53 protein-coding genes, 3 tRNA genes and 2 pseudogenes (1 of these 58 cut by a window edge) are annotated in these 55,522 nt (G+C 63.6%); 35 read left to right on the top strand and 23 right to left on the bottom strand.

Going from position 1 to position 55,522, the window contains the following annotated elements:
- Positions 1-370, top strand: the final stretch of a protein-coding gene (locus HNO82_RS17195; RefSeq protein WP_502709278.1) for a T6SS immunity protein Tli4 family protein. The gene continues 704 nt to the left of window position 1, outside the view; the window shows 370 of its 1,074 coding nt (coding positions 705-1,074); its start codon lies beyond the left edge, outside the window; it ends in the stop codon at positions 368-370.
- Between the two features lie 63 nt (positions 371-433).
- Positions 434-700 carry a PAAR domain-containing protein gene (locus HNO82_RS17190; protein ID WP_008333964.1) on the top strand — a complete coding sequence of 89 codons (267 nt, stop codon included), beginning with the start codon at positions 434-436 and terminating at the stop codon, positions 698-700.
- Between the two features lie 69 nt (positions 701-769).
- Here HNO82_RS17190 and HNO82_RS17185 read toward each other — a convergent pair whose 3' ends face one another.
- From HNO82_RS17185 to HNO82_RS17175, 3 genes are all read right to left on the bottom strand, one after another.
- Positions 770-1,408, bottom strand: a complete 639-nt coding sequence (locus HNO82_RS17185; RefSeq protein ID WP_175344533.1) for an ABC transporter ATP-binding protein — start codon at positions 1,406-1,408, stop codon at positions 770-772.
- 42 nt (positions 1,409-1,450) lie between these two features.
- On the bottom strand, positions 1,451-1,702 hold the full coding sequence (locus HNO82_RS17180) for a hypothetical protein (RefSeq protein WP_008333969.1): 252 nt from the start codon (positions 1,700-1,702) through the stop codon (positions 1,451-1,453).
- A 252-nt stretch (positions 1,703-1,954) separates the two neighbouring features.
- Positions 1,955-3,196 carry an MFS transporter gene (locus tag HNO82_RS17175; protein ID WP_008333972.1) on the bottom strand — a complete coding sequence of 414 codons (1,242 nt, stop codon included), beginning with the start codon at positions 3,194-3,196 and terminating at the stop codon, positions 1,955-1,957.
- Positions 3,197-3,330: 134 nt separating this feature from the next.
- On the opposite strand from HNO82_RS17175, the gene HNO82_RS17170 reads away from it, so the two are divergent.
- On the top strand, positions 3,331-4,320 hold the full coding sequence (locus tag HNO82_RS17170) for a LysR family transcriptional regulator (RefSeq protein ID WP_175344532.1): 990 nt from the start codon (positions 3,331-3,333) through the stop codon (positions 4,318-4,320).
- 4 nt (positions 4,321-4,324) lie between these two features.
- Here HNO82_RS17170 and scpC read toward each other — a convergent pair whose 3' ends face one another.
- Complete coding sequence (scpC, locus tag HNO82_RS17165) at positions 4,325-5,815, bottom strand: succinyl-CoA:acetate CoA-transferase ScpC (protein ID WP_008333984.1); 1,491 nt, start codon at positions 5,813-5,815, stop codon at positions 4,325-4,327.
- A gap of 184 nt (positions 5,816-5,999) precedes the next feature.
- Here scpC and HNO82_RS17160 point away from each other — a divergent pair, with 184 nt between their 5' ends.
- The 3 genes from HNO82_RS17160 (at position 6,000) to HNO82_RS17150 (ending at position 10,519) form a co-directional block, all read left to right on the top strand.
- Complete coding sequence (locus HNO82_RS17160; protein ID WP_008333985.1) at positions 6,000-6,896, top strand: LysR family transcriptional regulator; 897 nt, start codon at positions 6,000-6,002, stop codon at positions 6,894-6,896.
- A 284-nt stretch (positions 6,897-7,180) separates the two neighbouring features.
- On the top strand, positions 7,181-9,304 hold the full coding sequence (locus HNO82_RS17155; RefSeq protein ID WP_249777032.1) for an FUSC family protein: 2,124 nt from the start codon (positions 7,181-7,183) through the stop codon (positions 9,302-9,304).
- Positions 9,305-9,391: 87 nt separating this feature from the next.
- Positions 9,392-10,519: a mechanosensitive ion channel family protein gene (locus tag HNO82_RS17150; protein WP_175344530.1), complete on the top strand. Its 1,128-nt coding sequence runs from the start codon at positions 9,392-9,394 to the stop codon at positions 10,517-10,519.
- A 101-nt stretch (positions 10,520-10,620) separates the two neighbouring features.
- On the opposite strand, the gene HNO82_RS17145 is transcribed toward HNO82_RS17150, so the two are convergent.
- The 3 genes from HNO82_RS17145 to HNO82_RS17135 all read right to left on the bottom strand — a co-directional run bounded on the left by HNO82_RS17145 (position 10,621) and on the right by HNO82_RS17135 (position 12,579).
- Positions 10,621-10,911, bottom strand: coding sequence for a DUF4148 domain-containing protein (locus HNO82_RS17145; RefSeq protein WP_008333988.1), 291 nt, complete (start codon positions 10,909-10,911; stop codon positions 10,621-10,623).
- Between the two features lie 870 nt (positions 10,912-11,781).
- Complete coding sequence (locus HNO82_RS17140) at positions 11,782-12,186, bottom strand: DUF4148 domain-containing protein (RefSeq protein WP_175344529.1); 405 nt, start codon at positions 12,184-12,186, stop codon at positions 11,782-11,784.
- A gap of 186 nt (positions 12,187-12,372) precedes the next feature.
- Positions 12,373-12,579 carry a hypothetical protein gene (locus HNO82_RS17135; RefSeq protein ID WP_175344528.1) on the bottom strand — a complete coding sequence of 69 codons (207 nt, stop codon included), beginning with the start codon at positions 12,577-12,579 and terminating at the stop codon, positions 12,373-12,375.
- 297 nt (positions 12,580-12,876) lie between these two features.
- On the opposite strand from HNO82_RS17135, the gene HNO82_RS17130 reads away from it, so the two are divergent.
- Entirely contained in the window at positions 12,877-13,233 is a 357-nt protein-coding gene (locus tag HNO82_RS17130; RefSeq protein WP_175344527.1) for a flagellar biosynthesis protein FlhF, read from the top strand.
- A 95-nt stretch (positions 13,234-13,328) separates the two neighbouring features.
- On the opposite strand, the gene HNO82_RS17125 is transcribed toward HNO82_RS17130, so the two are convergent.
- Positions 13,329-14,279, bottom strand: a complete 951-nt coding sequence (locus HNO82_RS17125) for a LysR family transcriptional regulator (RefSeq protein WP_175344526.1) — start codon at positions 14,277-14,279, stop codon at positions 13,329-13,331.
- Between the two features lie 209 nt (positions 14,280-14,488).
- Here HNO82_RS17125 and HNO82_RS17120 point away from each other — a divergent pair.
- Positions 14,489-15,238 (top strand): annotated as a pseudogene (locus HNO82_RS17120) (SDR family NAD(P)-dependent oxidoreductase).
- Positions 15,239-15,297: 59 nt separating this feature from the next.
- Here the strand turns inward: HNO82_RS17120 and HNO82_RS17115 are convergent.
- Positions 15,298-16,572, bottom strand: coding sequence for an MFS transporter (locus HNO82_RS17115; protein ID WP_175344525.1), 1,275 nt, complete (start codon positions 16,570-16,572; stop codon positions 15,298-15,300).
- A 138-nt stretch (positions 16,573-16,710) separates the two neighbouring features.
- Here HNO82_RS17115 and HNO82_RS17110 point away from each other — a divergent pair, with 138 nt between their 5' ends.
- Complete coding sequence (locus tag HNO82_RS17110) at positions 16,711-17,610, top strand: LysR family transcriptional regulator (protein WP_008334000.1); 900 nt, start codon at positions 16,711-16,713, stop codon at positions 17,608-17,610.
- Between the two features lie 33 nt (positions 17,611-17,643).
- On the opposite strand, the gene HNO82_RS17105 is transcribed toward HNO82_RS17110, so the two are convergent.
- Positions 17,644-18,108, bottom strand: coding sequence for a hypothetical protein (locus HNO82_RS17105; protein ID WP_175344524.1), 465 nt, complete (start codon positions 18,106-18,108; stop codon positions 17,644-17,646).
- 491 nt (positions 18,109-18,599) lie between these two features.
- Here HNO82_RS17105 and HNO82_RS17100 point away from each other — a divergent pair, with 491 nt between their 5' ends.
- From HNO82_RS17100 to HNO82_RS17090, 3 genes are read left to right on the top strand one after another with little or no spacing between them, the layout of a single operon-like run.
- The gene (locus tag HNO82_RS17100) at positions 18,600-18,845 is read left to right on the top strand and encodes a FeoA family protein (RefSeq protein WP_008334004.1); all 246 of its coding nucleotides are present in this window, start codon (positions 18,600-18,602) and stop codon (positions 18,843-18,845) included.
- A complete protein-coding gene (gene feoB / locus HNO82_RS17095) occupies positions 18,842-20,668 on the top strand; it encodes a ferrous iron transporter B (protein ID WP_034351729.1) in 1,827 nt (608 codons plus the stop codon). The genes HNO82_RS17100 and feoB overlap by 4 nt, the downstream gene beginning before the upstream one ends.
- Entirely contained in the window at positions 20,665-20,952 is a 288-nt protein-coding gene (locus HNO82_RS17090) for a DUF6587 family protein (protein ID WP_175344523.1), read from the top strand. Before feoB ends, HNO82_RS17090 begins: the two co-directional genes overlap by 4 nt.
- 25 nt (positions 20,953-20,977) lie before the next feature.
- On the opposite strand, the gene HNO82_RS17085 is transcribed toward HNO82_RS17090, so the two are convergent.
- The gene (locus HNO82_RS17085) at positions 20,978-22,183 is read right to left on the bottom strand and encodes a threonine ammonia-lyase (protein WP_175344522.1); all 1,206 of its coding nucleotides are present in this window, start codon (positions 22,181-22,183) and stop codon (positions 20,978-20,980) included.
- A 362-nt stretch (positions 22,184-22,545) separates the two neighbouring features.
- Here HNO82_RS17085 and HNO82_RS17080 point away from each other — a divergent pair, with 362 nt between their 5' ends.
- A complete protein-coding gene (locus tag HNO82_RS17080) occupies positions 22,546-22,902 on the top strand; it encodes a hypothetical protein (RefSeq protein ID WP_175344521.1) in 357 nt (118 codons plus the stop codon).
- A 61-nt stretch (positions 22,903-22,963) separates the two neighbouring features.
- Here HNO82_RS17080 and HNO82_RS22290 read toward each other — a convergent pair.
- Positions 22,964-23,107: pseudogene (locus HNO82_RS22290) on the bottom strand (PIN domain-containing protein); the annotation flags it as partial.
- A 79-nt stretch (positions 23,108-23,186) separates the two neighbouring features.
- On the opposite strand from HNO82_RS22290, the gene HNO82_RS17075 reads away from it, so the two are divergent.
- From HNO82_RS17075 to HNO82_RS17050, 6 genes are all read left to right on the top strand, one after another.
- Positions 23,187-23,759: a methylated-DNA--[protein]-cysteine S-methyltransferase gene (locus HNO82_RS17075; protein ID WP_008334014.1), complete on the top strand. Its 573-nt coding sequence runs from the start codon at positions 23,187-23,189 to the stop codon at positions 23,757-23,759.
- Between the two features lie 557 nt (positions 23,760-24,316).
- Positions 24,317-26,164, top strand: coding sequence for a potassium transporter Kup (locus HNO82_RS17070; protein ID WP_008334015.1), 1,848 nt, complete (start codon positions 24,317-24,319; stop codon positions 26,162-26,164).
- A gap of 180 nt (positions 26,165-26,344) precedes the next feature.
- Positions 26,345-27,283, top strand: coding sequence for an arginase (gene rocF / locus HNO82_RS17065; RefSeq protein ID WP_175344520.1), 939 nt, complete (start codon positions 26,345-26,347; stop codon positions 27,281-27,283).
- Positions 27,284-27,455: 172 nt separating this feature from the next.
- A complete protein-coding gene (locus HNO82_RS17060; RefSeq protein ID WP_008334022.1) occupies positions 27,456-28,235 on the top strand; it encodes a basic amino acid ABC transporter substrate-binding protein in 780 nt (259 codons plus the stop codon).
- A gap of 141 nt (positions 28,236-28,376) precedes the next feature.
- Entirely contained in the window at positions 28,377-29,129 is a 753-nt protein-coding gene (locus tag HNO82_RS17055) for an amino acid ABC transporter permease (RefSeq protein ID WP_008334024.1), read from the top strand.
- A 5-nt stretch (positions 29,130-29,134) separates the two neighbouring features.
- Positions 29,135-29,857 carry an amino acid ABC transporter ATP-binding protein gene (locus HNO82_RS17050; RefSeq protein WP_008334027.1) on the top strand — a complete coding sequence of 241 codons (723 nt, stop codon included), beginning with the start codon at positions 29,135-29,137 and terminating at the stop codon, positions 29,855-29,857.
- Between the two features lie 50 nt (positions 29,858-29,907).
- Here HNO82_RS17050 and HNO82_RS17045 read toward each other — a convergent pair whose 3' ends face one another.
- The 3 genes from HNO82_RS17045 to HNO82_RS17035 form a co-directional block, all read right to left on the bottom strand.
- On the bottom strand, positions 29,908-30,753 hold the full coding sequence (locus HNO82_RS17045) for a DMT family transporter (protein ID WP_175344519.1): 846 nt from the start codon (positions 30,751-30,753) through the stop codon (positions 29,908-29,910).
- Positions 30,750-31,433, bottom strand: a complete 684-nt coding sequence (gene trmB / locus HNO82_RS17040; protein ID WP_175344518.1) for a tRNA (guanine(46)-N(7))-methyltransferase TrmB — start codon at positions 31,431-31,433, stop codon at positions 30,750-30,752. Before trmB ends, HNO82_RS17045 begins: the two co-directional genes overlap by 4 nt.
- A gap of 135 nt (positions 31,434-31,568) precedes the next feature.
- Positions 31,569-31,826, bottom strand: a complete 258-nt coding sequence (locus HNO82_RS17035) for a BTH_I0359 family protein (RefSeq protein ID WP_008334032.1) — start codon at positions 31,824-31,826, stop codon at positions 31,569-31,571.
- A gap of 218 nt (positions 31,827-32,044) precedes the next feature.
- Between HNO82_RS17035 and HNO82_RS17030 the strand changes: the two genes are divergently transcribed.
- On the top strand, positions 32,045-32,209 hold the full coding sequence (locus tag HNO82_RS17030; RefSeq protein WP_008334034.1) for a hypothetical protein: 165 nt from the start codon (positions 32,045-32,047) through the stop codon (positions 32,207-32,209).
- Between the two features lie 98 nt (positions 32,210-32,307).
- Here HNO82_RS17030 and HNO82_RS17025 read toward each other — a convergent pair whose 3' ends face one another.
- The 6 genes from HNO82_RS17025 to HNO82_RS17000 form a co-directional block, all read right to left on the bottom strand.
- On the bottom strand, positions 32,308-33,057 hold the full coding sequence (locus HNO82_RS17025) for a response regulator (RefSeq protein ID WP_175344517.1): 750 nt from the start codon (positions 33,055-33,057) through the stop codon (positions 32,308-32,310).
- Positions 33,058-33,224: 167 nt separating this feature from the next.
- Positions 33,225-35,504, bottom strand: coding sequence for a sensor histidine kinase (locus tag HNO82_RS17020; RefSeq protein WP_008334036.1), 2,280 nt, complete (start codon positions 35,502-35,504; stop codon positions 33,225-33,227).
- A complete protein-coding gene (locus HNO82_RS17015; protein WP_008334037.1) occupies positions 35,501-36,118 on the bottom strand; it encodes a DUF4390 domain-containing protein in 618 nt (205 codons plus the stop codon). Before HNO82_RS17015 ends, HNO82_RS17020 begins: the two co-directional genes overlap by 4 nt.
- A complete protein-coding gene (gene rsmB / locus HNO82_RS17010; RefSeq protein ID WP_175344516.1) occupies positions 36,115-37,434 on the bottom strand; it encodes a 16S rRNA (cytosine(967)-C(5))-methyltransferase RsmB in 1,320 nt (439 codons plus the stop codon). Before rsmB ends, HNO82_RS17015 begins: the two co-directional genes overlap by 4 nt.
- A gap of 274 nt (positions 37,435-37,708) precedes the next feature.
- Entirely contained in the window at positions 37,709-38,053 is a 345-nt protein-coding gene (locus tag HNO82_RS17005) for a DUF1840 domain-containing protein (protein ID WP_008334039.1), read from the bottom strand.
- Positions 38,054-38,226: 173 nt separating this feature from the next.
- On the bottom strand, positions 38,227-38,754 hold the full coding sequence (locus HNO82_RS17000) for a hypothetical protein (protein ID WP_008334048.1): 528 nt from the start codon (positions 38,752-38,754) through the stop codon (positions 38,227-38,229).
- 142 nt (positions 38,755-38,896) lie between these two features.
- On the opposite strand from HNO82_RS17000, the gene HNO82_RS16995 reads away from it, so the two are divergent.
- A complete protein-coding gene (locus HNO82_RS16995) occupies positions 38,897-40,903 on the top strand; it encodes an OPT family oligopeptide transporter (RefSeq protein WP_008334050.1) in 2,007 nt (668 codons plus the stop codon).
- A gap of 7 nt (positions 40,904-40,910) precedes the next feature.
- Here the strand turns inward: HNO82_RS16995 and HNO82_RS16990 are convergent, their stop codons facing one another.
- Both HNO82_RS16990 and HNO82_RS16985 read right to left on the bottom strand, forming a co-directional pair.
- Positions 40,911-42,434 (bottom strand): YifB family Mg chelatase-like AAA ATPase, encoded by a 1,524-nt coding sequence (locus HNO82_RS16990; RefSeq protein WP_175344515.1) that lies wholly within the window; start codon positions 42,432-42,434, stop codon positions 40,911-40,913.
- Positions 42,435-42,507: 73 nt separating this feature from the next.
- On the bottom strand, positions 42,508-42,753 hold the full coding sequence (locus HNO82_RS16985) for an accessory factor UbiK family protein (protein ID WP_008334075.1): 246 nt from the start codon (positions 42,751-42,753) through the stop codon (positions 42,508-42,510).
- A 422-nt stretch (positions 42,754-43,175) separates the two neighbouring features.
- Here HNO82_RS16985 and HNO82_RS16980 point away from each other — a divergent pair, with 422 nt between their 5' ends.
- The 14 genes from HNO82_RS16980 (at position 43,176) to HNO82_RS16915 (ending at position 55,387) form a co-directional block, all read left to right on the top strand.
- Positions 43,176-43,958 carry a TorF family putative porin gene (locus tag HNO82_RS16980; RefSeq protein WP_008334077.1) on the top strand — a complete coding sequence of 261 codons (783 nt, stop codon included), beginning with the start codon at positions 43,176-43,178 and terminating at the stop codon, positions 43,956-43,958.
- 12 nt (positions 43,959-43,970) lie between these two features.
- Entirely contained in the window at positions 43,971-44,309 is a 339-nt protein-coding gene (locus tag HNO82_RS16975) for a P-II family nitrogen regulator (protein ID WP_006713297.1), read from the top strand.
- 15 nt (positions 44,310-44,324) lie between these two features.
- Positions 44,325-45,857 (top strand): ammonium transporter, encoded by a 1,533-nt coding sequence (locus HNO82_RS16970; protein WP_175344514.1) that lies wholly within the window; start codon positions 44,325-44,327, stop codon positions 45,855-45,857.
- 447 nt (positions 45,858-46,304) lie between these two features.
- Complete coding sequence (gene gshA, locus HNO82_RS16965; RefSeq protein ID WP_008334081.1) at positions 46,305-47,603, top strand: glutamate--cysteine ligase; 1,299 nt, start codon at positions 46,305-46,307, stop codon at positions 47,601-47,603.
- Between the two features lie 38 nt (positions 47,604-47,641).
- On the top strand, positions 47,642-48,610 hold the full coding sequence (gene gshB / locus HNO82_RS16960; protein ID WP_175344513.1) for a glutathione synthase: 969 nt from the start codon (positions 47,642-47,644) through the stop codon (positions 48,608-48,610).
- Between the two features lie 65 nt (positions 48,611-48,675).
- Positions 48,676-49,086 (top strand): PTS sugar transporter subunit IIA, encoded by a 411-nt coding sequence (locus tag HNO82_RS16955; RefSeq protein WP_008334083.1) that lies wholly within the window; start codon positions 48,676-48,678, stop codon positions 49,084-49,086.
- 55 nt (positions 49,087-49,141) lie between these two features.
- Positions 49,142-49,411, top strand: a complete 270-nt coding sequence (locus HNO82_RS16950) for an HPr family phosphocarrier protein (protein ID WP_175344512.1) — start codon at positions 49,142-49,144, stop codon at positions 49,409-49,411.
- Positions 49,412-49,660: 249 nt separating this feature from the next.
- Positions 49,661-51,451, top strand: coding sequence for a phosphoenolpyruvate--protein phosphotransferase (gene ptsP / locus HNO82_RS16945; RefSeq protein ID WP_008334085.1), 1,791 nt, complete (start codon positions 49,661-49,663; stop codon positions 51,449-51,451).
- Between the two features lie 325 nt (positions 51,452-51,776).
- The gene (gene metX, locus HNO82_RS16940; protein ID WP_008334086.1) at positions 51,777-52,916 is read left to right on the top strand and encodes a homoserine O-succinyltransferase MetX; all 1,140 of its coding nucleotides are present in this window, start codon (positions 51,777-51,779) and stop codon (positions 52,914-52,916) included.
- Entirely contained in the window at positions 52,913-53,515 is a 603-nt protein-coding gene (gene metW / locus HNO82_RS16935; protein WP_008334087.1) for a methionine biosynthesis protein MetW, read from the top strand. The genes metX and metW overlap by 4 nt, the downstream gene beginning before the upstream one ends.
- A 121-nt stretch (positions 53,516-53,636) precedes the next feature.
- A complete protein-coding gene (locus tag HNO82_RS16930; protein WP_175344511.1) occupies positions 53,637-54,899 on the top strand; it encodes an AmpG family muropeptide MFS transporter in 1,263 nt (420 codons plus the stop codon).
- 128 nt (positions 54,900-55,027) lie between these two features.
- Positions 55,028-55,113 (top strand) — tRNA-Tyr (locus HNO82_RS16925).
- 79 nt (positions 55,114-55,192) lie between these two features.
- A tRNA-Gly gene (locus HNO82_RS16920) sits at positions 55,193-55,266 on the top strand.
- Between the two features lie 46 nt (positions 55,267-55,312).
- A tRNA-Thr gene (locus tag HNO82_RS16915) sits at positions 55,313-55,387 on the top strand.
- Positions 55,388-55,522: the final 135 nt, after the last annotated feature.

Below are 55,522 nucleotides of genomic sequence, written 5' to 3'. Positions count from 1 at the left end.
GCACGACCGACCGCTGCTGGATCGCATGAGCAGCGGCTTGCAGACACTCGGCCATCTCGCCACCGCGGTACGCACGCTGCGCAAAGGCGAGCGTCAGGTCGGCCCCTACCAGGGACAGGAATTCCTGGTCACCACGCCCAACAGCGGCGGCGGACGCAGTCACAGTTTCATCTGGGAGACCGAGGGCCAGGGCTCGCTCGATACGCCTGCCATCAAGATCGAACTGACGACCGGCCATCACGACAAGAACAGCAATGCGCAACCGACCAGGATGACCGATGCACAAGCCCTGCAGTTATGGGATGAGGTGCTCAACAGCTTCCGCCTGCGCCCGACCCGGGGGCCGCAAGCCTCAAGCCCGTCGCCATGAGGCGCACAAGCCCTCGCCCTCTCCGACCCTTCCACCTCCACCTCCACCTCGAAAGGAATCCGCATGCCCAACATCATCCGTCTCGGCGACGCCACCTCCCATGGCGGCAAGGTCACGCAAGTCAGCGCCAGCCATTTCAAGGTCGGCGGATTGCCCGTGGCGCGGGTGGGCGACGTCTGCAGCTGCCCGCAGAAAGGACACGACAATTGCACCATCACCGAAGGACATCCCCATCACAAGATCGATGGCCTGGCCGTCGCCTACGAAGGCCACATGACCAGCTGCGGTGCCACGCTCATTGCCAGTACCGGCAACTTCAGTGCGCAATAGGGTGGCCCCGGAAGGCCGTCATGCTGCAGCGTCGCGCGATGGGAGGGCATCAGTTGCCCTGGCGGATTGTCAATCCCCCAGATCGATGGTCTCCGCCAGGCGCACTGCCCCGGGCGTCTCATACATGGCCGCCACCCAGGCCTGATCGGCATCTGCGGCATGCGCGTTGAGCGTAGCCGCAACGAACTGGATGGAAGCGCGATCCAGGCTGGCATAGGGATCGTCCAGCAGCGTGAGCGTGGCGTGGGCGGCGAAGGCCGCTGCCAGGTAGACCTTGCGCTTGCTGCCGGTGGAGAGCATGAAGAGCTTCTTCTCCAGATGCGGCGTCAAGGACAAGCCTTCGGTCAGCGCCGGCAACTGCGCGTGATCGAAATGCGGATAGCGTTCAGCCAATGCGGCAAACACTTCCGGCGGCGTCATCTGGTCATAAGCCTCGGTGCGCGGATCGATGAAGAACACCTGGCGGCGATAATTCTCAGGCTCGCTGTCCAGCCGCAGGCCGTTCAACTCCAGCACCCCGTCGCGCGCGGGCATCAAGCCGGCCAGCAGGTTGAGCAGCGTGGTCTTGCCGCGGCCATCGCCCCCGCGCACCAGGGTCACGCCGGGCGCAATGCGGGCCGAAAAATCCTGGAACAGATCCAGTCCGGGATAGGAAAAATTCAGGCGCGATACCAGCAGCAGCGCTGCACGGTCGGAAGCTTGGGTCATCGGTGGTGATCGTGGCGATGGGAAAGGGGAAGTCGATTGTGCTCAGGACCGCTGGCGCCGCGCCGCCTGGCGCTTGGCTTGCTCGGCAGCCTGCTTTTCCTTCCTGGCATCGGCCAGCATCGCCAGCGCCAACGCCAGCGGCGGATACAGCAGGATCAGGCCGCTCCAGTCGTGGTCCGACAGAAACATCAGCGCGGCAATACACAGGTCGACCGCCATCAGGACCATCAATGGCCAACCCACGGGCGCACCCAGGAAGGTCTTGTGTCGCTTGTTCTTGAAATACAGTGCCATGCCATTCACCCTGCTTTGTCGTTCGCTGCATGGCTGCCTGGCCGCGCCGCAGGGGCGCATTGACGGGCGGGCAACATGCTGGCGATGGGTTGTCTCCTGCCCGGGATTATAGAAGATGTCGACCGCCAGGAGGACGCCCGGGGCACATCTTCCCATCCGGCAAAAATGGCCCAGCCTGTGGGAAAACAAAAAAAACGGTCCCGGCAACTGCCGGGACCGTCGTCCTTGGTCTTGCTACCGCAAGAAGGCAAATCAACGCGCCCTGGCCGCCCCCGGCCACATGCGCACCACCAGCGCCAGCACGGCAGCCAGCACGGCCAGCGCCACCACCGCGATCCAGCCCCACTGCGCCAGGGCCAGGCTGCCCAGGGCGGCACCGGCGGCCATGCCGATGAACATGCCCACGAACAGCACCGCATTCAAACGGCTGCGGGCGCCCGGTTCGATGCTGTAGACGATGGTCTGATGCGCCACCAGCGTGGCCTGCACGCCCAGGTCAAAGCCGATGGCGGCCAGTGCCAGCAAGACCAGTTGACCCTGCGTCGAGAACCACGGCGACAAGGCCATCGAGGCAAAGGACAGCGCCGCCAGGCTCACGCCCAGACGAGTCACCAGCTCCGGACCCTTCTTGTCGGAGATGCGGCCCGCAAGAGGCGCCGCCAGCGCACCGGCAGCACCGGCCAGGCCGAAGGCACCGGCAGCGGCGCTACCCAGATGGAAGGGCGCGCCATGCAGCATCACCGCCAGAGTCGACCAGAATGCCGAGAAACCAACCGACAGCAAGCCCTGGGCCAGCGCGGCACGACGCAGCGCGCCATGCTTCTTCACCAAGGTGCCGAGCGACCCCAGCAGCGCGCCATACGACAGGTGCGTAGTCGGATGGAAACGCGGCAGACCGCGCCAGGCGGCCAGACCGATGAGGGCGATACTGGCCGAGGCGCCGACGAACATGGCGCGCCAGCCGAAGTGCTCGGCCACGAAACCGCTCACCACCCGCGACAACAGGATGCCCAGCAGCAAACCGGTCATGACGGTGCCAACGATGCGACCACGATGCTGTTCCGGCGCCAGGGTGGCGGCGGCCGGGACGATGTCCTGGGCCAGCGTGGCCGTCAGGCCGATGGCCAGGCTGGCCGCCAGCAGTGCCCCGATGCCCGAGGCCGCACCAGCCAGCAGCAGGGCGACCGTCAGGATGGCCGCCTTGATGAGGATGATGCGACGGCGGTCATAGCGATCGCCCAGCGGCGCCAGCAGCAGGATGCCCAGCGCGTAGCCCAGCTGGGTCGACATCGGCACCATGCCCACGGCGCGCTCGGAGGCGCCGATGTCATCGGCCAGCACGCCCAGCATGGGCTGCGAATAGTAGAGCGAGGCCACGGCCAGGCCGGCACCGGTGGCCAGCAGCCCGATCAGTCCGACCGACGGACCGTGGGCATGGGGATGGGGAGAAGCCGCAGCGGCGGCGCCTGTATGCGTCTTGGGAATGCTGTTCATGATGGAACCTCGATAAGATGGGTCTGGCGGCCGGCCCGGGAAATCCCCCTCCTGCCAGCGTTGGAACGGATTGTCCGCCTCCCGGCTCGCATCTGGTAGTAGCGCCCACGGCAGAATTGTTATACGTTAGCCGTATGACCAAGCCTCTCTCCCCTGCCCCGAGCTTTTCCGCCACCGGCCTGACGGACCGGATCGAGCTGATCCAGACCTTCGTACGCATCGTCGAGGCCGGCAGCCTGTCGGCGGCGGCGGCCCAGCTCGCGACCACGCAACCCACCGTCAGCCGCCGTCTGCAGGCGCTGGAACGCTCGCTTGGGGTGCGCCTGCTGCAGCGCTCCACGCATGCCATGAAGATGACCGAGGACGGCGAACGCTGCTACGAGCGTGCCAAGGAACTGCTGGCCGGCTGGGATGAGTTCGAAAGCGAATTGCGCGGGGCCCGCCAGCATGCCGAAGGTACGCTGCGGGTGGTGGTGCCGCACGCCTTCGGTCAGAAGCAGCTGATCGCGCCCTTGTTGCAGTTCATGCAGCGCCATCCGCGCATCACGGTGGAGTGGTTGCTGCATGACCGGGCGGCCGATTTCATCAGCCAGGGCATCGATTGCGCCATCCAGGTCGGGGAGGTCAACGATCCCTCGGTGGTCGCCATCCACCTGGCCGAGGTCCCGCGCATGACGGTGGCAGCACCCTCCGTGCTGCAGGGGCGCGCCCTGCCCCGCCAGCCGGAAGACCTGGCCGGCTTCCCGTGGATCGCCATTCCCGCCTTCTACCGCCGCGAGATCACGCTGACCCACGCCACCAGCGGCGAGCAGCGCCAGGTGGGGTTTCGCCCGCAACTGGTCACCGACAGCCTGTATGCGCTGCGCAACATCGTCATCGAAGGCATGGGTGTGGCCGTGGGTTCATCCTGGGTGCTGGCCGAAGACGTGGCCGCCGGCCGCCTGGTGCAACTGCTGCCCGAATGGGAGCCGGCGCCGCTGCCGGTGTCGCTGATGTACCCGTATGCACGTTTCTACCCGGCGCGGCTGCGCCACTTCATCGACACCATGAAGGAAGCCATGCCTGCCGTCGTGCACCAGGCCGTGGGACGGGGGGCGCCGGGCGTGGACCCGGGCGGGATATGAAGCTTCAGTCCAGTCGCATGGTCTTGTGGCTGGCGTAGTGCTGATGCCATGTGAAGGCTTCTGCCAAAAGATGGGGCGTATGTCCCCCGGCCCGGCAGGCGCGTTCGAAGTAATCGCGCAACTGCGGCCGGTAGTCCGGATGGCAGCACTGCTCGATCACCTTCACGGCGCGCTCGCGCGGCGCCAGGCCGCGCAGGTCGGCCAGGCCCCATTCGGTGACCAGCACATCGACGTCGTGTTCCGTGTGATCCACATGCGAGACCATGGGCACCACGCTGGAGATCGCCCCGTCCTTGGCCACCGACTTGGAGACGAAGATCGAGAGTTGCCCGTTGCGTGCGAAGTCACCCGAGCCGCCGATGCCATTCATCATGTGCGTGCCGCCTACGTGGGTGGAATTGACGTTGCCGTAAATGTCGAATTCCAGCGCGGTATTGAGCCCGATGATGCCCAGCCTGCGCACCAGTTCCGGATGATTGCTGATTTCCTGCGGGCGCAATACCAGCTTGTCGCGATAGCGATCGAGATTGGCCAGGAAGTGCGCATACTTGGCCTGCGACAGGGTGATCGAGGAGGCCGAGGCAAAGGCCAGCTGGCCCGAGTCGAGCAGGTCGATGGCGCTGTCCTGCAGCACCTCCGAATACATCACCAGATCGCGGAAGGGGGACTCCACCAGCCCGTGCAGCACCGCATTGGCAATCGTGCCGATGCCGGCCTGTAGCGGCGCCAGCGTGTGCGGCAGGCGTCCGGCTTCCACTTCGCATTCGAGGAAGTGGATCACATGGCGCGCGATGGCGCGGGTCTCGTCGTCCGGCGGCAGCACCGAGGAAGGACTGTCGGGGGTCTCGGTGAGCACGATGGCCACCACCTTCTCGGGATCGAAGGGAATGGTCGGATGGCCGATGCGGTCACCTGCGGCCGTCAGCGGAATCGGCTTGCGCTCGGGGCGCGCGGCGGGCAGGTAGATGTCGTGCAGCCCTTCCAGCGCCAGCGGCATGCTGGTATTGAGCTCGATGACGATATGGCGCGCCTGCTCCACGAAGCTGGCCGAATTGCCCACCGACATGGTCGGCACGATGCCTTCTTCGGTAATGGCGGCGGCCTCGATGACGGCGATGTCGATGCGCGAGGGCGTGCCGCTGCGCAATTGCTCGGCGGTCTCCGAGAGGTGCTGGTCGATGAACATGACCTCGCCTGCATTGATCTTCCTGCGCAGCGTCGGGTCCACCTGGAACGGCAGACGCCGCGCCAGCAGGCCCGCTTCGGCCATCAGTCCGTCGCTGCCATTGCCCAGCGAGGCACCGGTGATGACGGTGAAATGCAGTTCCTCCTGCGCCGCCCGGTCAGCCAGCGCGCGCGGCATGGCCTTGGCGTCACCGGCGCGGGTAAAGCCGCTCAGGCCGATGGTCATGCCGTTGTGGAAGAAGGTGGCCGCCTGGGCGGCAGACATGAGCTTGCCGACCAGGGCGGGCTGGCCAATGCGCTGACTATCCATGAGAGTGTGCTCCTGCTCGGGTTCTTTAAGGGGGGACAGGGGCATCCTTGACGGACTTCCTGCATCTTGTTTGCTTCAAGTATAGGAGCCCGCAGGTATGCACTGTATGATTAAAATTCCGCCGTTCCAGTCGGAAAATGAATACACCCCACTCCCCCAAAATTGACTGCCGAAAGCTGCTGCCATGGATATTCGCGCCCTGCGCTACTTCACCGAGACGGTTCGCCAGGCCAGCTTCAGTCGTGCCGCCGATGCCCTGCACGTGACCCAGTCCACCGTCAGCAAGATGGTGCGGCAGCTGGAGGATGAGGTCGATGCCCCGCTGCTGGTACGCGACGGCCGCCGCCTGCAGCTCACCGATACCGGGCGCGTGGTCTACGAACAGGGCCAGCAGATCCTGGCGTCCATGCAGCGGCTGGACGCCGAGGTACGCGACACCAAGGCGCTGCGCTGCGGCCGTCTGGAGATCGGTATCCCGCCCATGATCAACATCCTCTGCACCCCGGTATTGAAGGCTTTCCGCGAACGCCATCCCGAGATTGCCATCGTCCTCAAGGAAGACACCGGCCCGCAGATCGAGGAGCGCGTGGCCCATGGCGAACTGGAGATCGGCATGACCGTACTGCCCGCCGATCCCGAACTGGAGCTCCAGACCCTGCCGGTGGCGCGTTACCCCATGTGGGCGGTGGCGCAGACCGGGCGCTTCCAGAAGCATCGCACCACCCTGCGCTGCGCCCAGCTCGATGGCATGCCGCTGGTGCTGCTCAACAACGAATTCGGCCTCACCCGCAGCCTGCGCGGCATGTTCGGCCAACTGGGCATCGAGCCCGAGATCGTGGCCCAGAGCGCCCAGTGGGACTGGCTGGTCGCCATGGCCCTGGCCGGCATGGGCGCAGCGCTCTTGCCCGAGCCCTTCATCCACCGCCTGGCCACCAACCAGTTGCAGGCAGTCCGACTGGTGGAGCCGGAAGTGCAGTGGCAGGTGGCCTACGTCACGCGCGGCGCTTATCTCTCCTATGCGGCACGCGCCTGGATGGCCTTGAGCGAGGAATTGTTTGCCGGTGGACGCGTGCGCAAGTGAGCCCCGCGGGCAGCGCAGTGCAGAGGGACGCGCAGCGCGGGCATTCCATTTTGGAATGGAATCGGCGAATTTAAGTCATGCCGTGCATGGTTCGGTTTCCTATACTGGACTTGCCGAACCCTGCCGCCCCTCCTCACCCGTGAAGGCGGAACCGGAATGACGTCGTCACGCCAGTGAGTGCGCAGGGGTCGGCATTCTCCCTGCAGTGCCTGCCCTGCTCCCTCTGCCCGCTCGCCCGCTCCATCATGCCGCCGCTTCCGTCGTCGCGTTTTTCCGCACGGTTTTTGCCGTACCGCTTTCTCCTGCTGCACTATTGCCGCCGCTGCCGCACCCGCGTGGAGCGCTGGCAGATGCAGTTCCCGCTGCGCCATGCCAACCTGTCCGAGGGCCTGCGTGCGGCCTGTGGCGCGGCGGCCATGCTGCTGCTGGGCGAGTGGCTGGGCAATCCGCTGTTCTCGTGGGCGGCCATCGGCGCCTTCCTCACCAGCCTGGCCGACAGCGCCGGTTCCAATCGGGCGCGCCTGGCCTCGATGGGCGGTTTCGCGCTGGTCTCGACGCTGGGTGGCATGATCGCCGCCAGCGCCGCCGGCTGGAGCGTGGAAGCGGGTTTGCTGACCATCATGGCCTGCGCCGGCGTGGCCGGCTTTTCGCGCATCTATGGTGCCGCTGCGGGCCTGGTCCTGATGCTGGCTGCGGGCGTCTCGGCCATCATGGCCGACGCCCCGGTGCTGCTGTGGCCGCTGGCGCAGAGCCATGTGCTGATTTATCTTGCGGGCTGCCTGTGGGCGCTGCTGCTGGGCCTGACGGTATGGCGCATCCACCCCTTCGCTCCCGCGCGCCAGGCCGTGGCACGCGCCTATGGCACGCTGGCCGAGCTGGCCGCCCTGGCCGCAGCCACGGACCTGGAAGACGCCGCCTACGCCGTGCATGCAGCCGAACTGGCCGCCCACACCCGCCGCCACGCGCGCTTCGATCTGGCCGCCGCCCAGCGTACGCTGGATGCGGTGGCCGTCGAGCGCACCGAGTCACGCCGCCTCTACGAAAATCTGCTGGTACGCCTGGCCCGCGCCGACGCACTGCTCGATGGCATCACCGTCCTGGCCGATCTGCAACTGACGCATTACCAACCCCTGCAAGCGCGGCGGCGCAGTGCCCGCGTGCTGGCTGCCATCGCCAGCCAGTTGCAGGCCATGCAGCGCGAGATGCAGCGTGGCCAGGCCATTGCCGCCGATGAAGACGCGCGCATCATGCTGCGCCTGCGCCAGCTGGTGGCGCGCCTGCCCAGTGGCACGGGACGGCTGCTGCAGCAGCTCGATACACCGCTGGCGCCGGGTGCCGACGATCCTGCGCGCCTCAAGGAGGCCGCCCGCGCCGGACGTGAGCGGCGCTACTGTGTGGCTGCCCTGCTGCACCGCCTGCGCGCACTGGGCCGCAAGGCGGCGCTGCACGTGCGTGCCGGTTCGGCCGAGTGGTATCACGCCTGGCGTTGCGCTGCGGCCGCCGGACTCACCTACCTGATCGTGCATCTGCTGGCATTGCCCTTCGGTTACTGGGCCACCATGGCCACCATGCTGGTCATGCAGCCCAGCATTGCCGAGAGCTGGTCGCGCAGCATGGAGCGCGCCATCGGCAGCGTGGTCGGCGGCGCGCTGGCCGTGGCCGTCTGCCTGGTGGTGCATTCGCCGCTGGGGCTGGCGTTGCTGGTGTTCCCGCTCACGGTGCTGACCATGGCGCTGCGTCCGGTCAGCTATGGCCTCTATGCCACCTTCCTCACGCCCGTGTTCGTGTTGGTGGCCGATGTCGGCGGCGATCCTGCGCATGAGCTGGCCAATGCCGCCTTGCGGGCCGGCAACAACGTCATCGGGGCGCTGGTGGCGCTGGCGGCCAGTTATCTGTTCTGGCCGCGTCGCCAGCAGGAAGATCCGCAAGGCCAACTGCGCCAGATGGCCAGCCTCAACCTGAGCTATCTCATCGCCGCCCTGGCGGTGCGCGACCACGTCGCCGACAAGGCCGGCCTGGCCTCCCTGCATGCGCACCGGCGCGCGGCCTGTGTGGCCAATGTGGAGGCCGGGCTGCTGTTGCAGCGCCTGGCGCGCGAACGCGGCTGGCCACCACGCGACCAGGGACGCGGCCGCATGGCGGTGGCCCTGTCGCGTCGGCTGGCCGCTGCCGCCAGCCACCTGTGGGCGCATCCGCAACCGGTCCAGTCCGCCGTGCCGGACTGGTTGCTTGCCGTGCAGCAAGCCCTGCAAGACCAGGACTTCTCTACCCTGCAGGCCCTGACGCGGCAGCGCCCGGCCCCGCTGCAACTGGCCCAGGCGGCAGCGGTGGAGACCGCCTGCCTGCTGGTCTCGGCGCTGACTGCGGGAGCGGCAGCAGAGGCCGCAGAGACAACGCAAGGAAATTAACGGAAACAAATTCCCTCATCCCTGTTCGAACCGGAAAAAGCGCTGCGCGCGTATCACTTCAACAACACTCTGGATGGAAGGGAAGGGATGAACCTGGATCTTGATTTTCTGTACAACATGAACGAGGGGCCGCTGCGCTCCGGGTTGATCGTCCTCGGGGCGGCACTGGTGGCGGTCGTGGTGGCCATTGTCCTGCACCGCATGGGCGTTGCCCTGGTGCGACGCCTGGCGCGCGGACGGCCCTTCACCACGACGGCGACCACCGTCACCTTCAATGCCAGCCGGGCCTGCGTCATCCTCTTCATGCTGCGCCTGGTCCTGGCCGGCGCGCCGGACAACACGCCGGGCCTCACGCGCATCTCCTATCTCACCTCGATTGCTTTCATCCTGGCGCTGACCTGGTTCTTCATGCGTTGCGTGAAGTCGGTCAGCCTGACCGTGATCAATCTCAATCCCTATGATGTGGCCGACAACCTCAAGGCGCGCCGCATCCTGACCCAGACCCGCGTGCTCTCGCGCAGCGCCTACTTCATCATCGCCCTCTTCGGCCTGGCTTTCGTCCTGCTGACCTTGCCCGGTGCACGGCAGTTCGGCGCCAGCCTGCTGGCCTCGGCGGGGGTGGCCGGTATCGTCGCCGGTATTGCCGCCAAGCCGGTACTGGGCAACTTCTTTGCGGGTTTGCAGATCGCGTTCTCGCAACCGATCCGCATCGATGACGTGCTGATCGTAAAGGGGGAATGGGGCCGCGTGGAAGAGATCACCGGGACCTTCGTCGTGGTCAGGATCTGGGACGAGCGACGCATGATCGTGCCGCTGCAATGGTTCATCGAGAATCCCTTCGAGAACTGGACCCACACCTCCTCCACCATCCTCGGTACGGTCTTCCTGTGGCTCGATTTCGCGGTGCCGACGGCCGCCATCCGTGCCGAGTTCGAGCGGGTCTGCCAGACCCTGCCGCTATGGGACAAGCGCGTCTGCGTGATGCACGTCACCGATACCAGCGAACGCAATATGCAGGTCCGCCTGCTGGTCTCGGCCAAGGATTCGGGGGCGGCCTTCGACCTGCGCTGCCAGATCCGCGAACACATGCTCGGCTTCATTGCCAACCACTATCCCGAGGCCCTGCCCCGCCTGCGCGCGGAGGTCTCGCCGCGCAACCGGCCGGAGGCGCTCGATACCATCATCGATGGTGCGCCCGGCGAAAAAAGTCCCTGAACGAAATGAAGCGGGCCGCACTTGCGTGCGGCCCGCCTGGAGCCAACGCTGGCGCACCGGCTGGTCCGGAGCGCCTTTTTTTCGGCCGCAAGGCAAGCGCCTTACTGGTTCGAGATGGCCAGTTCGCCATTGGCACGGGCTTGTGCCAGCTCGGCGCGGACTTCGTCACGGGTCCGGCTGGAGGCCACTGCCTTGACGTCCTGGTCGCGATCGCTCACCAGCAGCTGGCCAGCCGCACGGGCTTGCTGCAATTCGGCCACGACATCGGCGCGGGTCTTGGTGGAGACGAAGGTGGTGTCGGCAGGATACGGGGCTTCGGCCTTGGCAGCGCCCATGGCGGTGCTCAGCAGCAGGGTGGCAAACAGGGTGCGGGTGATGTTCTTGGTGTTCATGGTGGTTTCCTTTTTCGTGAGAGAGGATGCGCACGTCAATCCGTTCCGGGGTGGTGGATCAGTCATCGCGTGCTGTCATCTTGGTACCCAGTGTAGAGATTGACGGCACGGAGAAAAAGACGAAAAACCGGAATTCATTGTTCCGTAAAACACTAACAATTCCGGGGCGGTGCAGGTGGCGCCTGCAAGTCCTCCTTGAGGGAGGAAGAAACGCCTGAATTCGCTCTGGCCGTTCGCAGAGAAAACTTAGAAATGGAAGTTGAGGTTTCTAAAGAAGCCGATCAGTAAAAACTTAGAGAAATCGAAACAGAGCTTGCGCCGAAGCGGCCGGTGCAATGAGAGCTTGGTGCCTCAGGGATTGCTGATTGGTGGATGATTCAGTCATTGTGTGCCGTCATCTTGGAGTCGGGTGCAGGGATGGCGGGCGCGGGGATGAAGACGCAAGATCGGAATTCATCATTCCGGAATGCCGAGCAAGATGCAGATGAAAAACTTATAAACGGAGTCCAATGAAACTTATAAATGTAAAATGCGAAATCTAAGTTTATTGAATCGACAAAATTCACTGAATATTGCTCTTCTACAGAGGAGAAATGTCTCGCGGCAAGGCGAGGTAGATAGTCCAAAAAACTTAGAAAATGGGAGGGTGAGGGCGAGCCAGATTTGACGTTGCAAAATCGGGTCCCTGTTGCGGCGCGCCAGCATGTCGGGCGCAGAAAAGGTCAGGCGGACCTCACTACCGGCGACCGAGGGGAGAGAACGTCGCTTTCATGAGGCCCGCCTGGGGAGAAACTGTCGCACCGGCTTCCCCGGTGCGTTTGCTGCGGCCCCGACCGGACGCGTGTGCCGGTCAGGACGGCGTCTTGCCAGTTACAGCGAAGGCGCCTGGCTGTTGCTGATGGCGCTGCCGTCACGACGGGCCTGTTGCAGCTCCTGTTGCACCTGGGCGCGGGTGAGGGTCGAGTGGAAGGGCTTTTCCACCGGATACTGTTCGCTCACCAGCAGTTCGCCATCGGCGCGGGCCTGCTTCAGTTCGGCGCGCACATCGGCGCGGGTCTTGGTGGAAACGAAAGGCTTGTCCACCGGATACTGGTCGCTGACCAGCGTGTCGCCGTTGGCGCGGGCCTGTTGCAGGTCGGCGATCACTTCGGCGCGGGTCTTGGTCGAGACGATGGGGCTTTCGGGCGGATACGGGGCCTCGGCCATGGCGGCGCCAACGGCGGAGGTGAGCAGCAGAGCGGCAAACAGATTCCTGGCAATGTTCTTGGTGTTCATGATCGTTCCTTTGTGGGTGAGAGGATGAGCACTGCAACCTGTGACTACCCTTGTGGTTCAGTCGTTGTGTGCTGTCATCGTGGAACCCAGTTTAGGGATCCTGGCCACCGAGAAAAAGCCGACAAAGCGGAATACATCATTCCAGATACGCGAACAATCAGTTTTTTCGACTCTGTGCTGTGTGTTTTACACCGCAGCTGCACATGGAATTTTGGCAATAAACGACATTTTCATGCTCTCGATATGTCGCGCAAGCCATTGATATAAAAGGGCTTGTGGGAAATTATCTTCATATCGGCCATTTGCCGTCAGGGTTTTCTTTTGCGCCGCCACAAAGTTTTCTCTATCTGGCCCATAGAGAATGCCAATGACTTGTTCAACTATTTTGAGCAAGTTTTTCAGGCAGTCGCTATATGTGATGCGATATAGCGATACGCGTCTCCGGCGTCATTTCCTTCAGCCTTCACGGGACCAGCCCGGTATGACGCAAACAATGAGTGGTCAGAAAACCGCTCATCCATTTGCGGCATCCGGGAGGCCGAGAAAGAGAGCTTGTCCGACATAGCGCAACAGCAGCCTTGCCTATAGTGGAAGACACGGATCACCGATCCAGCAACCCGTCATCGCGGCGGGTTGACGCCTTGATTGAAGCCTCTGGCTTTTCGATAAACACAACGCAAGGAGGTAAGCATGAAGACTCGTCACATTCTGGTCTCGTCCCTGCTCATGGCCCTGGCCGGCAGCGCCATGGCACAAAATGCGCCGACCAGCGGCAACGCCATGGGGGCCGCACCGACTGCGCCCATGAGTGCGGCGTCCGGCTCTCCGTCGGCGGTGCCGTCCAATGACCCCTTCGTACAGAAGCGCCAGGCTGACGCCGACGCCAAGGCGCAGTACAAGGCGCAGAAAAAGGCCGCCAAGCAAGAGTACAAGGCCGACAAGAAGGCTGCCAAGGCACAGCTGAAGCAGGAAAAGATGGAGTCCACCACCCAGCGCAATGAAGCCCTGGCGGCATCGCCTGCGACCAGGACGGACAAGACTCACTAAGCAGACAGCCTGATTCTTGAGGATTATCCCCGGCCGCGGTCGGGGATTTTTTTTGGTTCTTCGAAGAATTCCGTAGAATTTGTTGGGCGATTGTCTCAGCGTGTGCGCAGCTTGCGTGCGCTGGCAGCAGGTGCCTGCGCTTCCACCGCGATGCGCGGCGGCAGGCATTCCAGCAACCAGTCGATGAACACGCGCAGGCGTTGGCTGACGTGCCGGTTCTGCGGATAGACCACGTGGAAGGGGTAGGGCTGAGGCCGCCAGGGACGCAGGATCTCCACCAGTGCCCCGCTCTCCAGAGCAGCGCGCGCCGCATAGCTGAAGGTCTGCACGATGCCTAGGCCGGCCACAGCGGCGGCCAGATGGGCATTGCTTTCATTGACGCCGACGCGGTGCTCTACCTTGATCTCTTGTCGTTCACCCCGGCGCGCGAAGCGGAAGGGAAAGGCGCGGCCGTTCTGTGGCGACAGGTAGCTCACCAGGCGATGGCCGTTCTTCAATTCGTCCGGATAGGCCGGCGTGCCGAACTGCTTCAGGTAGGCGGGCGCGGCGCAGGTCAGAAGAGTTGCGTTGCCGAGGTGGCGCGCCACCAGCGTGGCGCTCTCCAGCGGCCCGCCACGGATGACGCAATCGATGTTGTCGCTGATGAGATCGGCGGAACGATCCGACACGCCCAGGTCGATGCGGATATCCGGATAGCGCGCCGTGAAGGCCGGTAACGCCGGGATCAGCACGTCTCGTGCGGTGGAGCCGCCCACATCCACGCGCAGGTGACCGCGCGGCTTGCTGCGGGCGACGTCGAATGAGGTGTCGATATCCTCCAGGTCGCGCAGGATGCGGGTGGTCTTTTCGTAGTAGTCGCGGCCTTCGGGCGTGACCGTCACGCGCCGGGTGGTCCGCTGCAGCAGGCGTACGCCCAGGTGCGCCTCCAGTTCCTGTATCTGCTTGCTCAAGGTGGCATTGGGCATGTCCAGCGAATCGGCTGCCCGCGTGAAGCTGCCCGCTTCCACCACGCGCGCGAAGCCGCGGATGGCTATCAATTGATCCATGTCGTCTTGCCCTTTCACGGGTGCCGGTCGTTGGCGAGGGGTCAGATTATCCATGTACATGGATAGTTATTTTGATTTTACACGCTTTATCGACAAAGCCCGGCTCGCTAAAGTGCAGCCATGCCCTCGACGCACTACGGCACAGCCGCAGCAGGACAGGCATGAACCCTCTTACCATTGGCAGCACTCACTCTTGAAGGAGCATCAGCATGAACAAGCAACTCGACGGCAAGATCGCACTCGTCACCGGCGGCACCAGCGGCATCGGCCTGGCAACCGCCCAGGAACTGGCCGCGCAGGGGGCGCGCGTCTTCGTCACGGGCCGCCGCCAGGCCGAACTGGATGCCGCCGTGGCCAGCATCGGTGCAGCGGCCACCGGCATCCGGGCCGATGCCTCGGTCTTGTCCGATCTCGACCAGGTCTATGCGCAGATCGCCCGTACTGCGGGCAAGCTCGACATCCTCCTGGCCAACGCCGGTGGTGGCGACATGATGCCGCTGGGTGCCATCACCGAGGAACACTTCGACCGCATCTTCGGTACCAATGTGCGGGGTGTGCTGTTCACGGTGCAGAAGGCATTGCCGCTGCTGGTCGATGGCGCCTCGGTAGTGTTGACGGCATCGACCGTGTCAATCCAGGGTACGGCCAATTTCAGCGTCTACAGCGCCAGCAAGGCGGCGGTGCGCAACTTCGCCCGCTCCTGGGCGCTGGACCTGAAGGAGCGCGGCATCCGCGTCAACGTGGTCAGCCCCGGTCCGGTCCGCACGCCCGGCCTGGGTGGGCTGGTGCCCGATGAGGCGCGCTAGGGCCTGTTCGATTTCCTGGCCGCGCAGGTACCGCTGGGCCGCCTGGGCGAACCGCAGGAAATCGGCAAGGCCGTGGCTTTCCTGGCCTCCGATGCGGCCAGCTTCGTTAACGGCATCGAGCTGTTCGTGGACGGGGGGATGGCGCAAGTATGAGCGACCCGCTCAGAAAAAAATGCCGGCAACGTGCCGGCATTTTTTGTTTTGATCTGCGCTCAATTGCGTCCCTGCCGCCACAAGCGCCGCGCCAGCCAGGCCGCCGTCACCACCTGCAGCAACATGAAGGCGGCGACCGCATTCCAGCCCGAGTGCTCCCAGAACCAGCCCCCCGCCGAACCAAGCACGCTGCCGCCCAGGTAGTAGGACAGCAGGTAGAGCGAGGCTGCGTGACCGCGGCCGGTGCTGGCCATGCGTCCGACCCAGCTGCTGGCGGCCGAATGCGTGGTGAAGAAGCCAATGGTCAGCAGGACGATGCCCACAATCACCACGGACAGTGAGGCCGTGCAGGTCAGGAACAGGCCCGCGCAGGAGGTGGCGATGCCGGCTGCCACCAGCGGTGCGCGACCATAGCGGTCGGCCAGTGCGCCGGCCCACGAGGAGGACACGATGCCGAACAGATAGGCACTGAAGATCAGCCCGGTGAGGGTGGCCGAGAGCGAGAACGGTGGGCTCATCAGGCGAAAGCCCGCGTAGTTGTAGGAGGTGGCGAAGATGCCCATGTTCAGCGCGGCAATGCCGAAGGTCAGCGGCAATCGCGCATGTCGCAGATGACGTTGCCACAGGGCGACATGATCGCGCAGTCGCATCGACCCATTGCGCACGAAGTTGCGCGAGGCCGGCAGCATCAGCACGAAAGCGAGCGCCAGCGCCAGGTCCAGCGCACCGATGGCGAGCATCGCATGACGCCAGCCGATGTGCTCGGAGAGCATGCTCATCGCCACCCGCCCCGCCATGCCGCCGAAGGCATTGCCACCCACGTAGAGGCCCATCGCATAACCCAGTCCCCCCGCATCGATCTCTTCGGCCAGATAGGCCATGGCCACTGCCGGTACACCGCCCAGCGCAAAGCCTTCGGCCGCACGTGCGGCCAGGATCAGTTCCCAGGTCGGCGCCACCCCGGCCAGCAGGTTGCAGCAGGCGGCCGTAGCCAGCGAGGCGAACATGAGCTCCTTGCGGCCATAACGCTCCGAGACCATGCCCGCCAGCAGGATCGCCAGCGCCAGAAAACCGGTCGACAGGGACAGCGCCAGCGAGGCGCTGGCCGCGCCGATGTGGAATTCGCGCGCGAAGGCCGGCAGCAGCGGCTGCACGCAATACAGCAGCGAGAAAGTGGCAAAGCCGGAACAGAACAGCGCCAGCACGATGTTGCGATACGCCGCCGAGCCACGCACGGCACCACGCGGCGGGGAAGCGGCAGGCTTGGCGGCGGAACCGGCCGGGCGCACACCGGCAGTGCTGCCGGCGGTGGTGGAATCGGAAAGGGACTGCATGGCATTGCGCGCGCAGGAGGTGGGGCCGGCGCACGGGGTGGGTTGTGGAGTGATGCAGTCTGGAATAAATCGGCTATATTGTCCAATATATGGGATCTACCCTAGCCATCTATCAAACAGATATCACAAGGCTCAGACATGGAACTCCGACACCTCCGCTACTTCCTGGCCGTGGCCGAACAGCGCAGTTTCACCCGCGCTGCCGAGAAGGTCGGCATCGGCCAGCCGCCCTTGTCGATGCAGATCAAGGATCTGGAAGCCGAGATCGGGGGCGCCCTCTTTCTGCGCACTTCACATGGGGTGGAGCTCTCCGAGGTGGGCCGCGTGTTCCTGCCGCATGCCCAGAAGGCCATGGACGACGCCGAGCAGGCGCTGCGCGCGGCCCGGCAGGCGGCCAGCGGTGAAGCGGGTTTGCTGCGCATGGGTTTCACTTCCTCGGCGGTGTTTCATCCCGTGGTCTCGCACGCGCTGCAGCAGTTCCGTGAGCGCCACCGCAAGCTGGAGATCTCGTTGAGCGAGGGCATCACCGAACAGTTGCTGGCCGATATCGCCGCCTCCCAACTGGATGCGGCCTTCGTGCGCATCGTCACCGCACCGTCGGACGAGCTGGGGGTGGTGGAGCTGCCGGCAGAAAAACTGAAGGTGGCGCTGCCGCGCTCGCATCCGCTGGCGCGGCGCAAGTCGCTGCATCTGCAGGACCTGGCAGGGGAGAACTTCATCATGGTGCCGCGTGGCAAGGGATCGGCGCTCTATGACAACATCTTCAGCGCCTGTCAGGCCGCCGGATTTGATCCCCAGGTGATCCAGCTGGCGCCGCAACTGACCTCGGTCATCAATCTGGTGGCCGCCGGACTGGGCATTTCCATCGTGCCCGAGGCCATTGAACAGGTGCAGCTGGCGCAGGTGCGCTACATCGATATCCGCGCGCCGGCGCCGCGCGCGCAACTGTCGCTGGCGTATCACCGCCAGTCGATTGCGGCCTCACGCTTTGCGGCGCACTTGCAGCGTTCGCTCAAGCGCGCAACCCATGACAAATGAAGCGGATGAAAAGCAACGGGAACAGGAACGGCCCTAGTTGGACTTGAAGCGCCCCAGCACCGAGTTGGCCTGTCGCAGGAAGGCGCGCGGATGGACTTCCACCAGCCGTTCCAGCGCGGGCAGCATGCGCTCCAGGGCGATGGTCAGCGCAATGTCGCTGATCTCCTCGCCCCACAGCACCTTCTGCACAAAGGCCGCCGGGCCGATCTCGCCGATGAGGCTCATGCTCATCTGACGCTCCAGAGTGTCGGTGCGCGGGCCGAAGGTTTCATCGAAGATGCGCAGGATGGCCGCTTCCAGTTCCGCCGACTGCGCCTGCCGTTCGGCCTCGGCGTCCTGGTCGGTGACGTGACGGTTCTCCGGGGGGATGGGCGCGGGACGCTGGCTGTTCTCGATGAGCGCGCTGGCTTCCCCTGCCATGCGGCTCAGTTGCTGTACGTGCAGCGTCAGTGCGCTGATTTCGGCCAGCAACGCCCGCAGCGGCATCGGCTGTGGCATGTCGGATCCGGCGGGCCCTGCTGGATGTGGAATCATCGTGTTGTCGTCAGCCAGGCGCTCAGGCCCGGTCCCGTGCATGCTGCTTGAATCAATCGCCCCGGCATGACCACCCCCGCGCGGCCCCGCCGGCTCCCGTTCATCCGGCCTGCGCAGCCGGTATGGAGTTTCTCTGTGGAAACACATGGAAGTATAGTGCGCTGCAAAAATTTACGCATGGAAATTTCAGAGGGACTCGGCGAAGAAGCAACAGGAGCGCCGTAATGATTGTTCAGATGATAATAGAAAATCACAGAGTTGCGTTTTTTCATTGTCTGTCATTTAACACCCCGGTGAGAATTGCACTGCATGGGCTGCGGCATATCGTCGCAGCAAGGTCGCAGGCCCTTGGGACGGGGCTTGCAGGGCGTTGGTGAGTCGGGGGCCGTCAGCCGTTCATCAGGTTCAGGCAATATAATGAGAATCGTTCCTGAAATTCGATCAGAAGAAAAACCATGCGTCTTACTGAACTTGCCAAGGGGGTCGGCGCCGTCGTCGACCAGGTGACTGACCAGCATGCCGCCGATGCGGTGGCCGCGCGCCTGCGCGATCTCGGCTTCGTGCGCGGTGAACCGGTGCGGGTGGTGGCCAGCGCGCCCTTTGGAGGCGACCCCATCGTGGTCCAGATCGGTTCGACGCGCTTCGCCCTGCGCCGTGCTGAAGCCGAACGCGTCACGCTGGCCACGGGAGCGGCGGCATGAGCGGCGGCGCACTCAATATTGCCCTGGTCGGCAATCCCAATTGCGGCAAGACCGCCCTCTTCAACCAGCTGACCGGCGCGCGCCAGAAGGTGGCCAACTATGCCGGCGTGACGGTGGAGCGCAAATCCGGTGTCTTCACGGCGCCATCCGGACGGCAAGTGCGGGTGGTCGACCTGCCGGGCGCCTACAGCCTGCAATCGGTCAGCCCCGACGAACGCGTGACGCAGGCCGTGCTGGCCGGTCGCTACCCCGGTGAGGCGGTGCCTGACCTGATCGTCTGTGTGGCCGATGCCACCAACCTGCGCCTGCACCTGCGCTTCGTGCTGGAAGTGCGACGCCTGGGGCGGCCCATGGTGCTGGCGCTGAACATGATGGACGCCGCCGCGCGGCGTGGCATGCGCATCGACGTGGGCGCGCTGTCGCAGCGACTGGGCATGCCGGTCATCGAGACCATCGCCGTGCAGCGCGGCGGTACCCGCGCGCTGGTCGCGGCCATCGATGCGCGGGCGCCGGTCCCCTCCCCGACCACGCAGCAACCCGATGACCTGCACGTCGAAGTACGCGCCCTGCTGGCCGATACCGTGGTGATGCCGGCCCCGACCGACCGCCGTGATGACGCGATCGATCGCATCGCGCTGCATCCGGTCTTTGGCGTGCTGTTGCTGGCGCTGACCATGTTCCTGGTGTTCCAGGCGGTCTATGCCATCGGCAAGCCCATGACCGACGCCATCGCCGACGGCTTCGGCACGCTGGGTGAGATGGTCGGTGCGTGGCTGCCGGAGGGGCCCCTGCGCGGTCTGGTGACCGATGGCCTGCTGGCCGGGCTGGGTACGGTGCTGGGCTTCCTGCCGCAGATCCTGGTGCTGTTCTTCTTCATCCTGCTGCTGGAGGAATCGGGCTACCTGCCACGGGCGGCCTTCGTGCTGGACAAGCTGATGGTCTCGGTGGGGCTGTCGGGACGTTCCTTCATTCCCCTGCTCTCCAGCTTCGCCTGTGCCATTCCCGGCATCATGGGCGCGCGCAGCATCACCGATCCGCGTGACCGGCTTGCCACCATCCTGGTCGCACCGCTGATGACCTGTTCGGCGCGCCTGCCGGTGTATGCCCTGCTGATCGGCGCTTTCATTCCGCATCGCCCGGTGCTGGGCATCTTCAACCTGCAGGGGCTGGCGCTGTTCTGCCTGTATGTGGCGGGGATTGCGGCCGCCATGCTGGTGGCCTGGGTGGCCAAGCGCATTGGCCGCTCGCGCCAGGAGCGCGCGCTGTTGATGGAGCTGCCCTCCTATCGCCTGCCCAACGCCCGCGACATCGCGCTGGGGCTGTGGGAGCGCGGCGCCATCTTCCTCAAGCGCCTCACCGGCGTGATGCTGGCACTGACCGTGCTGATGTGGGCCATCTGTACCTTCCCCTCGGCACCCGAGGGCGCGACCCGCGCGGCCATCGATTATTCCCTTGCCGGTTATATCGGTCACAGCCTGCAAGCGATATTCGCTCCGCTGGGCTTCAACTGGCAGATCAGCCTGTCGCTGATTCCGGCCTTTGCTGCCCGTGAGACTGCCGTGGCCACGCTGGCCACCGTCTATGCGGTCGGCGGCGAGGAAGGTGCGGCCCTGCAGAGCGCGCTGGCTGCGCATATCTCGCTGGCCAGTGCCCTGTCGCTGATGGTGTGGTTCGCCTTCGCGCCGCAGTGCATGTCGACCCTGGCCATCATCCGCCGCGAGACGCAGTCCTGGCGTCTGGTGGCGCTGTCCTTCGGCTACATGTTCGTGCTGGCCTATGCGGCCTCTTTCCTGACCTACAACGTGACGAGGTGGCTGGCGTGAATCACACCCTGTGGTGGCAATATGCGGTCATTGCCGCGCTGGTGACGGCCAGCGCCCTCTACATGCTGCGCAAGCTGGCGCCCTCGGTGAGCTGGCGCTGGCAGGCGCGCCTGGCCAGCTGGCTGTTGCGACGCCGGTCGGGCATGTGGCAGGCGCTGGGCCGGCGCTGGTTGCCGCCGGCCAAGGCGGGCGGCTGTGGCGGTGGCGCCTGTGACGGCTGTGGCGACAGCGGCGAGGCGCTGCCACCGCTGGAACAGAAAATCCAGTTTCATCGCCGCCGCTGACGTCGCACGGCGGCGATGGTCCTGCTCAGTGCAATTCTTCGGCCTCGAAACCGGCGGCGCGCAAGGCTTGCAGCACCTGAGCCAGATGCGGTCGGCCGCGAGTCTGCAGGACCAGTTCGATATCCACGTTCTGCGCCGCCAACAGGGTGAAGGCGCGCTGGTGGTGCACTTCATCGATGTTGGCACCAGCCTCGGCCACGATGCCGGTGATGCGGGCCAGCGTACCGGGCACATCCCGTGAGCTGACCTTCACCCGCGCCAGGCGTCCGGCGCGCACCATGCCGCGTTCGATGATGGCCGTCAGCAACAGCGGGTCGATGTTGCCGCCCGACAGCACCAGCCCTACCCGCTTGCCGCGGAAGCGGTCCGGATAGCGCACCAGTGCGGCCAGGCCGGCGGCGCCCGCCCCTTCTACCAGCGTCTTTTCAATCTCCAGCAGCATCAGCACGGCTTGTTCGATATCGCCCTCGTCGACCAGCAGCAGCTCATCGGCTTCACGCGCGATGATGGCGCGGGTGAGCGTACCGGGCGTTCCTACCGCGATACCCTCGGCAATGGTGCTGGCGCCCACCGGGTGCTCGGTGCCCTTGACCGCGTTGACCATGGTCGGGAAGCGCCGCGTCTGCACGCCCACGATCTCGATGTCCGGCCTGATCGCCCGCGCGGCCACGGCCATGCCGGCCAGCAGGCCGCCACCGCCGATGGAGACCACCAGGCAATCCAGGTCCGGTACCGCCTTCATCATCTCCAGCGCCACCGTGCCCTGGCCGGCGATGATGGCCTCGTCGTCATAGGGATGGACGAAGGTCAGCCCTTCCTGCTCGGCCAGTTCGTAGGCATGGGTGCGGGCCGCTTCGAGAGTATCGCCATGCAGTACCACGTTGGCACCGAAGCCGCGCGTACGTTCTATCTTCACGCCCGGCGTGAAGCGTGGCATGACAATGGTGGCCGGCAAGCCCAGCCGTTGCGCGTGATAGGCCACGCCCTGTGCATGGTTGCCGGCTGACATGGCCACCACCCCGCGCGCCCCGCCTTGGCTGGCGGCAACATCCACCATCTTGTTGCAGGCGCCGCGTTCCTTGAAGGAGGCGGTGAATTGCAGGTTCTCGAATTTGAGGAAGACCTGGGCGCCGACGATCTGGGACAGCGTGCGCGATTCCACGCAGGGTGTTTCCAGGATCTGGCCTTGCAGCCGGCGCGCGGCGGCTTCGATGTCGTTGAGCGTTGTCATGTTGAGATTGTAGAGCCAATGCACGGGTTTGTAGCAGTTCGATCAGGGATGGCGCAAGGATGGCGGTAAATCAAAGCCGAAGGCCCCGCCGCTTGCAGATTCGAAAAAAGAAGCGGCCGATTTTTGCGCAGTCATTGATCGCCGGCCCCCGGAAAATTACCGTCCGAACAAAGCAAAATTTCTTTGCAAGTGGTCATTGAAGTCCGCCGCTGCGGCGACTAGAGTAAAGACTCGTCGCGCCGCCAGCTGCTTCTTCGAGCAGACGCCCGCCAGCCCGGTTGCGGCACCCGGAAGTGCCGTGTGCGGCCTTCCCTTCTACGCAGATCCGAACAGTCTCAGCAGTTCTCACCAAGGAGATACCCATGAGCATGGCCACCCGGCACCCGGATGCCCGATCGTCCCCGCCCCTGCCCTTCAGTCCTCTTGTCCCGCCGCGCGAACGGATGCGCTACCAGCAGCGCACCACCCCGCTGCTGTTGAAACTGGTCGAGCTGGACCCGCGTGAAGTGATCGACGGCGTCATGACCCCCCATGGTTACCTGACGGCCGACGTCACCCCGGTCGGCCCCATGCGCGAGGCTTGCCCGCATTGCGAGGGGGTGGCGCTGCAACTGGTGCTGCGGCATCACCATGTAAAACGCAGCCACCTGTTTTGCCGCGTGTGCACGCGGGTGTATGACGCGCTCAACGAGAGCGGGTATTCGGTATTGACGATTTGATGCGGATCGGGACATCACGCGCAGGGCGCTGCTGAAAAGTGGCGCCCTGTTTTTTCGCCTGGATTTTGTAGGGAACGCGCACACCAGGCTCGTTCGCCGGAAAATCTTTGGTATTGCGGGATACCAACAGCAAGGAGTATTCCTGTGCCGACGCCCAGATGATGGCATCGGGCAAGCGGATACGACGTTGCTGCCGGATTTGCACTGTGTGTGTGGATTCCCTTGACCATCTTGCCTTCTTGCACAGTAGAATCAGCCCTCTCAATGCAACAAGAGAGATGCCAATGGAATACGCGTACAAGTTGATGGCCTCGCCGGCCGGTCTGCTCAAGCTGGTGGCCCGGGGCGATCATCTGGCGGCCATCCTGTGGGAAGACGACGACGCCCTGCGGGTGCGCCTGGGCGAGATGGTGGAGGATGAAGACCGCGCGGTCTTGATCGAGACCGAACATCAGCTGCGCCAATACTTTGCCGGTGAACGCGACAGCTTCGATATCCCGCTGCATTTCGAAGGCACCGAGTTCCAGCGCCAGGTGTGGTCGGCCCTGCTCGACATTCCTTATGGACAGACCCGCACCTATCTCGATATCGCGCGCCAGCTCGGCAACGAAAAGGCGGTGCGCGCCGTGGGCGCGGCCAATGGTCGCAATCCCATTTCCATCATCGCGCCCTGTCATCGCGTCATCGGTGCCGGTGGCGAACTGACCGGCTTTGCCGGTGGATTGCACGTCAAGAAACTGCTGCTGGCCATCGAGGGCATCTCCACCGAAGGCCGCGACATCGGCCAGGTCATCGATCCGCGTCGCAAAGCCCAGTCACGTAGGCGGGAAGATCCCAATCAGCTGTCGCTGCTGTAAATTATAAATGATATAAACGATATAAATCATATAAATTATTGTTGCCTGGTTGCCTGGTTGCCTGGTTGCCTGCGCTTGCTTCCTCTCCATGTCGACATGGGATTCGCGCTTAGAACCATCATACTTGGAAATGATGGTTCTTTATTCTTCTGGGGTATATAGGGCGGGGATGAAAAACAATCTCCCGCTGCCCACCGAGTCAGCCGGGACCGGAGCCAGCATCGGAAACCCTTGTCCCGTGCCGGTTTGCGGCGATATGAAGGTTTTTGCGGCAGTGCAGTTCAGCAACCGCGTCCATGCGCGCCTGTCAAGTTTCTCGGGCTTTCCGAGAGGCTTGCACGCAACGTCAGGGTGAAGCCGACGGCATTTTGAGCCCACCACGGGCAGAGTGCGCTAAAGTACGCGTCCTGCCCGGACAGTGGTCAGCCCTCCGCGCCGAGGGTGGCATCCTCCCCAGGATCCCTGTCCGCCGGCACTCTATTTGAAGAAGCAAAGGGAGCAAGATGAGTTCATCTCACACCAATCCAGGCCTTTCCCTCCGGTCGTCCAAATTCCACATGATTACCCTGGCAGCGCTGGGCGTGGTGTTCGGCGATATCGGTACCAGCCCGCTGTATGCACTCAAGGAATGTTTCAGCCCCGACCACGGCATCGCCTTTTCACACGGCGCGGTGCTGGGCATCATCTCGATGCTGTTCTGGTCCATCTCCATCGTGGTGACCATCAAGTACGTGATGTTCGTGCTGCGCGCCGACAACAACGGCGAAGGCGGCGTGCTGGCGTTGATGGCCTTGTCGCTGCGCTCGGCCATATCGGGTTCGCCGCGCGCCAAGCTGCTGATGATGCTGGGCGTCTTCGGCGCCTGCATGTTCTACGGCGACGTGGTGATCACGCCGGCCATCTCGGTGCTGTCGGCGGTGGAAGGGCTGGAGATCGCCGCGCCGCAGACTGCCCATGCGGTCATTCCGTTGACGCTGCTCATCGTGGTGGTCCTGTTCCTGATCCAGCGGCATGGCACCAGCGTGGTGGGCCGCTTCTTCGGGCCGGTGATGTTCCTGTGGTTCTTCTCGCTGGCCTTGCTGGGCCTGTACAACATCATCAAGGCACCCCAGGTGCTGGTGGCGATCAACCCGTATTACGCCGTGCACTTCATGGCCGAGCACTCGCTGCAGGCCTTCATCGTGCTGGGGTCGGTGGTGCTGGTGCTGACCGGGGCCGAGGCGCTGTATGCCGACATGGGTCACTTCGGCATCAAGCCGATCCGCTATGCGTGGCTGTTTACGGTCATGCCTTCGCTGCTGATCAATTACTTCGGCCAGGGCGCCAACCTGATCGCCAATCCCAAGGCGCTGGCCAATCCCTTCTACCTGATGATCCCCGATCCGCTGGTGCTGCCCATGGTGCTGCTGGCCACCTGTGCCACGGTGATTGCCTCGCAGGCGGTGATTTCGGGTGCGTTCTCGCTGACCAGCCAGGCCATCCTGCTGGGCTTCGTGCCGCGCATGCGCATCCTGCACACCTCCGAGGACGAGCAGGGCCAGATCTACATCCCGCTCATCAACTGGATGTTGCTGGTGGTCGTGGTAGCCGTGGTGCTGGCCTTCAAGAAATCCGACAACCTGGCCGCTGCCTATGGCGTGGCCGTGACCACCACCATGGTGATCACTACCATGCTGCTGGGCGTGGTGATGCGTCATATCTGGAAGTGGCGTACTCCGGCCGTGGTGCTGGCCGTCGGCGGCCTGCTGGTGGTGGATCTGGCCTTCTTCTCGGCCAACCTGCTCAAGCTCACCGAGGGGGGCTGGTTCCCGCTGGTCATCGGCGGCGCGGCCTTCTTCCTGTTGATGACCTGGTACTCGGGCCGCATGCTGCTGCGTATGCGCATCAAGGATGACGGCATTCCGCTGGAGCCCTTCATCGAGGGTCTGCTGGCGCATCCGCCGCATCGGGTGGGCGGCACCGCCGTCTTCATGACCGGCAATATCGCCACCGTGCCGGTGGCGCTGCTGCACAACCTGAAGCACAACCGCATCCTGCATGAGCGGGTGTTCTTCCTGAAGATCAGCATCTGGGATGTGCCCTTCGTGGCCGACAGCGAGCGTCTGACCATGAAGGAGCTGGGCGGCGAGGTCTACCTGCTGCGCGCGGCCTTCGGTTTCAAGGAAGCGCCCGAAGTGCAGAAGGTCATGACGCTGACCGAACAGCAGTTCGGCCACCACTTCGACCTCATGGACACCTCCTTCTTCCTGGCGCGCGACACGGTGGTGCCCAGCAAGCTCCTGGGCATGTCACTGTGGCGCGAGCGTCTGTTTGCCTGGATGTACCAGAACGGCGCCAAACCGTCGGACTTCTTCCACATCCCGGCCAACCGGGTGGTGGAGCTGGGGACCAAGGTCGAGATCTGAGCAGGTGCGGGTTTGCTCAAAGGATGCCGTTCAGTGTGATGCTGAACGGCATTTTTCTTGGTCGCGGAAAATGTCTCAGGAATTCATATGGCCGGGTAGTATCGAAGTGCCAGGGCCGCACCATGGCAGTATCGGTGCAGTATCGTTCACCATCAGCTTTAGGCAAGGAGCAGCAGGCACATGAACAAGATCAGGATGATGGGCGCCCCCACCGACGTGGGCGCCAGCCGTCGCGGCGCCTCGATGGGACCGGCGGCGCTGCGCGTGGCCGAATTGCAGCGCGGTCTGCAGCAGCACGGGCTGGAGGTCATCGATGGCGGCGACCTGGGCGGCCCGGCCAATCCGCAGCAGCCGCCGGTGCAGGGGCTGCGCCATCTGGAGCAGGTGGTGCAGTGGAACCGGACGGTCTTCGAGGCGGTATCGGCCAGCCTGGCGCAAGCCGAAGTGCCCTTGCTCATGGGCGGCGACCATGCCCTGGCGGTGGGCTCCATTGCCGCCGTGGCGCAGCACTGCCGCAGGCAGGGCAAGTCTCTGCGGGTGTTGTGGCTCGATGCCCATGCCGATGCCAATACCAGCGACTCCACCCCGACCGGCAATATCCACGGCATGCCGGTGGCCTGCCTGCTGGGCGTGGGGCCGACGGCGCTGACCGGCCTGGGCGGCCAGACCCCGGCCTTGCAGCCGCAGCAGATCAGCCAGATCGGCATTCGCAGCGTGGACCGCGAAGAAAAGCGTCATCTGCGCGAGCTGGGCGTGCGCGTCTTCGACATGCGCCACATCGACGAGTACGGCATGCGCGCCACCATGCAGGCGGCGCTGGCCGACATCGGGCCCGATACCCACCTGCATGTCAGTTTCGATGTCGATTTCCTCGACGCCGCTCTGGCGCCCGGTGTGGGCACGGCCGTGCTGGGCGGGCCGACTTATCGCGAGGCGCAGCTTTGCATGGAGATGATCGCCGACACCGGTCGTCTGGCCTCGCTGGACGTGATGGAACTGAACCCGGCCTGCGACGTGCGCAACCAGACCGCCGAGGTGGTGGTGGATCTGGTCGAAAGCCTTTTCGGGAAATCCACCCTGATTCGACAAGACCTCTCATTGCCTGCAATTGGAGGTTGAAGGAAAGCGGGCAATGCCCGATCATTCAGGGTTTTGTAGCCGCCGGCGGGCGGGAACCAGGGCGTGCTGCCCGCATTCCCGCGCGCCGGGAAGCGCCCGCACACCGGGGCGGCAGCGAGCTGCGCACGCATCTTGCTCTCCCGGTTCATTCCTCCGTCAGAAAGAAGTCATCATGTCCCTCAAGAAATTGTTCACCCTGGCCGCCAGCGCGCTGGCCCTCTCCTGCGCTGCCGGCACCACCCTGGCCGCTGACCAGACCTATGTGGTCGGCGCCGGCGGCACCTACCGTCCCTTCGAGTTCGAAACCCCGAAGAAGGAACTGGTCGGTTTCGACATCGACCTGATCAAGGCCATCTCCAAGGCGTCCAACTTCAAGATCCAGCTGGTCAGCACACCCTGGGAAGGCATCTTCGCCACCCTCGGCCAGGGCGACCGCGACATCATCATCTCGGGCATTACCATCACCGACAAGCGCGCCCAGATCGTGGACTTCTCGCTGCCCTACTTCCCGGCCGAGCAGGTCATCATCACCAATGCCGATGCCAAGATCGGCTCGCTGGCCGACCTGAAGAAGACCCAGGTGGCCGTGGTCAATTCCACCGCCGGTGACATCGTGGTTTCCGACGAACTGGGCAAGTCCAGCACCGCCATCCACCGCTTCGACAATACCGTGCTGATGCTCGAAGAACTCTATCGCGGCGGTGTCGATGCTGCCGTGGGCGATGTGGGCGTGATCAAGTTCTACATCAAGAGCCACCCCGAGAAGAAGTTCAAGGTGGTCGGTGACACCAAGTTCGTGCGCCAGTACTTCGGCATCGCCGTCAAGAAGGGCAACACCGAACTGCTGGAGAAGATCAACGCCGGCTTGAAGCAGATCGTTGCCGATGGCACCTATGCCAAGATCTACAAGACCTGGTTCGACGGCGACGTGCCGACCCTGCCGCTGAAGTAAGCTCCCCCGGCGTACCGGCTTGCCCTGGCCGGGCGCCCCTCCGAGAGCGCCGCCCCGCCCCCTTGGTGCGGGGTGTGCTGCCTGTCCTGCCGGTTTCATTTTTTCCGCTTTTCTCAACATCTCCGTTTGAACGGATTCATCATGCACTCCTTCTTCCAATGGGAAATCATCGGCGAATACGCACCGCTGTTCGTCGAAGGCACCTGGATGACCTTGAAGGCCGCGATCATCTGCGTCATCGCCGGCACCTGCTGGGGCCTGGTGCTGGGCGTGGGCCGCCTGGCCGAGGCGCGCCATGGTTTCTGGAAATATTTCCTGCGCTACTGCGTGCAGTGGCCGATTCGCTTCTATGTCAGCTTCCTGCGCGGCACCCCGCTGTTCGTGCAGATCCTGCTGATTCACTTCGCGCTCATGCCGATGCTGATCAACCCCAGTGGCGGCCTGATCCTCTCGGGTGACCTGGCGCGCGAGATCCGCTCGCACTATGGCGCCTTCACCTCGGCGGTGCTGGCCATCACGCTCAATTCGGGTGCCTATGTGTCGGAGATCTTCCGCGCCGGCATCCAGTCGATCGACCGTGGCCAGAGCGAAGCCTCGCGCTCCCTGGGCATGAGCTACCTCGGCACGCTGCGCCGCGTGGTGCTGCCGCAGGCCTTCCGCCGCATGCTGCCGCCGCTGGGCAACAATGCGATTGCCATCGTCAAGGATTCCTCGCTGGCCTCGGCCATCGGTCTGGCTGAACTGGCCTATGCCGCGCGCACCGTCTCGGGCGCCTATGCGCGCTACTGGGAGCCGTACCTGACCATTTCGGTGATCTACTGGGTCATCACGCTGGCGCTGTCGGCGCTGGTGCGCCATCTGGAAGCGCGTTACGGCAAGGGAGATGCACGATGAGCACGATGATCAAGGTCAACCAACTGCAAAAGAGTTTCGGTCAGGCGCACATCCTGCGCGGCATCGACTGCGAGATCCGCGCGCGCGAGGTGGTGTGCGTGATCGGGCCGTCGGGCTCGGGCAAGAGCACCTTCCTGCGCTGCCTCAACGGCCTGGAGGAAGTCAGTGATGGCGACATCTTCATCGAAGGCGTCAAGCTCAATGATCCCAAGGTCAACCTCAATGCCTTGCGCGCCGAACTGGGCATGGTGTTCCAGCGCTTCAACCTGTTTCCGCACATGACGGTGCTGGAGAACCTGATCATGGCACCCATGCAGGTCAAGAAGCTCTCCCGCCGCGAAGCCGTGCTGGTGGCCGAGAAGCTGTTGCAGAAGGTGGGCCTGCTGGAGAAGATCGATGCCTTCCCCAACCAGCTCTCCGGCGGCCAGCAGCAGCGTGTGGCCATTGCCCGCGCGCTGGCGATGGAACCCAAGGTGATGCTGTTCGATGAACCGACCTCCGCCCTGGACCCCGAACTGGTGGGCGAGGTGCTGAGCGTCATGAAGCAGCTGGCCGAGGAAGGCATGACCATGGTCGTGGTTACCCACGAGATGGGTTTTGCCCGCGAAGTGTCGGACCGGGTCTTCTTCATCGACCAGGGCGTCATCATGGAAGAGGGGCCGCCGCAGCAGGTGCTGGGTGAACCGATTCATGAACGTACGCGCGATTTCTTGCGCAAGGTGCTGTAAGCCTCAGTGAAAAAGCGAAAACGCCGGGACGGATCCCGGCGTTTTTGATTTCAGTGATGCGCGCCCAGCACGATGGCGCCCGCCGCAATCACCAGGCAGGACAGCACGCGCCGCAGCGTCAGTCTTTCTCCCATGAAGAGCGTCCCGATCAGGAGCGCAAACAGCACCGAGGTCTCGCGCAGTGCCGAGACCATGCCCATGGGCGCCAGTGTCACGGCCCAGATCACGATGCCATAGGCCAGCAGCGACATCACGCCACCTGCCAGTCCGATCCAGGTGTCCTTGTGCGACAGCACCACCGGCGAGCGGCCGTGCTTGTACTGGTAGAGCAGCGCCAGCGGGATGCTGTCGGCCACGAACAGCCAGCCTGCATAGGCGATGGCATCGCCCGCCAGCCGCGCGCCAATGCCATCGGTGATGGTATAGGCCGCGATGAAGGCCCCGGTGGCCAGCGCCGCCAGCGGGGCGGACAGGTGTTCGCGCTGGCGCATGGCGCGCAGGTTGGCCAGGCTGACGATGCCCGCCGAGACCAGCGCAATGCCAATGACCGTGTAGAGCCCCAGCTGCTCGCCCGCGAACAGGGCTGCGCCCAGCGCCACCAGCAAGGGCGAGGAGCCGCGTGCAATCGGATAGGACTGGCCGAAGTCGCCGATGCGGTAGGCACGGATCAGAAACAGGTTGTAGCCGGTGTGCAGCAGGCCCGAGAGAATGATGTAGAACCAGCTGTCGGCCTGTGGCAGAGGACGCCAGAGCACCAGCGGCACCGCACCCAGACCGGCGCCCAGCGTCATGAGCGAGAGCGAGGCCAGGCGGTCGTGGCTGCTTTTGAGCAGGGCGTTCCAGGAGGCGTGCAGCAGGGCAGCCGCCAGGACCAGGGCGATGACGGCCAGGTTCATGCGGCCAATCCGGCATCCAGATCGGCCACGCAACGCCACAGTGCATGACCTGAGGCCAGGTACTTGCGCTCGAAGGGCGTGATGGGTTGCTCAGGCCGCCAGGCTTCGGTCTGGAAAGTGCCGCCAGTCAGGTGGTTCAGGGCCGATGTGAATTCTTCGACATAGATTTGCCAGTTGCTGCGGCATTCCAGCCGTCCGCCCAGCGCCACGATGAAGGGAAACACCGGATGACCCTGCCAGCGCCGGGCCAGGTGGCCGATCTTGGGCCAGGGATTGGGGTAGAGCAAATAGTGCTGCGCCGGACGCAGACCGGCCTGATGCGCCAGGCGCCAGTAATCGACCAGATCGGCGCGTACGAAGCAGAGATTGGTCGGCTGCGGACCATCCCAGTGGGTATTGCGCGCCAGGCGGTCGGCCGACTGATCGATGCCGATGACGAAATGGTCCGGATGGCGCATGGCCAGGTGCAGCGTGGACAAGCCCACTCCGCAGCCGGTATCGAGGATCAGCGGCGCCTCGCCCGCCGCACGCCAAGCGGCCAGGCTGGCATCAAAGGCGCGCAGGTTGTAGTCGGTGACGGGTTTGCGGAAGGGGTGGGTCGGATCGGCGTGGCGCGCCACCAGGGTGGCCAGTTGCTCGTGCACGCCGGTCTGGGCGCTGCGGATGGGGGATGAATTCACGACAAGGTGCGGTAGGCGGCAAAACGCCATTTTAATGGACACCGCCACCCCGACGCTGATGACAAGCTGACCAAAAGAAAACGCCGCGCGGTGGGCGCGGCGTTGTTGCCTGTGAAGCGGGAAAACCCGACCGGATCAGTGCAAGGTCATGGGATGACGCATCATCACGTCATAACGGCTCAGGAAGTTGTCGATGTCTTCCATGGACGGCTCGGAGGCAATCAGTTCCTGGACATCCTTGCGGAACAGTTCGGCCGCCGGGCCATCGATGTAGATCTCGCGCTGGCCGGACTTGTCCATGATCTCGTAGCCGCCGAAGCGCAGGGCTTCGTGGTCGGTATCGGCTCCGAATTCGACGACGCTGTACTGCTCACTGTTGTAGATCAGGTTCATAGTGACTCCTTATGCTGGAATACTGCTTCGAAAAGGAAGTGGCGCCTTCACCGTAAATTTCAAGACCCTTCACCTGGGCCGCGCCTCGTGTGCATTTCTGCTACTTCGATACAGCTCCCTCGGGGAACGCCGCGTCGCTTGCGCTCCTGAGTCTGTTGACGGCAGCTTTGCCCAAAAACTTTGATGGCTGCCTTCTTGCCTGATGATCCAAAACCGTCATGAAGCACTGTCACCTGCTGAAGATAGATGACAAGCCTGCCCGGAAGTTCATCATGCCGCCCCGGGCCGGGTTGCGCACTGGCAAGCCAGACGACACCTTCAGCATGCCGCTGTCGGACGCAAAAGAACATCAGGAAAATTCTGACGCCGCCACAGTTCCGTGACGGCGTTGCCCAAGCACATGCTCAGGCTACCAAAAGAAACGGGACCGCGCTGCGGTCCCGTGGTGCTTGTCCCTTGTGCCATGTGGCCTATCGATGGCTCAGTGATTCTTGCGCGCCAGCTTGCCTGGTTCCACGCCCAGCTGCTTGAGCTTGCGGTAGAGGTGGGTGCGTTCCAGGCCGGTGCGTTCGGCTACGCGTGTCATGCTGCCGTTTTCGCGCACCAGATGGTATTCGAAATAGGCGCGCTCGAAGGCGTCCCGCGCTTCGCGCAGCGGCAGGTCGAAGGAGATGTTGGCGGCATTGTCAGCCACCTGACCGAAGGGGGCCGCAGCCGGCGTGCCATGATGCAGTGGTTCGCCGCCCAGCGTGGGCGCATAGGTGGTCACCGGGGCCGCGTGTTCGGGCGCGTGCAGGCTGTCGGCGGCGCCATTGACCACGGCGGCCACCGGGGCCGGACGATAGCTGGCCGGGCGCACCGCTTCACGGCTGTGCGAGAGGCCCTGCTGCACGGCCTTGAGCAGCTTTTGCAGGGCGATCGGCTTTTCCAGGAAGTTGAGCGCGCCGATGCGGGTGGCTTCGACGGCGGTGTCGATGGTGGCGTGACCGGACATCATGATGACCGGCATGGTCAACAGGCCATCGCGTTGCCACTCCTTCAGGAGCGTGACGCCGTCGGTGTCGGGCATCCAGATGTCGAGCAGCACGAGGTCGGGGACACCGGCCTGGCGAAGCTCGCGTGCCTGCTGCGCGTTTTCCGCAGTGGTCACGACATGCCCCTCATCGCCCAGAATTTCTGAGAGCAATTCGCGGATACCCATTTCGTCATCGACGACCAGGATGTTAGCCATGTGCTGCTTTCCTCGCTGCTAGTTCATTGTCCAAGTGTTCGATCTTGTTCCGGGCCGGCGCGCTCGATGCGGCGTTGGCGAGCATGCCTTGATGAACTGCCGGGTCCCTCCCGGCGCCTTGCTGTCGAATCTTGATCCTGGGGACGGTTTCCGGAGAAAACTGTCTCTTAATCAATAGGTGCTAACTTTACCAGCAAAATTACAATTTTTGCGCCCCGGCCATCGGTCCGATTCTGGATATCGATGCGACCACCATGTTCCTCGACGATTTTCTTGACCATCGCCAGCCCCAGACCGGTGCCTCTGGCCTTGGAGGTGACATAGGGTTCAAAGGCGCGCGCCAGGATGGTGGGCGAGAAGCCGGGGCCGTTATCCATGATCGACAGACGCACCGCTGGCCGGCGCTGGCCGTCGGTGCCGGCAATGTCGATCTGCTCGGTCAGCACGTCGATGCGCGGTGCGCTCTGGCCGTCATCGGTCACGGCATCCTGGGCATTCTGCAGCAGATTATGGATGACCTGGCGCATCTGGGTCGCATCGCCCATGACCTTGCTCATCTCCGGTGCCAGGCGCGCGTGGATCACGTCGCGGCCATCGCCGGCCAGGTAGAGGTTGAGGATTTCCTCGATCAGGGCATTCAGATCCAGCGCCACCGGCTTGGCCGGCGGGGTCCTGGCGTAGTCGCGGAAGTCGTCGACCATGCGTTTCATGGCCGTGACCTGGTTGACGATGGTGGTGGTGCCCTTGTCGAGGATGGCGGCGTCGGCTGGCATGAGCTTGTCGGCCAGGCGGTGCTGCAGGCGTTCGGCCGAGAGCTGGATGGGGGTCAGCGGGTTCTTGATCTCGTGCGCCAGGCGGCGCGCCACCTCGCCCCAGGCAATCGAACGCTGGGCCGAGATGACGTTGCTGATGTCATCGAACACCACCACGTAACCGACGCCGTTTTCCACCGGCAGGTGCGAGCCGCGTGCCAGCAGGGTCAGCTTGTCGTGGTCGGGCTTGCCGCCTGGTTCCTCGTTGGCATCGCGCAGTGCGCCGGGCTGGCGCGAGAGCTCGAACTGGCGCTGCCAGTGCAGGCCGTCGGCACCATCGCTGCTGTGCTGGGCCAGTTGTTCGGAGAAGGCACGGATGATGGCCTGGGCAAATGGGGCCTGGCTGTCGATGGTCTGCAGGGGGGTGCCGATATTGGCCGAGAAATCGTGGCCCAAAATGCGGCGCACCGAATCGTTGGCGCTGACGATGTTGAACTGGCCATCCAGCACCATCACCCCGGCCGACATGTTGGCCAGCACCGACTCCAGGTAGGCCTTGGCGTTCTCCAGCTCGGCCCGGTTCCTTTCCACCGAGGTGCGCGCTTCCAGCAGCTGGCGCGTCATGGTGTTGAAGGATTGGGTGAGCGTGCCCAGTTCATCGGAGGTGCTCACGATGGGGCGAGGTGAGAGATTGCCCTCGGCCACCGCCTTGGTGCCTTCGGCCAGCAGCAGCAGCGGCTTGGCCAGGTCGCTGGCGATCAGGAAGGCACTGGCGATGGCGGCGAAGATGGCCAGCAGCAGGGTCAGGGTCAGGGTGACCAGGTAGATCTTGCGCAGGCCCGAGCGCGAGACTGAACGCTGCTGGTATTCGTTGTAGGCCAGTCGCAGTGTTTCGGCATTGCTGGCGAGGTAGTCGGGCACCGGCTGGAGGATCTGCAGATAGCGCGTTTCGTTCTGCAGGGACATGCCGCGACTGGGGGCCGGTACCAGCACCACCACGTGCAGCCGCAGGTTGCCGTCGGCGTCGGACTCGCCATTGGACGGGCGGGTATCATCGCTTTCCACCGCCGAGAAGGCGCGCGAGACCCGCGCCTGGCGCATCGCCTGGCTGCTGGGCAGTACGGGCGTGAGTGAACCGATGGAGCCGCCCACCGTACTCATCACCTGGCCATTGCCGTTGACGATGGTGATTTCCATGTTCTGGTCGCGCTGGCGGGAGAGGTAGGTCACCTGCTCCGAGTCGCTCATGTCGGAGAGTTCCTGGGCCATGCCACGCGCCCGCGAAACCAGGTCCGAGAGCGAGGAATCCAGCGCATTGCGGCCCAGGTTGAGGCCCGATTCGAGCGCCGCCTCCATGCGCACGTCGAACCAGGATTCGATGGAGCGCGACACGAACTGCACCGACATCAGATAGATCACCGCTCCCGGCACGATGCCCACCAGCGCAAACATCAGCACCAGTCGCGCCAGCAGCTTGGAGCCGAACTTGCCGCGCCGGTAGCGTTTGTAGAGCCGCCCCAGCAGCAGCAGCACCAGTCCCAGCAGCGAAATGGCGGCCAGACCGTTCAAGAACAGCAGCCACGGGTAGTGCTGCTCGAAGAGGGCGGAATTTTCGGAGGCCGAGGCCAGCAGGAACAGCAGGACGCTGATGACGCCCCCGCCGACCACCAGCAGATAGCGTAAGGTGCGGCTCATTCGGGTTTGTAGTTGAATTCGATCCAGTCCGAGGACAGGCGCCAGTCACTGTTGTTGAGCGCATTGACCTGGAAAGGCTTGGGCAGCTGCGCCACGTCCAGGCGCATGCGCAGGCCGACCTGGTAGGTCTCGCCGGACTTGAGGGTGTTGTTGTCGGCGACGATCCAGCGCGGCGGGCGGCGGATCAGGGTCAGCGCGTCCTCGAGGTTGGTGAAGCTCTGCTGCAGCTGGCCGCTGATGGCGGTGTGGTATTGCCGGGTCAGCACGTTGTAGGACAGACGCAGGGTGCGCGTGAGCGAGACGCTGGTCTCGTCGAACCAGTACCAGCGCCGCCGGGTCAGCTGGACCTCGGTGGTGAAGTACAGGGGCACACCGCGCGAGAGCGCATCTTCCAGGCCGCGATTGAGGTCGAAGTCATAGGAAACCGAGAGGCGGTAGCCTTCGTCACTGGCTTCGATGCTGGCCTGGTTGATGGTGATTTCGGCGGCCTGCACGGCCAGGGTGGAACAGGCCAGCAGCAGCGCCAGCAGCCATTGCAGCACCGCGCGCAACAGCCGGGAGGGCTGGCGGGCGGGCGCGGGAGTCGGGAAGGGGGCCGATTGCGTCAAATTCATGCACCAGGTTTTTGGAACAGCGCATAGAACAGGCCATCGTGATCGGCATCGGCACGGGCCGTCGGCAACAGTTGGCCTGGAGCGGGCAGCCGGATGGCATGGTTTTTCTGCGCGAAGGCGATCGCTTGCTGCTCCGATTCCTGGGGCCACAGCGAGCAGGTTACGAGCAGCAATTTACCATCCGGTCGCAGCATCTGCCAAAGCTTGTCCAAAATTTGCGCAGAAAGTGTTGCAAGCTGCACGGTGTCGGTCTTGCGACGCAGCCAGCGGATATCCGGGTGGCGCCGCACGATGCCCGAGGCAGTGCAAGGTACGTCGGCCAGGATGCGGTCGTAGCCCTGGCCATCCCACCAGCTGTCGTCGCGGGCGTCACCCGTGAGCAGCCTGGCCTTGAGCTGCAGCCGGTCGAGGTTCTCGGCGATGCGCTGCAGGCGGCGCGGGTCGTGATCCAGTGCCTGCAGGTCGAGCTCGGCCAGTTCCAGCAGATGGCCGGTCTTGCCGCCGGGTGCGGCGCAGGCATCGAGCACCCGCATGCCGTCGGTCACGTCCAGCAGCGGTGCGGCCAGTTGGGCGGCCGCATCCTGTACCGATACCACACCCTCGGCAAAGCCGGGGATCTGCTGCACCGGCATCGGCTTGTCCAGCCGCACTGCGCAGGGACCGATGGCACGCGCGCCGATACCGGCCTGCTGCAGCGTGGCCAGGTACTGCTCGACGCTGGCACGGCGACGGTTCACGCGCAGCGTCAGTGGCGGTGGCTGGTTGCCGGCGTGGAGGATGGCCTGCCACTGCTCGGGATAGGCGGCCTTGAGACGGTCGATCCACCAGGTCGGGTAGTTCCAGGTGGCGGGCGGGGTCTTGCCGGCCTGCGGCATGAGCGTCGCACGTTCGCGCAGGAAGCGGCGCAGGATGGCGTTGACCACTCCCTTGGCGAAACTCATGTCCTGGCTGATGGCGGCCGCCTGCACTGCCTGGTCGACCACGGTGAAGCTGTCGTAGCCGGCTTCTTCTTCATTGACCAGCAAGGCCAGTGCCGTCACCAAGAGGCCGTGCAGCACTTCCGGTTGCGGTGGCTTGTTGGCCAGCAGGCCCAGCAGGCTGTCGCTCAGGCCGAGCTGGCGCATGGCGCGGTAGCTCAGGTCCTGGATGGCACCGCGTGCCGGGGGCGGCGCATCGCTGCGGGCGAAGATCTGCGCCAGCGCCTGCGGCAGCGCATGGCCGGCGCCCACGGCGGCCACTGCCTGGGCGGCATACGCCAGCTGGTAGGCCAGGGAATCGGCCTTGGCGCCGGGGGAGAGGAGAGAAATCTGGATCACGTCTTGGCTGGCTCAGGAAGATACGACAGCGCCCGTGTTGCAGCACGGCAATGACCGGTGCGAGGGGCGCGGGCCGCCAGTGTACCAGCGGCCCATGCTGACCACACCTGCGTCATGCGTTTTCGTGCGGTGGCCTTGGCCGCAACAGGGCAGTCGCTGGGTGCCCGGAAACGACAAACGGCTGCCGCGGTGGATGATCGCGGCAGCCGTTCGGCCAGGGTGCATCAGGTCCGCAAGCAGCCGGCGCCATCGCGGCCCCGGTCTTGCCCGGCCATCAGACGCCCCAGAGGATGTCGTAATTGCCCTTCTTGGCTTCGCGCAGCATGTCCAGCAGCGGATAGGCGCGGGCCGAGAAGCTGACCGGTTCGATCTTTTCGTGGTTGTGGTCGTCGACGTCGGCGTTGTGGTGGGCGTTGACGTCACGCGCCAGTGCCTCGGCCGCTTCGTGCGACTTGCTGGCGTTGATCTGCTGTTCCAGCACGGCGACGGCGTCACCGGCCTCGGCGGCAGTGATCACGCCACGGGCGAGGTCCTTGTGCAGCAGGTCCAGGATGGGTTTGGCGTGCGACTCGTACATCACCACATCGGCAGCCGCTTTTGATTTGAATGTGATCAGCATATTTCCTCAGGGTCTTTGATTGAAAACGTTTTTTGGGGCGCGTACGTCAACGCGCACGCGCTGGAAATGCGCTGCAGACTGCATCCGCATTTCTGCGGGAATGCCCGTTTGGAGTGACAGGCAACACAAGAATACTCTGCTAGCCGGAATCTTGTCATCCGGCTCGGCCCCGCTCAGCTTGGTTTGAAAGAGCTGAAAAAGGTTTCAATATTTTCCTCGGTGAAGGCTTTTTCTTCCCCTACGATGAGAATCTGGTACACCCGGCGTTCCCGTACCGCCAGGCGGGCCACCAGCCGCAGGGGGCGGCCCCGGGCCGCGCCGTGCGCATCCAGATCGAGCGTGCGCGTCAGGCCCGTGGTTTTGCCGGGCCAGCGCGGCGAGCCTTGCGGCTGGCCGCCGATGTTGTTGAGCAGGGCGGTGCGCATCGCGTCCAGCGCCCGGTCGGCCGCTGCCGCATCGGGCAGCTCGGCCGTACCCACGGCGAAGGTGAGGCCGTCGACCTCGGCGGCGGTCATGCTCATGTCGACCTTGGGGCCGTCCAGGTCCACCGGGCGCGTCACGCTGGCCGGCTTGGCTGGCAGCAGCACCACGAAATGCGCACCGTTGTCGCTGGCTTCGCGCCAGTTGTAGCGCGGCGAACAGGCCGCCAGGCACAGGCAGGCCAGCGACAGCAACAGCAGGGCAGGACGAAGAGGGCGCATGGCAACGGTCCGAAAACGGCGAGAGAGGCATCATAACAAAGGCGCTTGCAAGCCAATATGAAGCAAATAACGCGTTTGTCCGATGGTCTGCGCGCAATTCTTGCGGTATAAGAACGCATCGAAACGGACCCCCTCGACCGATATGAATCAACATACCCAAACCGGCCTGCCGGAACTGACCCTGCGCGGCATGTTGCTGGGCGCGCTCATCACGGTGGTGTTTACCGCCTCCAACGTCTATCTTGGCCTGAAGGTCGGCCTGACCTTTTCCTCGGCCATTCCCGCTGCGGTGATTTCGATGGCGGTGCTGCGCCTGTTCTCCAATGCCAACATCCTGGAAAACAACATGGTCCAGACCCAGGCGTCTGCGGCCGGCACCTTGTCTTCCATCATCTTCATCCTGCCGGGCCTGGTGATGATGGGCCACTGGCAGGGCTTCCCCTTCCTGCAGACGCTGGGCATCTGCGCCGCCGGCGGCATGCTGGGCGTGATGTTTTCCATTCCGCTGCGCCGGGTGATGGTGGTGCAAAGCGCGCTGCCCTATCCGGAAGGGGTGGCGGCCGCTGAAATCCTGCGCGTGGGCAGTGCCGACGCCGACGGTGGCGAGCAAACCCGGCGCGGCCTGCGCGATATTCTCTTCGGCGGCACCCTGGCAGCAGCCTTCAGCGTGATTGCCAGCGGCCTGAAGCTGTTTGCCGAAAGCATCAGCCTCTGGTTCACCGCCGGGGCCTCGGTGGTGCGCCTGACCATGGGATTTTCGCTGGCGCTGGTGGGTGCGGGCTACATGATCGGCATCGTCTCCGGCATCGCCATCCTGATCGGGCTGGTGATTGCCTGGGGCGTGGCCGTGCCTTATCTCACGGCGGTGACCCCGCATGCGGCTGACGTGGCCATGTCGGACTTCGCCAATGGGCTGTGGAAAAGCCAGGTGCGCTTTATCGGTGCCGGCATGATCGGCGTGGCGGCGGTCTGGACCCTGGCCACGCTCTTCAAACCCATGCTCGAAGGCGTCAAGGCCTCGCTGTCGACGCTCGCGCGGCGCCAGCAGGGCAGCACCGAGCGCACCGATCAGGACATGTCGCCGCGCTGGATCATCGCCATCAGCCTGGCCATGATTGCGCTGCTGGCGGTGGTGTTTGCCTCCTTCCTGTCGGAGGCGCCGGTGTCGCCGGCGCTGTTCATCGGGCTGATCGTCTATGCGGTGGTGTTTGCCTTCGTGTTCGGCTTCCTGGTGGCGGCGGCCTGCGGCTACATGGCCGGGCTCATCGGTTCCTCCTCCAGCCCGATTTCCGGTATCGGCATCGTGGCGGTGATTCTGGTGTCGGTGCTGCTGCTGGTCTCGGGTGCGGTCGATCCGCTGCTGGCCACCCCCGACGGCAGCAAGCTGGCCATCGCGGTGGCGCTGTTCGTGACCGCCGCCATCATCGCGGTGGCCGCCATTGCCAATGACAACCTGCAAGACCTGAAGACCGGCCAGCTGGTCGGCGCCACGCCCTGGCGCCAGCAGGTGGCGCTGCTGGTCGGTTGCGTGGTGGGTGCGCTGATCATTCCTCCGGTGCTCAATCTGCTCTACAACGCCTACGGCTTCACCGGTGCCCTGCCGCGCGCCGGCATGGATGCGGCGCAGGCCCTGGCGGCGCCACAAGCCACGCTGATGACGGCCATCGCGACCGGCATCTTCACCCGTGAGCTGAACTGGACCATGCTGGGCGTGGGGGTGGCGCTGGGCATCGTGCTCATCGTCATCGACTGGCTGCTGGCCCGTCGTGGCGGTGTGGCGCGCCTTCCGGTGCTGGCGGTAGGCATCGGCATCTACCTGCCGCCGATGGTCAGTAGCGCCCTGTTCCTGGGGGCCTTGCTGGGCTGGCTGATTGAACGCGCATTGCGGCGTCGTGCGCTGGCCGCTGGTGCCGATCCGCAGGCCTATGCGGACCAGCCGCGTCAGCGTGGCATTCTGGTGGCATCCGGCCTGATCGTCGGGGAGAGTCTGGTCGGCGTGCTCTTGGCGGCCATCATCGGCTTTACCGGCAAGGATGCACCGCTGGCCGTGGTGTCGGGCGCGTTTGAGTCGACCGCACAGTGGCTTGGACTGGTCGCGCTGGCGCTGGTACTGATCGCCTTTGCGCGGCGCATCCTGCCGGCGCGCTGAAGAGGCCCTAATACCCGCCCAGCATGCGCCGATACTGGACCGCCTCGGCCACGTGCGTCTGCAGGATGTGTTGGGCATCGGCCAGGTCGGCGATGGTGCGGGCCAGTTTCAGCACCCGGTGATAGGCCCGCGCCGACCAGTTCAGCCGCAGCATGGCGGCCTGCAGCAGTTGGGCTGCGGCATCGTCGTGCTGGCAGTACCGGTCGATCTGGCTGCCACCGAGCTGGCTGTTGGGTTTGCCTTGGCGTTGCCACTGGCGTTCGAAGGCGCGTGCGACGCGCTTCGCGATGGCGGCGCTGGATTCGCCCGGCTGCTGGCTGGCCAGTTCGGCGGGGCTCAGGGCGCTCACATGGATCTGCATGTCGATGCGGTCCAGCAGCGGACCGGACAGGCGCGCCTGGTAGCGCTTGACCAGCTCGGGCGTACAGCGGCAGCGGCCTTGCGGATCACCATGCAGTCCGCACGGACAGGGATTCATCGCCGCAATGAGCTGGAAGCGCGCCGGGAACCGTGCCTGCCGCGCCGCCCGCGATATCACGATATGCCCCGATTCCATCGGCTGGCGCAGCACGTCAAGCACGCTGCGCGGGTACTCGGCGATCTCGTCGAGGAACAGGACCCCATGATGCGCCAGCGAGATTTCTCCGGGCCGGGGTGAACTGCCGCCGCCGACCAGCGCCACGGCGGAGGCGGTGTGGTGCGGTGCGCGATAGGGGCGTTGGCGCCAGCGATCCATGTCGACACTGCCGCTCAAGGATTGCACCGCCGCTGACTCCAACGCCTCTTCCAGCGTCATCGGCGGCAGGATGCCGGGCAAGCGCGTGGCCAGCATCGACTTGCCGGCACCGGGTGGCCCGACCAGCAGGATGCTGTGCTGGCCGGCCGCGGCCACTTCCATCGCGCGTCGCGCCTGTAACTGCCCTTTGATGTCGCTGAAATCCGGATAGGTCGGCACGTCCACTGCCGACCGTGGCGGGTGCCGCTGCAGCCGGGCCGCAGGGTCGCGCGTACTGAAGTGGCTGCAGACCTCCAGCAAGGACCTGGCGGGAAGGATGTGCGCCTCGGGCAGCAGTGCCGCTTCGTCGGCATTGGCCGCCGGCAGGATGAAGCTGCGTGGCTGGCCGTGTTCCTGGTGCTCCCGCTGGATGGCGCAGGTCATGGCCAGCGCGCCGCGAATGGGCAGCAACTGGCCCGACAGCGACAGCTCTCCCGCATATTCATGATCGTCCAGCCGGTCCGCAGGAATCTGCTCGGAGGCGGCCAGGATGCCCAGCGCAATGGGCAGATCGAAGCGTCCGGATTCCTTGGGCAGGTCGGCCGGAGCGAGGTTGACGGTGATGCGGCGGGCAGGGAATTCAAACCGGGCGTTTTGCAGCGCTGCCCGAACGCGATCACGGGCTTCCTTGACCTCGGCTTCGGGGAGCCCGACGATGGTAAAGGCCGGCAAGCCATTGGCCAGGTGCACCTCGACCGTCACAGGCGGGGCGCTCATGCCGGCCAGGGCGCGGCTGCGCAAGACTGCCAGGCTCATCGCAATGCGCCCGGCAGCTTGTCAGCAGGAAGAAGGGAAGGGGGAGAAAAAGAGAAAAGTGTCCGGGCCAGGATCATGGAGTCTGTTTTTGCTGAGCCTCAAGCTCGGCAACACGCGCTTCCAGCGCCTCCAGGCGGGCACGGGTCTTGGCCAGCACCTGGGCCTGGACGTCGAATTCCTCGCGCGTGACCAGGTCCAGCTTGGCAAAACCCTGACTCAGCATGGCCTTGACGTTCTTCTCGATGTCCTTGGCCGGAGAGTTCTCGATCGCCTTGTTGATCTTGGATTGCAGGTCTTCAAAAAATGGGGGCTTGTCCATGTCGGATCTCCTTGGCTGATAGCTGTACTGCAAGTTTAGCGGTTTCCCGCTCATCCTCAAACCGCGATGTCCTGTACAGACTGCATTTTTGTGCACAGGTGCCGTCACGAGGTTGAATTTTCTTTCGAGAAATGCGCCGACTTGGTGATCCTGGCCTCGCCCACCACCCACGCACCAAAATGTGATTGCCGCGTCCGATGCAGGTTTGACAAAAAACAAGCAATATCGCACCAATGACGTGCATCGACAGGTTTGATGCACTATTTTGAAGCTGTTCTCGAAAAAAATCGTTGCAAATCTCTGGTTTCACGCAAAAAGACAAGTCTGCCTTGCCGAACGGACATGGCACGGCTCCTGCTAAAGGGTTTGGGCAAAGACAAAAAAACGACTTTATTGTTCAAACATAAACCAGAGGGAAAGTCATGAAGAAACTGATTCTTGCAACAGCCATCGCCGCATCCTTCGTTTCTACCGTGGCCCGCGCCGAAGACGCCAAGCCGGATAATGAATTGAGCTTCAACGCCGCCGTGGTGAGCGACTACCGCTACCGCGGCCTGACCCAGACCCGTTTCGACCCGGCGCTGCAGGTTGGTGCTGACTACACGCACAACCCGACCGGTCTGTACGCCGGCACCTGGCTGAGCAACATCAAGTGGATCAAGGACGCCGGCACCCTCACCGGTACCGATACCAAGGGTAACGTCGAGTGGGACATCTACGGCGGCAAGCGCGGTGACATCGGCGGCGGTTTCACCTATGACGTCGGCGGCCTGTACTACTACTACCCGGGCAACACCCTGGCCAACAGCGGCGCCAAGAACGCCAATACCTTCGAACTGTACGGTCAGGTCGGTTACGGTCCGGCCTACTTCAAGTATTCGCAATCGCTGACCAACCTGTTCGGCGCCGTCAACAGCAAGTACAGCCAGTACTTCGATCTGGGTGCCAACATCGAGACCTACTATGGCGTCATGCTCGGTCTGCACCTCGGTCACCAGAACGTGCGTGGCAACCCCGGCCAGTTCAGCTATACCGACTGGAAGGTCGGCCTGTCCAAGACCTTCGACGACGCTGCCGGCATCACCCTGGGCCTGGCCTATGTCGGTACCGACCTGAAGGACGGCGTGACGACCACCCCGGCATCGGATGGCACCAAGAACGTCGGCAAGAACGGCTTCGTCTTCTCCATCAGCAAAACTTTCTAACAAGAGGTTCGTATGAAACTGATCACAGCGATCATCAAACCGTTCAAGCTGGACGAGGTGCGTGAAGCCCTCTCCGCGATCGGTGTGCAAGGCATCACCGTGACTGAAGTCAAGGGCTTCGGTCGTCAGAAAGGCCATACCGAGCTGTATCGCGGTGCCGAGTATGTGGTCGATTTCCTGCCCAAGACCAAGATCGAGGCGGCCGTCGACGACGCCATCGTCGAACGCGCCCTGGAAGCCATCGAGACTGCTGCCCGCACCGGCAAGATCGGCGACGGCAAGATCTTCGTCCAGGACCTGCTGGATGTGATCCGTATCCGCACCGGCGAGACCGGTAAAGACGCTCTGTAAAAAAGGGGAATTCTAATGAGCATGAAGAAAATGTTTTCCGGCGCGCTCGCCATTGGCGCGCTGTTGTTGGCGGTAGGCTTTACCGCTCCGGCCCAGGCGCAGGACGCGCCCAAGCCTGAAGCCGCAGCGGCCACCGCCGCTGCCCCGGCCGCTGCCGCTCCGGCTGCGCCCAAGGCTGACGCCGCTGCCCCGGCGGCGGCTCCCGCCGCACCGGCCGCTGCTGCTGCCGCGCCGGCACCGGTGCCCAACAAGGGCGATACCGCCTGGATGCTGGTCTGTACCGCCTTCGTCATCCTCATGACCCTGCCTGGCCTGGGTCTGTTCTACGGCGGCCTGGTCCGCAGCAAGAACATGCTGTCGGTGCTGATGCAGTGCTTCATGATCTTCTCGCTGATCTACATCCTGTGGTTCGTCTACGGCTACAGCATCGCGTTCACCGAGGGCAATGCCTTCTTCGGCGGATTCGACCGACTGTTCCTGCACGGCTTGACGGGTGACTCCAACACCGGCACCTTCAGCAAGGGCGTGGTCATTCCGGAACTGGTCTTCGTGGCCTTCCAGGGTGCGTTTGCCGCCATCACCGTGGCGCTGATCATCGGTTCCTTCGCCGAACGCGTGAAGTTCTCGGCGGTGATCCTGTTCTCGATCCTGTGGTTCACCTTCTCCTACCTGCCGATGGCCCACATGGTCTGGTTCTGGCCGGGTCCGGACGCCTTCACCGACGCTGCTGCCGCTGAAAAGGCGACCGCCATCTCGGGCTGGCTGTTCCAGAAGGGCGCGCTGGATTACGCTGGTGGCACCGTGGTGCACATCAACGCCGCCATTGCCGGCCTGGTCGGTTCCTACGTGATCGGCAAGCGTATCGGTTTCGGCAAGGAAGCCTTCAAGCCCCATAGCCTGACCCTGACCATGGTCGGTGCCTCGTTGCTGTGGTTCGGCTGGTTCGGCTTCAACGCCGGTTCCGGTCTGGAAGCCAACGGCACTGCTGCCCTGGCCTTCGTCAACACCATCCTGGCTACTGCTGCTGCCGTGCTGTCCTGGAGCTTCGGCGAATGGATCGGCAAGGGCAAGCCTTCCATGCTGGGTGCCGCTTCCGGTGCCGTCGCTGGCCTGGTGGCGATCACCCCGGCCGCTGGCTTCGTGGGCGTCATCGGCGCCGTGGTCATGGGCCTGATCGCTGGTCTGCTGTGCCTGTGGGGCGTGAGCGGTCTGAAGAAGATCCTGGGTTCGGACGACGCGCTGGATGTCTTCGGCGTGCACGGCGTGGGCGGCATCCTGGGTGCCATCCTGACCGGCGTGTTCGCAGCCCCCAGCCTGGGCGGCACCGGCATCTATGACTACGTGGCCAACGCCGTGGCACCGGATTACTCCATCGGCGGCCAGGTCTGGATCCAGTTCCAGGGCGTGCTGACCACCGTGATCCTGTCGGGTGTGGTCTCCTTCATCGCCTACAAGATCGTTGACGTCGTCATCGGCCTGCGTGTGACCGAGGAAGAAGAACGCGAAGGCCTGGATATCTCCAGCCACGGCGAATCGGCTTACCACTAAGCATCGCTCTACTGAGTCTGCAGTATTCCTTCGGGGCTGGAAACGGCCTCTTTATCAGGCGCCTTCGGGCGCCTGTTTTCATTTGTAGGCATTTGTAGGCGTTCGTACGCGTTCGTACGCTTCACAACATGAAGAAAAGCGCATACTTGTCATATCGCCAAGTTGTCTGCCGGGTTGTCGCTTTTTCGTCATTTTTCTTCATGAAAAAAGCTTTCCCGATGCAATGCCGCGTCGCAGGCGGATAATTCCCGAGTAATTGAGTCGGACTCTTTAAAATGCCGTCTTCATCGCCATGTGAACACTCCCGTCCACGCCTTTGCAGCGACCGTGGCCGGGCCGGGCTTTGCTGAAATGACAACGGCGGTTTCTACCGCGTTGCAACACGGTTTCAGGAATCCGCTAAAATCGACACTCGCTGCCGGCATTTACATCTCGTTAAGGTCTTTTATGGTCCCGCATCTTGTCACCGCTCTCAATGGTCCCCTGCTGGAGCTGGAGAAGAAAATCCTGGGCGCCACGCCGGCCATCGAACGCTGGTTCCGCATGGAGTGGCAGGAGCACACGCCGCCCTTCTATTGCTCGGTCGACCTGCGCAACGCCGGTTTCAAGCTGGCCCCGGTCGACACCAACCTGTTCCCGGGCGGCTTCAACAACCTCTCCCCGGAGATGCTGCCGCTGGCGGTGCAGGCGGCCATGGCGGCCATCGAGAAATACTGTCCGGATGCGCGCAATCTGCTGCTGATCCCGGAAACCCAGCCCGGCAACACCTTCTACCTGCAGAACATCGGCCGTCTGATGCAGATCTTCCGCCAGACCGGCCTGAACGTACGCCTGGGCAGCCTGGCGCCGGGCGCAGCCAAGCCGCAGCAGATCGAGCTGCCCGACGGCACCCATATCACGCTGGAACCGCTGGAGCGCTCGGCCAATGGCCGCCGCCTGGGCCTGAAGAACTTCGATCCCTGCACCGTGCTGCTCAACAACGACCTCTCCAGCGGCATTCCCTCGGTGCTGGAAGGGCTACATGAACAAAGCGTCCTGCCGCCGCTGCATGCGGGCTGGGCGCTGCGCCGCAAGAGCAATCACTTTGCCGCCTACGATGAAGTGGTGAAGAAATTTTCCAAAATGGTCGAGGTCGACCCGTGGATGCTCAATCCGCTCTTCGCCAAGGTCGGCGACATCGATTTCCAGGAGAACACCGGCACCGACGCGCTGGCCGACAGCGTCTCCTCGCTGCTGTCGAAGATCCGCAAGAAGTACAAGGAATACGGCATCAAGGAGCAGCCTTTCGTCTTCATCAAGGCCAATGCCGGCACCTACGGCATGGGCATCATGGCGGTCAAGGATGCCAGCGAGATCAAGGATCTGAACCGCAAGCAGCGCACCGGCATGCTGGCCGGCAAGGAAGGGCTGGAAGTCTCGGAAGTGATCGTGCAGGAAGGCGTGCACTCCTTTGAGCGCATCAACCAGGCCGTGGCCGAGCCGGTGGTCTACATGATCGACCGCTACGTGGTAGGCGGATTCTATCGCGTGCATGCCGAGCGCGGCGTCAATGAAAACCTCAATGCGCCCGGCGCGCATTTCGTGCCGCTGGCCTTCGCCCAGCAGCATGCCTTGCCGGACATGCACGCCAAGCCGGGCACGGCTGCCCCCAACCGTTTCTACATGTATGGGGTGGTGGCGCGGCTGGCCTTGCTGGCCGCCTCGGTGGAGATGGAAAAGACCGACCCCAACCCGGAAGTTTATTAATATCGCGCCCTTGCCAGGCACAACAGGACCCTAGCCTCATGAAAATCGCTTTCCTCGCCGATCCTCTGGAGTCGTTCAAGACGTACAAGGATTCCACCTTCGCCATGATGCGCGAGGCCGCGCGTCGCGGCCACAGTATCTACGCCTTTGAACAGGGCGACCTGGTGCTGGAAAGCGGCCTGGTGACGGCCAATGCCTGCAAGATCACCCTGACCGGTGATGCCGATGACTGGTATCGCGCCGACAAGCCGGCGTCGTCCTTCCTCTCCGAATTCGATGCGGTGATCGTGCGCAAGGATCCGCCCTTCGACATGGAGTACATCTACACCACCTACCTGCTGGAACTGGCCGAGAAGCAGGGCGCGCGCGTATTCAACAAACCGGCAGCGATCCGCAGCCACAACGAGAAGCTGGCCATTGCCCAGTTCCCGCAGTACACCGCGCCGACCCTGGTCACGCGCGACGCCAGGCGTCTGCGCGCCTTCCACGACGAGCACCAGGACGTGATCCTGAAACCCCTCGATGGCATGGGCGGCATGGGCATCTTCCGCGTCAAGGCCGATGGCATGAACCTGGGCTCCATCATCGAAACCCTGACCGACAACGGTCAACGCACGATCATGGCACAGCGTTTCATTCCCCAGATCAGCGCAGGCGACAAGCGCATTCTCCTCATCGGCGGCAAGGTGGTGCCCAATGTGCTGGCACGCATTCCGCAGGGCAACGAGGTGCGCGGCAACCTGGCCGCGGGCGGTTTGGGCAAAGCGCAGCCGGCATCGGCACGCGACATCGAGATCGGCGAGGCGCTCGGTCCGATCTTGTATCAACGTGGCCTGTTGCTGGTAGGATTGGATGCGATCGGCGACTATCTCACCGAAATCAACGTGACCAGCCCGACCTGCTTCCAGGAAATCACCGAGCAGACCGGGTTTGATGTGGCGGCGATGTTCGTGGATGCACTGGAGGCAGCCGCAGGGGCAGCAGAGGCAACAGGGTCGGTCCGATAATGGGATCGACAGAGCATGACGGGCTGCTCGGGGAAAAGCGCGTCGCATCAGATGGCAACAATTCCATGGTTGGTATTCTTCTCTTGACGCACGCCCCGCTGGGGCAAGCTTTCCTGGCCGCCGCCACGCACGTCTTCCGCGGCCGTCCCGAACGGATGGAGGCGATCGACGTGATCGCCGACCAGAACCCGGCGGAGGTGCAAAAACTGGCCATCGAGGCCGTCGGTCGCCTCGACGATGGCAGCGGCGTACTGGTCATCACCGATGTCATGGGCGGCACGCCCTCCAACTGTACGGGCTTCCTGTGCGGATTGGGCAACGTGCAGGTGATCGCCGGCATCAGCCTGCCCATGTTGCTGCGGGCGCTGACCTACCGTAACGACACGCTGGATGTGGTGGTTGAAATGGCGCTGGCAGGCGGCCAGAATGGTGCGGTGCGCATCGACAACCGCATCCGGGTGGCGGCGTCGGCGTGAACCTTGCGCCTGGCCGCATCGAACCGCGCCAACACGATAAAAACGAAAGCAGAACATGATTCAAAAAGAACTCGAAATCGTCAACAAGCTGGGCCTGCACGCGCGCGCCTCGGCCAAGCTCACCCAGCTGGCCGGCAAGTTCAAGAGCGAAGTCTGGCTGACCTTCAACAAGCGCCGCGTCAATGCCAAGTCCATCATGGGCGTGATGATGCTGGCCGCCGGCAAGGGCAGCATCGTCACCCTGGAAACCGAGGGCGCCGACGAGCAGGAATGCTTCACCGCACTGGAAGCGCTGATTGCCGACAAGTTCGGCGAAGGCCAGTAATCCCCTTCACTGCACTTGCGGTATTGCGCCGCAACATCGTGGCATGGCTGGAATGCTTCTTGCGACATGTCAAGGCCCGTGCATTTCCTGTGCGGGTTGAAACAATGTTCATATACGCTGCTTGTCCTATAGTCTTTGGCGCAGCCCGCCCGGTCGTGATTGCCAAATCATTATTTGTTCGGTAACTTGCTTGAGCTACCGCGCGCTGGCAACACGGCGGACTATAAGAAAACAGGCAGGAGATACGCGATGGCTTCATTCAGCTTACATGGAATCGCGGTGTCGCAAGGCATCGCCATCGGACGCGCGCACTTGATGGCGCCGGCCGCACTGGACGTCAAACATTACCTGATCGCACCCGATCAGGTCGAGGCCGAGATCGGGCGCCTGAAGAGCGCGGTCAAGGCGGTGCACCAGGAACTTCATATCATCCGTTCCGAATTGCCCAAGGATGCGCCGCCCGAACTGGGCGCCTTCATCGATGTGCATTCATTGATTCTGTCGGACCCGATGCTGGCCGAGGTGCCGCAGGACATCATCCGCCATCGCTACTACAACGCCGAATGGGCGCTGGTGACGCAGATCGAGGAATTGTCGGCGCAGTTCGACGAGATCGAGGATCCCTACCTGCGCGAGCGCAAGGCCGACATCCAGCAGGTCGGCGAGCGCATCCTCAAGGTCCTCACCGGCAGCGCCGGCCAACTGCCACCTACCGGCGAAGCCGCCGCCAACATCATCGTGGTGGCCCACGACATCTCGCCGGCCGACATGCTGCAGTTCCGCGAGAGTGCCTTCGCCGGCTTCGTCACCGATCTGGGCGGTCCCAATTCGCATACCGCCATCGTGGCCCGCAGCCTGGCCATTCCGGCGGCCGTGGGCATGCACAATGCTTCGGTGCTGGTCAAGCACGACGATGTGCTCATCATCGATGGCGATGCCGGCGTGGTCATCGTCGATCCTTCCCCGCTGGTGCTGGCGCAGTATCGCGCGCGCCAGGAACGCCTGCTGCGCGAGCGGAAGAAACTTTCACGTCTCAAGAAAACCCCGGCCATCACTCAGGATGGCGAACCCATCACGTTGCTGGCCAACATCGAGTTGCCCAACGATGCCGCCAATGCCTTCGAGGCCGGCGCCATGGGGATCGGTCTGTTCCGTTCGGAATTCCTGTTCATGGGGCGCGCCGGTCATCTGGAAAAATTCCCCAGCGAGGATGAACAGTTCGAGTCCTACAAGCAGGCCGTCATCGCCATGAAGGGCAGGGTGGTCACCATCCGTACCCTGGATGTGGGCGCCGACAAGCCGCTGGACGAGGACGAGGAAACGGCCCTGAACCCGGCGCTGGGCTTGCGTGCGATCCGCTATTGCCTGTCCGAGCCGCAGATGTTTCTGACGCAGTTGCGCGCCATCCTGCGTGCCTCGGCTTATGGTCCCATCAAGCTGCTGGTGCCGATGATGGCGCATGCCTTCGAGATCGACCAGACGCTGGCCATGATCGAACAGGCCAAGCAGCAACTGCGCGAGCGCAAGCAGAAGTTCGATGAAGAGATCCCGGTCGGTGCCATGATCGAGATCCCGGCGGCGGCGCTGGCGCTGCCCTTGTTCATCAAGCGGCTGGACTTTCTCTCCATCGGCACCAATGACCTGATCCAGTACACCCTGGCCATCGACCGCGTAGACCACGAGGTGGCGCATCTCTACGACCCGCTGCATCCGGCGGTGCTGTTCCTGCTCTCCACCGTCATCACCCAGGGGCGCAAGGCCGGCATTCCGGTCTCGGTGTGCGGCGAAATGGCCGGTGACCTCAAATGGACGCGCCTGTTGCTGGGCATGGGGCTGCTGGAATTCTCCATGCACCCTTCGCAGATCCTGTCGGTGAAGAACGAGATCTTGAACAGCGACCTGCGCCTGCTGGAGCCGCAGGTCAAGAAGGTGCTGCGCGCCAGCGAACCGGCCGCCATCGCGGCGGCCATGGCGCAGTTGCAGGCGCTGCAGGCCGAACCCGCCATGGCCGAGGCCAGAGTCGCCACGCGCCGTCGTTAAGCAGCATGACGCATGCCGGGCAGGGCCGTTTGACGGGTCTGCCCGACTTGGGTATTCTTACACCACTGCGCCGATTTGAACGGTTTGACCAACTTCAGCTTGCGGGCGCCGGGATACTGATCCCATCTAAATGCGGCTAAAGCGAGCTTGGATCGGCTGTTCCTCCCAAGACGTAGCGTAGCCCCATCGATGAGTGAGCCCGCAAGCAATGCTTCCGGGCTTTTTTGTTGCCCGCGCACGAGACTGGCCACCCCGCCCGGCGAAGCGACCGCCAGCATCGCTCGCACCGAGCCCCCTGGCGCCGAGTCACTTACGCAGAACAATCATGTCGATGGCAATCGTATCGCCCCAGGTCATGCACTTCGCCGAGCCGCTGCCGCTGCAGAGCGGCGCCTCGCTGGCGGACTACTCGCTGACCTATGAAACCTACGGCACCCTCAATGCCGACAAATCCAATGCCGTGCTGGTCTGCCACGCGCTCAATGCCTCCCATCACGTGGCCGGCGTCTATGCCGACGATCCTGACAACGTCGGCTGGTGGGACAACATGGTCGGTCCCGGCAAGTCCCTGGATACGGACCGCTTCTTCGTCATCGGTGTCAACAACCTGGGTTCCTGTTTCGGCTCGACCGGCCCGATGCACCCCAACCCGGCCACCGGCAAGCCCTATGGCGCCGATTTCCCGGTGGTGACGGTGGAAGACTGGGTCAACGCCCAGGCGCGCCTGGCCGACCGGCTCGGCATCGCCTGCTTCGCCGCCGTCATGGGTGGCTCGCTGGGCGGCATGCAGGCGCTGGCCTGGAGCATGATGTATCCGGATCGCCTGCGTCACTGTCTGGTGATCGCCTCCACGCCCAAACTGTCGGCCCAGAACATCGCCTTCAACGATGTGGCGCGGCAGGCCATCCTGACCGATCCGCAGTATCACGGTGGCGATTTCTATGCGCATGGCGTGGTGCCCAAGAATGGCTTGCGGGTGGCGCGCATGGTGGGGCATATCACCTATCTGTCGGATGACGACATGGCCGAGAAATTCGGCCGCGACCTGCGCTCGGGGCAGTATCAGTTCGGCTATGGCGTGGATTTCGAGATCGAGTCCTACCTGCGTTACCAGGGCGACAAGTTCTCGACCTATTTCGACGCCAACACCTATCTGCTCATCACCAAGGCGCTGGACTATTTCGACCCGGCCCAGGAATTCGGCGGCGATCTGGCCAAGGCGTTCGCCCGTACCCGGGCCAAGTTCCTGCTGGTGTCCTTCACCACGGACTGGCGCTTCTCGCCCGAACGCAGCCGCGAGATGGTGCAGGCGCTGGTGGCCAACAAGCGCCGCGTGAGCTATGCCGAAATCGACGCCCCGCACGGGCATGACGCTTTCCTGCTGGACGATGCGCGCTATATGAAGGTGGTGCGCGAATACTACGGAAGTATCTGGACTGAACTGCAGCAGGAGGGCCGCGCATGACTTTCGAACAATTGAGCGCACTGCGCCCCGACCTGGCCTTCATTGCCCACTGGGTGCGCGAGAAGTCGCAGGTGCTGGACCTGGGGTGCGGCGATGGCGTGATGCTGGATTATTTGCAGAGCGACAAGGGCTGTACCGGCTACGGGGTGGAGATCGACGATGCGCAGATTCCCAAGTGCGTGGCACGCAATGTCTCGGTGATCCAGCAGGACTTGAACGGCGGTCTGGCCATGTTCGAGGACAATGCCTTCGATACCGTGCTGTGCCTGTCTGCGCTGCAGATGGTCAAGGATGTGGAGGGGACCCTGCGCGAAATCGCCCGGGTCGGGCGCGAGGTGACGGTGTCCTTCCCCAACTTTGCCTACTGGCCGCACCGCGTGGCGCTCCTGCGCGGGCGCATGCCGGTGTCCAGGAGCCTGCCGTACCAGTGGTATGATACGCCGAACCTGCGCTGCGCCACGATCCGCGACTTCGAGGCGCTGGCCAACGAGCTGGGGCTGGAAGTGCTGGAATGCGTCGCCCTGAAGGACGGCAAACCGGTGCGCTACTTCCCCAACTGGCGCGGCAGCCTGGCGGTGTTCAGGCTGCGCAAGCGCTAGCCGGAAATTTGCAGAAAGCTTCACCATGTCCCGCAGACGCCGGCCCGGCAGCGCCCACCGCTGGCCACCGGCGTTTTTTTGTTTCATCTTCCGCGTTTTTCGAGCCGAGCCGCCCCACCTTATGACCGCACCCGCCGCTTCCTGGCATCAATACCTGAACCGGCGCATGCTGATCTGCGTCTTCCTTGGGTTCACCTCCGGCCTGCCGCTGTTCATCCTGCTGAGCCTGTTGCAGGCCTGGCTGGCCAAGTCCGGGCTGAACGTCAAGACCCTCGGACTGTTCGCGCTGGTGATGTTCCCCTATACCTGGAAATTCGTCTGGTCGCCGCTGATGGACCGCTTCCACTTCGGGCGCATGGGCCGACGGCGTGGCTGGATGGTGTCCACGCAGCTGCTGCTGTTCCTGGCCATTGGCGGCATGGGCATGCTCGACCCGCTCTCCGACGTCAGCACGATTGCCATCATGGCCTCGGTGGTGGCCTTCCTCTCGGCCAGCCAGGACATCGCCATCGATGCCTACCGGCGCGAGATCCTGCCCGAAGCCGAACTGGGCCTGGGCAGTGCCATCCACGTCAATGCCTACAAGCTCTCCGGCATGGTGCCGGGCGCGCTGTCGCTGGTGCTGGCCGATCAACTGCCCTGGCCGACGGTGTTCTGGATCACGGCGGCCTTCATGCTGCCGGGGCTGCTGTGCTCGCTGGTAGTCAAGGAACCCAAGGTCTATGGCACCCCGCCCAAGAATCTTTATGAAGCCGTGGTGCTGCCGTTCCGTGAATTCATCGCCCGTGGCGGCTGGGGCAATGCGCTGTGGGTGCTGGGCTTCATCTTCCTCTACAAGCTGGGCGACAGCATGGCCACCGCCCTGGCCACCAAGTTCTATATCGACCTGGGCTTTTCAATGACCGAGATCGGCGTGGTCTCCAAGACCACCAGCCTTTGGGCCAGCGTGGCTGGTGGCATCATCGGCGGCATCTGGATGGTGCGGCTGGGCATCAACCGGGGTTTGTGGGTGTTCGGGGTGCTGCAGGCCATTCCTATCCTGGGCTTTGCCTGGCTGGCCCACGTCGGTGCCAGCCTGCCGGTGCTGGCGGTGGTGATCGGGATGGAAGCCTTTGGCGTGGGGCTGGGTACCACGGCCTTCGTGGCCTACATCATGCGTGAGACCGATCCACGTTATACGGCGACGCAGTTCGCCTTGTTCACCAGTTTGATGGCCGTGCCGCGTACTTTTGTGAATTCTTCGGTCGGTTATATCGTCGCCGACACCGGCTGGTTAAATTTTTTTCTAATTTGTTTCGTTCTGGCCTTGCCTGGAATGCTGATGTTGCCTAGAATTGCGCCCTGGAATGAAAAGCCGGTTGAGTCGCAGACACAAAAAGCCTGAAGATTCGAAAAAACGTCGCGGGTCGTTCCTCTGAGCAATATCCGGCAGTCGATAAAATATTTAGCGTTGAAGCGAAAATTTATTTGACAGTCCAGCGATGTTCCTCTATAGTTTTGAGTTCCCTGCACGGAGAGGTGGCCGAGTGGTTAATGGCAGCAGACTGTAAATCTGCCCTCTTACGAGTACGCTGGTTCGAATCCAGCCCTCTCCACCATTAGGCCGGGAGTCAAAGCAGTCTGCAGTACATACGCGATCGAAAGACGCGGCGGTTGTGAAGTGAACGTTGTTTCCTCGCGGGTGTAGCTCAATGGTAGAGCTGAAGCCTTCCAAGCTTAAGACGAGGGTTCGATTCCCTTCACCCGCTCCAAGTTTTGGTCCGGCTGCATGTTTGGTTGTTGTGCAGTCGGAAAAATGCCCTTGTAGCTCAGTGGTAGAGCACTCCCTTGGTAAGGGAGAGGCCACGTGTTCAATCCACGTCAAGGGCACCAGTTTCTCGTCGTATCGCTGACAAGTCAGTAATCAGTCGGGCGTGTTGCCTGGACATTCTCATCAAATTTAGGAGTCTAAGATGGCAAAAGGCAAGTTTGAACGGACCAAGCCGCACGTGAACGTCGGCACCATCG

The sequence above is a fragment of the Herbaspirillum sp. C9C3 genome (assembly GCF_013359625.1).
Classification (GTDB): domain Bacteria; phylum Pseudomonadota; class Gammaproteobacteria; order Burkholderiales; family Burkholderiaceae_D; genus Herbaspirillum.
This window is presented reverse-complemented; position numbering and strand designations above follow the sequence as displayed.

Excerpts from the sequence above, each read along its gene's own strand:
- HNO82_RS17190 (WP_008333964.1), top strand. The coding sequence starts at position 434 with ATGCCCAACATCATCCGTCTCGGCGACGCCACCTCCCATGGCGGCAAG.
- HNO82_RS17185 (WP_175344533.1), bottom strand. The coding sequence starts at position 1,408 with ATGACCCAAGCTTCCGACCGTGCAGCGCTGCTGCTGGTATCGCGCCTG.
- HNO82_RS17180 (WP_008333969.1), bottom strand. The coding sequence starts at position 1,702 with ATGGCACTGTATTTCAAGAACAAGCGACACAAGACCTTCCTGGGTGCG.
- HNO82_RS17175 (WP_008333972.1), bottom strand. The coding sequence starts at position 3,196 with ATGAACAGCATTCCCAAGACGCATACAGGCGCCGCCGCTGCGGCTTCT.
- HNO82_RS17170 (WP_175344532.1), top strand. The coding sequence starts at position 3,331 with ATGACCAAGCCTCTCTCCCCTGCCCCGAGCTTTTCCGCCACCGGCCTG.
- scpC (WP_008333984.1), bottom strand. The coding sequence starts at position 5,815 with ATGGATAGTCAGCGCATTGGCCAGCCCGCCCTGGTCGGCAAGCTCATG.
- HNO82_RS17160 (WP_008333985.1), top strand. The coding sequence starts at position 6,000 with ATGGATATTCGCGCCCTGCGCTACTTCACCGAGACGGTTCGCCAGGCC.
- HNO82_RS17150 (WP_175344530.1), top strand. The coding sequence starts at position 9,392 with ATGAACCTGGATCTTGATTTTCTGTACAACATGAACGAGGGGCCGCTG.
- HNO82_RS17145 (WP_008333988.1), bottom strand. The coding sequence starts at position 10,911 with ATGAACACCAAGAACATCACCCGCACCCTGTTTGCCACCCTGCTGCTG.
- HNO82_RS17140 (WP_175344529.1), bottom strand. The coding sequence starts at position 12,186 with ATGAACACCAAGAACATTGCCAGGAATCTGTTTGCCGCTCTGCTGCTC.
- HNO82_RS17130 (WP_175344527.1), top strand. The coding sequence starts at position 12,877 with ATGAAGACTCGTCACATTCTGGTCTCGTCCCTGCTCATGGCCCTGGCC.
- HNO82_RS17125 (WP_175344526.1), bottom strand. The coding sequence starts at position 14,279 with ATGGATCAATTGATAGCCATCCGCGGCTTCGCGCGCGTGGTGGAAGCG.
- HNO82_RS17115 (WP_175344525.1), bottom strand. The coding sequence starts at position 16,572 with ATGCAGTCCCTTTCCGATTCCACCACCGCCGGCAGCACTGCCGGTGTG.
- HNO82_RS17110 (WP_008334000.1), top strand. The coding sequence starts at position 16,711 with ATGGAACTCCGACACCTCCGCTACTTCCTGGCCGTGGCCGAACAGCGC.
- HNO82_RS17105 (WP_175344524.1), bottom strand. The coding sequence starts at position 18,108 with ATGCCACAGCCGATGCCGCTGCGGGCGTTGCTGGCCGAAATCAGCGCA.
- HNO82_RS17100 (WP_008334004.1), top strand. The coding sequence starts at position 18,600 with ATGCGTCTTACTGAACTTGCCAAGGGGGTCGGCGCCGTCGTCGACCAG.
- feoB (WP_034351729.1), top strand. The coding sequence starts at position 18,842 with ATGAGCGGCGGCGCACTCAATATTGCCCTGGTCGGCAATCCCAATTGC.
- HNO82_RS17085 (WP_175344522.1), bottom strand. The coding sequence starts at position 22,183 with ATGACAACGCTCAACGACATCGAAGCCGCCGCGCGCCGGCTGCAAGGC.
- HNO82_RS17080 (WP_175344521.1), top strand. The coding sequence starts at position 22,546 with ATGAGCATGGCCACCCGGCACCCGGATGCCCGATCGTCCCCGCCCCTG.
- HNO82_RS17075 (WP_008334014.1), top strand. The coding sequence starts at position 23,187 with ATGGAATACGCGTACAAGTTGATGGCCTCGCCGGCCGGTCTGCTCAAG.
- HNO82_RS17070 (WP_008334015.1), top strand. The coding sequence starts at position 24,317 with ATGATTACCCTGGCAGCGCTGGGCGTGGTGTTCGGCGATATCGGTACC.
- rocF (WP_175344520.1), top strand. The coding sequence starts at position 26,345 with ATGAACAAGATCAGGATGATGGGCGCCCCCACCGACGTGGGCGCCAGC.
- HNO82_RS17060 (WP_008334022.1), top strand. The coding sequence starts at position 27,456 with ATGTCCCTCAAGAAATTGTTCACCCTGGCCGCCAGCGCGCTGGCCCTC.
- HNO82_RS17055 (WP_008334024.1), top strand. The coding sequence starts at position 28,377 with ATGCACTCCTTCTTCCAATGGGAAATCATCGGCGAATACGCACCGCTG.
- HNO82_RS17050 (WP_008334027.1), top strand. The coding sequence starts at position 29,135 with ATGATCAAGGTCAACCAACTGCAAAAGAGTTTCGGTCAGGCGCACATC.
- HNO82_RS17045 (WP_175344519.1), bottom strand. The coding sequence starts at position 30,753 with ATGAACCTGGCCGTCATCGCCCTGGTCCTGGCGGCTGCCCTGCTGCAC.
- HNO82_RS17035 (WP_008334032.1), bottom strand. The coding sequence starts at position 31,826 with ATGAACCTGATCTACAACAGTGAGCAGTACAGCGTCGTCGAATTCGGA.
- HNO82_RS17030 (WP_008334034.1), top strand. The coding sequence starts at position 32,045 with ATGAAGCACTGTCACCTGCTGAAGATAGATGACAAGCCTGCCCGGAAG.
- HNO82_RS17025 (WP_175344517.1), bottom strand. The coding sequence starts at position 33,057 with ATGGCTAACATCCTGGTCGTCGATGACGAAATGGGTATCCGCGAATTG.
- HNO82_RS17020 (WP_008334036.1), bottom strand. The coding sequence starts at position 35,504 with ATGAGCCGCACCTTACGCTATCTGCTGGTGGTCGGCGGGGGCGTCATC.
- HNO82_RS17015 (WP_008334037.1), bottom strand. The coding sequence starts at position 36,118 with ATGAATTTGACGCAATCGGCCCCCTTCCCGACTCCCGCGCCCGCCCGC.
- HNO82_RS17005 (WP_008334039.1), bottom strand. The coding sequence starts at position 38,053 with ATGCTGATCACATTCAAATCAAAAGCGGCTGCCGATGTGGTGATGTAC.
- HNO82_RS17000 (WP_008334048.1), bottom strand. The coding sequence starts at position 38,754 with ATGCGCCCTCTTCGTCCTGCCCTGCTGTTGCTGTCGCTGGCCTGCCTG.
- HNO82_RS16995 (WP_008334050.1), top strand. The coding sequence starts at position 38,897 with ATGAATCAACATACCCAAACCGGCCTGCCGGAACTGACCCTGCGCGGC.
- HNO82_RS16990 (WP_175344515.1), bottom strand. The coding sequence starts at position 42,434 with ATGAGCCTGGCAGTCTTGCGCAGCCGCGCCCTGGCCGGCATGAGCGCC.
- HNO82_RS16985 (WP_008334075.1), bottom strand. The coding sequence starts at position 42,753 with ATGGACAAGCCCCCATTTTTTGAAGACCTGCAATCCAAGATCAACAAG.
- HNO82_RS16980 (WP_008334077.1), top strand. The coding sequence starts at position 43,176 with ATGAAGAAACTGATTCTTGCAACAGCCATCGCCGCATCCTTCGTTTCT.
- HNO82_RS16975 (WP_006713297.1), top strand. The coding sequence starts at position 43,971 with ATGAAACTGATCACAGCGATCATCAAACCGTTCAAGCTGGACGAGGTG.
- HNO82_RS16970 (WP_175344514.1), top strand. The coding sequence starts at position 44,325 with ATGAGCATGAAGAAAATGTTTTCCGGCGCGCTCGCCATTGGCGCGCTG.
- gshA (WP_008334081.1), top strand. The coding sequence starts at position 46,305 with ATGGTCCCGCATCTTGTCACCGCTCTCAATGGTCCCCTGCTGGAGCTG.
- gshB (WP_175344513.1), top strand. The coding sequence starts at position 47,642 with ATGAAAATCGCTTTCCTCGCCGATCCTCTGGAGTCGTTCAAGACGTAC.
- HNO82_RS16955 (WP_008334083.1), top strand. The coding sequence starts at position 48,676 with ATGGTTGGTATTCTTCTCTTGACGCACGCCCCGCTGGGGCAAGCTTTC.
- HNO82_RS16950 (WP_175344512.1), top strand. The coding sequence starts at position 49,142 with ATGATTCAAAAAGAACTCGAAATCGTCAACAAGCTGGGCCTGCACGCG.
- ptsP (WP_008334085.1), top strand. The coding sequence starts at position 49,661 with ATGGCTTCATTCAGCTTACATGGAATCGCGGTGTCGCAAGGCATCGCC.
- metX (WP_008334086.1), top strand. The coding sequence starts at position 51,777 with ATGTCGATGGCAATCGTATCGCCCCAGGTCATGCACTTCGCCGAGCCG.
- metW (WP_008334087.1), top strand. The coding sequence starts at position 52,913 with ATGACTTTCGAACAATTGAGCGCACTGCGCCCCGACCTGGCCTTCATT.
- HNO82_RS16930 (WP_175344511.1), top strand. The coding sequence starts at position 53,637 with ATGACCGCACCCGCCGCTTCCTGGCATCAATACCTGAACCGGCGCATG.